General features: G+C 55.7%; 51 protein-coding genes and 1 pseudogene (2 of these 52 cut by a window edge). 18 read left to right on the top strand and 34 right to left on the bottom strand.

All coding sequences use genetic code 11. The features are described 5' to 3' along the window. Positions 1 to 71, bottom strand: partial view of a TetR/AcrR family transcriptional regulator gene (locus tag C7820_RS25185; RefSeq protein WP_116233368.1) — the start only. 517 nt of this gene lie to the left of the window's left edge; 71 of the gene's 588 nt are visible here — the first part of the coding sequence; the start codon lies at positions 69 to 71; the stop codon falls past the left edge of the window. A gap of 264 nt (positions 72 to 335) precedes the next feature. Here C7820_RS25185 and C7820_RS25180 point away from each other — a divergent pair, with 264 nt between their 5' ends. After that, the gene (locus tag C7820_RS25180; RefSeq protein ID WP_116233367.1) at positions 336 to 1181 is read left to right on the top strand and encodes a lipoate--protein ligase family protein; all 846 of its coding nucleotides are present in this window, start codon (positions 336 to 338) and stop codon (positions 1179 to 1181) included. Positions 1182 to 1217: 36 nt separating this feature from the next. Here the strand turns inward: C7820_RS25180 and C7820_RS25175 are convergent, their stop codons facing one another. Next, positions 1218 to 1925, bottom strand: coding sequence for a Na-translocating system protein MpsC family protein (locus tag C7820_RS25175; protein ID WP_116233366.1), 708 nt, complete (start codon positions 1923 to 1925; stop codon positions 1218 to 1220). A gap of 371 nt (positions 1926 to 2296) precedes the next feature. Here C7820_RS25175 and C7820_RS25170 point away from each other — a divergent pair, with 371 nt between their 5' ends. The 6 genes from C7820_RS25170 (at position 2297) to C7820_RS25140 (ending at position 9094) form a co-directional block, all read left to right on the top strand. Continuing rightward, entirely contained in the window at positions 2297 to 2824 is a 528-nt protein-coding gene (locus C7820_RS25170; RefSeq protein WP_116233365.1) for a cupin domain-containing protein, read from the top strand. A 152-nt stretch (positions 2825 to 2976) separates the two neighbouring features. Beyond that, positions 2977 to 3663: a response regulator transcription factor gene (locus C7820_RS25165; RefSeq protein ID WP_089549619.1), complete on the top strand. Its 687-nt coding sequence runs from the start codon at positions 2977 to 2979 to the stop codon at positions 3661 to 3663. Continuing rightward, positions 3656 to 4936: a sensor histidine kinase gene (locus C7820_RS25160; RefSeq protein ID WP_116233364.1), complete on the top strand. Its 1281-nt coding sequence runs from the start codon at positions 3656 to 3658 to the stop codon at positions 4934 to 4936. Before C7820_RS25165 ends, C7820_RS25160 begins: the two co-directional genes overlap by 8 nt. A gap of 257 nt (positions 4937 to 5193) precedes the next feature. Next, entirely contained in the window at positions 5194 to 5907 is a 714-nt protein-coding gene (locus tag C7820_RS25155; protein ID WP_116233363.1) for a polyphosphate polymerase domain-containing protein, read from the top strand. Positions 5908 to 5962: 55 nt separating this feature from the next. Further along, a complete protein-coding gene (locus tag C7820_RS25150; protein ID WP_089549616.1) occupies positions 5963 to 6655 on the top strand; it encodes a DUF4956 domain-containing protein in 693 nt (230 codons plus the stop codon). Positions 6656 to 6700: 45 nt separating this feature from the next. Then, positions 6701 to 9094, top strand: coding sequence for a CotH kinase family protein (locus tag C7820_RS25140; RefSeq protein ID WP_258875398.1), 2394 nt, complete (start codon positions 6701 to 6703; stop codon positions 9092 to 9094). 696 nt (positions 9095 to 9790) lie between these two features. Here C7820_RS25140 and mprF read toward each other — a convergent pair. After that, positions 9791 to 12430, bottom strand: a complete 2640-nt coding sequence (gene mprF, locus C7820_RS25135) for a bifunctional lysylphosphatidylglycerol flippase/synthetase MprF (protein WP_116233362.1) — start codon at positions 12428 to 12430, stop codon at positions 9791 to 9793. Positions 12431 to 12716: 286 nt separating this feature from the next. Next, positions 12717 to 14876 carry a catalase gene (locus tag C7820_RS25130; RefSeq protein WP_116233361.1) on the bottom strand — a complete coding sequence of 720 codons (2160 nt, stop codon included), beginning with the start codon at positions 14874 to 14876 and terminating at the stop codon, positions 12717 to 12719. A gap of 207 nt (positions 14877 to 15083) precedes the next feature. On the opposite strand from C7820_RS25130, the gene C7820_RS25125 reads away from it, so the two are divergent. Both C7820_RS25125 and C7820_RS25120 read left to right on the top strand, forming a co-directional pair. Further along, positions 15084 to 15395 carry an ArsR/SmtB family transcription factor gene (locus C7820_RS25125; protein ID WP_105445588.1) on the top strand — a complete coding sequence of 104 codons (312 nt, stop codon included), beginning with the start codon at positions 15084 to 15086 and terminating at the stop codon, positions 15393 to 15395. Between the two features lie 125 nt (positions 15396 to 15520). Next, positions 15521 to 16645 carry an NADH:flavin oxidoreductase gene (locus C7820_RS25120; RefSeq protein WP_116233360.1) on the top strand — a complete coding sequence of 375 codons (1125 nt, stop codon included), beginning with the start codon at positions 15521 to 15523 and terminating at the stop codon, positions 16643 to 16645. A gap of 156 nt (positions 16646 to 16801) precedes the next feature. Here the strand turns inward: C7820_RS25120 and C7820_RS25115 are convergent, their stop codons facing one another. The 5 genes from C7820_RS25115 to thrC form a co-directional block, all read right to left on the bottom strand. Beyond that, positions 16802 to 19924 (bottom strand): MMPL family transporter, encoded by a 3123-nt coding sequence (locus C7820_RS25115; RefSeq protein ID WP_116233359.1) that lies wholly within the window; start codon positions 19922 to 19924, stop codon positions 16802 to 16804. Between the two features lie 77 nt (positions 19925 to 20001). After that, complete coding sequence (locus tag C7820_RS25110) at positions 20002 to 20619, bottom strand: TetR/AcrR family transcriptional regulator (protein ID WP_089549611.1); 618 nt, start codon at positions 20617 to 20619, stop codon at positions 20002 to 20004. 189 nt (positions 20620 to 20808) lie between these two features. Beyond that, positions 20809 to 21822, bottom strand: coding sequence for a biotin synthase BioB (gene bioB, locus C7820_RS25105; RefSeq protein ID WP_258875397.1), 1014 nt, complete (start codon positions 21820 to 21822; stop codon positions 20809 to 20811). Positions 21823 to 22250: 428 nt separating this feature from the next. Next, a complete protein-coding gene (locus C7820_RS25100; RefSeq protein ID WP_258875396.1) occupies positions 22251 to 23762 on the bottom strand; it encodes an FAD-dependent oxidoreductase in 1512 nt (503 codons plus the stop codon). Between the two features lie 220 nt (positions 23763 to 23982). Then, a complete protein-coding gene (gene thrC, locus C7820_RS25095) occupies positions 23983 to 25215 on the bottom strand; it encodes a threonine synthase (RefSeq protein WP_116233358.1) in 1233 nt (410 codons plus the stop codon). A 175-nt stretch (positions 25216 to 25390) separates the two neighbouring features. On the opposite strand from thrC, the gene C7820_RS25090 reads away from it, so the two are divergent. Further along, a complete protein-coding gene (locus C7820_RS25090; protein ID WP_116233357.1) occupies positions 25391 to 26272 on the top strand; it encodes a LysR family transcriptional regulator in 882 nt (293 codons plus the stop codon). Between the two features lie 236 nt (positions 26273 to 26508). Here the strand turns inward: C7820_RS25090 and C7820_RS25085 are convergent, their stop codons facing one another. From C7820_RS25085 to C7820_RS33565, 4 genes are all read right to left on the bottom strand, one after another. Continuing rightward, entirely contained in the window at positions 26509 to 28482 is a 1974-nt protein-coding gene (locus C7820_RS25085; protein WP_258875433.1) for an FUSC family protein, read from the bottom strand. Between the two features lie 95 nt (positions 28483 to 28577). Further along, positions 28578 to 29069, bottom strand: a complete 492-nt coding sequence (locus C7820_RS25080; protein ID WP_181909192.1) for a MarR family winged helix-turn-helix transcriptional regulator — start codon at positions 29067 to 29069, stop codon at positions 28578 to 28580. 216 nt (positions 29070 to 29285) lie between these two features. After that, positions 29286 to 30185 (bottom strand): ROK family protein, encoded by a 900-nt coding sequence (locus C7820_RS25075; protein ID WP_181909191.1) that lies wholly within the window; start codon positions 30183 to 30185, stop codon positions 29286 to 29288. A 122-nt stretch (positions 30186 to 30307) separates the two neighbouring features. After that, positions 30308 to 30478: a hypothetical protein gene (locus tag C7820_RS33565; RefSeq protein WP_181909190.1), complete on the bottom strand. Its 171-nt coding sequence runs from the start codon at positions 30476 to 30478 to the stop codon at positions 30308 to 30310. Positions 30479 to 30619: 141 nt separating this feature from the next. Between C7820_RS33565 and C7820_RS25070 the strand changes: the two genes are divergently transcribed. The 3 genes from C7820_RS25070 to C7820_RS25060 are packed head-to-tail and all read left to right on the top strand — an operon-like array spanning position 30620 to position 34331. Next, positions 30620 to 32104 (top strand): spore germination protein, encoded by a 1485-nt coding sequence (locus tag C7820_RS25070; RefSeq protein ID WP_116233353.1) that lies wholly within the window; start codon positions 30620 to 30622, stop codon positions 32102 to 32104. Positions 32105 to 32119: 15 nt separating this feature from the next. Continuing rightward, entirely contained in the window at positions 32120 to 33217 is a 1098-nt protein-coding gene (locus C7820_RS25065) for a GerAB/ArcD/ProY family transporter (protein WP_116233352.1), read from the top strand. After that, positions 33207 to 34331 carry a Ger(x)C family spore germination protein gene (locus C7820_RS25060; protein ID WP_116233351.1) on the top strand — a complete coding sequence of 375 codons (1125 nt, stop codon included), beginning with the start codon at positions 33207 to 33209 and terminating at the stop codon, positions 34329 to 34331. Before C7820_RS25065 ends, C7820_RS25060 begins: the two co-directional genes overlap by 11 nt. Before the next feature lie 157 nt (positions 34332 to 34488). On the opposite strand, the gene C7820_RS25055 is transcribed toward C7820_RS25060, so the two are convergent. Next, complete coding sequence (locus C7820_RS25055; RefSeq protein WP_374954745.1) at positions 34489 to 34806, bottom strand: hypothetical protein; 318 nt, start codon at positions 34804 to 34806, stop codon at positions 34489 to 34491. A gap of 186 nt (positions 34807 to 34992) precedes the next feature. Between C7820_RS25055 and yedE the strand changes: the two genes are divergently transcribed. Both yedE and yedF read left to right on the top strand, forming a co-directional pair. Beyond that, the gene (gene yedE / locus C7820_RS25050; protein WP_116233350.1) at positions 34993 to 36201 is read left to right on the top strand and encodes a selenium metabolism membrane protein YedE/FdhT; all 1209 of its coding nucleotides are present in this window, start codon (positions 34993 to 34995) and stop codon (positions 36199 to 36201) included. Continuing rightward, on the top strand, positions 36191 to 36418 hold the full coding sequence (yedF, locus tag C7820_RS25045) for a sulfurtransferase-like selenium metabolism protein YedF (RefSeq protein ID WP_076172096.1): 228 nt from the start codon (positions 36191 to 36193) through the stop codon (positions 36416 to 36418). The genes yedE and yedF overlap by 11 nt, the downstream gene beginning before the upstream one ends. Before the next feature lie 210 nt (positions 36419 to 36628). On the opposite strand, the gene C7820_RS25040 is transcribed toward yedF, so the two are convergent. From C7820_RS25040 to C7820_RS25005, 8 genes are all read right to left on the bottom strand, one after another. Beyond that, on the bottom strand, positions 36629 to 37648 hold the full coding sequence (locus C7820_RS25040) for an NADP-dependent oxidoreductase (RefSeq protein ID WP_258875391.1): 1020 nt from the start codon (positions 37646 to 37648) through the stop codon (positions 36629 to 36631). Positions 37649 to 37782: 134 nt separating this feature from the next. Next, positions 37783 to 38076 (bottom strand): ArsR/SmtB family transcription factor, encoded by a 294-nt coding sequence (locus tag C7820_RS25035; protein ID WP_116233348.1) that lies wholly within the window; start codon positions 38074 to 38076, stop codon positions 37783 to 37785. 57 nt (positions 38077 to 38133) lie between these two features. Next, on the bottom strand, positions 38134 to 39060 hold the full coding sequence (locus C7820_RS25030) for a M15 family metallopeptidase (protein WP_116233347.1): 927 nt from the start codon (positions 39058 to 39060) through the stop codon (positions 38134 to 38136). A gap of 74 nt (positions 39061 to 39134) precedes the next feature. Further along, entirely contained in the window at positions 39135 to 40208 is a 1074-nt protein-coding gene (locus tag C7820_RS25025; RefSeq protein WP_116233346.1) for an acyltransferase, read from the bottom strand. 149 nt (positions 40209 to 40357) lie between these two features. After that, a complete protein-coding gene (gene sigJ, locus C7820_RS25020) occupies positions 40358 to 41215 on the bottom strand; it encodes an RNA polymerase sigma factor SigJ (protein ID WP_116233345.1) in 858 nt (285 codons plus the stop codon). A 34-nt stretch (positions 41216 to 41249) separates the two neighbouring features. Then, entirely contained in the window at positions 41250 to 42431 is a 1182-nt protein-coding gene (locus tag C7820_RS25015) for an NAD(P)/FAD-dependent oxidoreductase (RefSeq protein ID WP_116233344.1), read from the bottom strand. A gap of 157 nt (positions 42432 to 42588) precedes the next feature. After that, positions 42589 to 43848, bottom strand: coding sequence for an MFS transporter (locus C7820_RS25010; protein ID WP_116233343.1), 1260 nt, complete (start codon positions 43846 to 43848; stop codon positions 42589 to 42591). After that, positions 43845 to 44696 carry a MerR family transcriptional regulator gene (locus C7820_RS25005; RefSeq protein WP_147306305.1) on the bottom strand — a complete coding sequence of 284 codons (852 nt, stop codon included), beginning with the start codon at positions 44694 to 44696 and terminating at the stop codon, positions 43845 to 43847. The genes C7820_RS25010 and C7820_RS25005 overlap by 4 nt, the downstream gene beginning before the upstream one ends. Positions 44697 to 44912: 216 nt before the next feature. Between C7820_RS25005 and C7820_RS25000 the strand changes: the two genes are divergently transcribed. Both C7820_RS25000 and C7820_RS24995 read left to right on the top strand, forming a co-directional pair. Further along, a complete protein-coding gene (locus tag C7820_RS25000) occupies positions 44913 to 45914 on the top strand; it encodes a phosphotransferase (protein WP_116233341.1) in 1002 nt (333 codons plus the stop codon). A 16-nt stretch (positions 45915 to 45930) separates the two neighbouring features. After that, the gene (locus C7820_RS24995) at positions 45931 to 46839 is read left to right on the top strand and encodes an aminoglycoside phosphotransferase family protein (RefSeq protein ID WP_258875390.1); all 909 of its coding nucleotides are present in this window, start codon (positions 45931 to 45933) and stop codon (positions 46837 to 46839) included. Between the two features lie 84 nt (positions 46840 to 46923). Here C7820_RS24995 and C7820_RS24990 read toward each other — a convergent pair whose 3' ends face one another. The 12 genes and pseudogenes from C7820_RS24990 to C7820_RS24940 form a co-directional block, all read right to left on the bottom strand. Then, the gene (locus C7820_RS24990) at positions 46924 to 47244 is read right to left on the bottom strand and encodes an MGMT family protein (RefSeq protein ID WP_116233339.1); all 321 of its coding nucleotides are present in this window, start codon (positions 47242 to 47244) and stop codon (positions 46924 to 46926) included. Positions 47245 to 47446: 202 nt separating this feature from the next. After that, the gene (locus C7820_RS24985) at positions 47447 to 48307 is read right to left on the bottom strand and encodes an AraC family transcriptional regulator (protein ID WP_076172125.1); all 861 of its coding nucleotides are present in this window, start codon (positions 48305 to 48307) and stop codon (positions 47447 to 47449) included. Between the two features lie 278 nt (positions 48308 to 48585). Continuing rightward, entirely contained in the window at positions 48586 to 48954 is a 369-nt protein-coding gene (locus C7820_RS24980) for a YuzC family spore coat inner layer protein (protein ID WP_116233338.1), read from the bottom strand. 70 nt (positions 48955 to 49024) lie between these two features. Then, positions 49025 to 50316: pseudogene (locus tag C7820_RS24975) on the bottom strand (glycosyltransferase family 2 protein). Beyond that, the gene (locus C7820_RS33560; protein ID WP_181909189.1) at positions 50309 to 50452 is read right to left on the bottom strand and encodes a hypothetical protein; all 144 of its coding nucleotides are present in this window, start codon (positions 50450 to 50452) and stop codon (positions 50309 to 50311) included. Before C7820_RS33560 ends, C7820_RS24975 begins: the two are co-directional and overlap by 8 nt. A 21-nt stretch (positions 50453 to 50473) precedes the next feature. Beyond that, positions 50474 to 51349: a diguanylate cyclase domain-containing protein gene (locus tag C7820_RS24970; protein ID WP_116233337.1), complete on the bottom strand. Its 876-nt coding sequence runs from the start codon at positions 51347 to 51349 to the stop codon at positions 50474 to 50476. A gap of 197 nt (positions 51350 to 51546) precedes the next feature. Beyond that, positions 51547 to 51909, bottom strand: a complete 363-nt coding sequence (locus C7820_RS24965; protein WP_116233336.1) for a winged helix-turn-helix transcriptional regulator — start codon at positions 51907 to 51909, stop codon at positions 51547 to 51549. Between the two features lie 128 nt (positions 51910 to 52037). Beyond that, on the bottom strand, positions 52038 to 52604 hold the full coding sequence (gene hxlB / locus C7820_RS24960; RefSeq protein WP_116233335.1) for a 6-phospho-3-hexuloisomerase: 567 nt from the start codon (positions 52602 to 52604) through the stop codon (positions 52038 to 52040). A gap of 1 nt (position 52605) precedes the next feature. Beyond that, entirely contained in the window at positions 52606 to 53238 is a 633-nt protein-coding gene (gene hxlA / locus C7820_RS24955; protein WP_116233334.1) for a 3-hexulose-6-phosphate synthase, read from the bottom strand. 206 nt (positions 53239 to 53444) lie between these two features. Further along, complete coding sequence (locus C7820_RS24950) at positions 53445 to 54719, bottom strand: DUF4129 domain-containing protein (RefSeq protein WP_116233333.1); 1275 nt, start codon at positions 54717 to 54719, stop codon at positions 53445 to 53447. Further along, the gene (locus tag C7820_RS24945) at positions 54716 to 55807 is read right to left on the bottom strand and encodes a DUF58 domain-containing protein (RefSeq protein ID WP_258875389.1); all 1092 of its coding nucleotides are present in this window, start codon (positions 55805 to 55807) and stop codon (positions 54716 to 54718) included. Before C7820_RS24945 ends, C7820_RS24950 begins: the two co-directional genes overlap by 4 nt. A 5-nt stretch (positions 55808 to 55812) precedes the next feature. Next, positions 55813 to 56787: an AAA family ATPase gene (locus C7820_RS24940; RefSeq protein WP_116233331.1), complete on the bottom strand. Its 975-nt coding sequence runs from the start codon at positions 56785 to 56787 to the stop codon at positions 55813 to 55815. A 418-nt stretch (positions 56788 to 57205) separates the two neighbouring features. On the opposite strand from C7820_RS24940, the gene C7820_RS24935 reads away from it, so the two are divergent. After that, on the top strand, positions 57206 to 57671 hold the 5' portion of the coding sequence (locus C7820_RS24935) for a hypothetical protein (protein ID WP_258875388.1). It continues 164 nt past the right edge of the window; only the first 466 of its 630 coding nucleotides appear in the window; its start codon is at positions 57206 to 57208; its stop codon lies off the right edge, out of view.

Here is a 57671-nt window from a genome sequence, read left to right as displayed (position 1 = left end):
GCAAACAGCGCCTTAGCCCCCTCGACAATGGTCTGTTTGGTCTGTTCGGCTTCGTATTTACGCTTTTTCATGATCGAAAGGCTCCTTGTTGTTTTAAAACCGACCGTCCGGTTTGTATCCATTATATGGTATTCACAGGCTCGGTGTATGCTTTTCCTTTGTCTGTTTCTTGACATTTTCGGGCGGCCTGCTCCGTCGGAAAAGCCCATGCTCATGCAGTAGCCACGCCGGATCGGTTATGTCATAATCAGGATCAGGAAGATTGTAAAAGGTACGGAATAAACGGTTGGTAACCGGTGGTCCCGGTATCACCTGAGGAAAAGGAAGCGGTGCGCATGTTTGAAGATATTACGGAAATAGCGGGGCAGATGCTCATTTTGGACCGGACGGCACAACTGGAGGATGTGGATGCCCTGTATCCATTCGCGATGGACGAGCTGCTGTGCCGGCGCACAGGAGAAGGCGGTCCGCCGTTATGCCATATTTGGCGTCATCCCCGCTCTTTTATTATCGGTCTGAGGGACAGCCGGCTTCCCGGAGCGCAGCAGGCCCGGGCCTGGTTGGAATCGCTCGGGTACCGCACGGCCATCCGCAATTCGGGCGGCGCCGCCGTTCCGCTCGATCCGGACGTGGTCAACGTGTCGCTCATCCTGCCAAAGCGGGGCGCGGGCGACCTCCACTTCCACCGGGACTTCGAGCGGATGTACGCGCTCATCCGGCAGGCGCTGGCCGCCACCGGCCAAACGGTGGACAAAGGGGAAGTCGCCGGGGCTTACTGCCCGGGTGACTATGATCTGAGCATCGGCGGACGCAAGTTCTGCGGCATTGCGCAGCGCCGCCAGGCTCATGCCTACGTGATCCAGGCTTTTGTCATTGCGGGCGGATCCGGGCGGGAGCGTGGTCAGCTGGTCAAGTCGTTCTACGACCTGGCTGCAGCCGGGGCCGAAGACGGGGATTACCCGTCCGTTGAGCCCGGTATCATGGCTTCGCTGGACGAGCTGACCGGCATGGGTCCGGGGGCGGCCGATACGTTTGCCGCTTCCGTCAAGGAAGTGGTCCGGAGCCTCCAGACGGCTGCCGGAGTAGCCGAGGCGGCGAGCCGCCTACACCTGCCGTCCGAGGAGGAAATCCGGGAGATGACGGTCAAGCTGACGCATCGCTACACGCCCCGGACGCCATAAGCCCGCCTCTACAAATACAAAATCCGCCCGCGAAATTTATCGGGGCGGATTCATGATCAGCAGAAGAATGCTCTTATCCAGCTTATCATTCCAGTCTATAAAGCAATCGGATACCGGCTGGTGCAGCAGGCTGTTCAGACGCTTGCTGCGCATAATATACTCTTTTTCCAGTCCGCTCTTCACCGACTTCAGCAAGCGGCCATGGCCCAGCCGGATCAGTGCCTTCTCCAGCTCCAGGTATACGCCGCTTCGCACTACCAGCAGCGTTCTGGAATTGAGTTCAAAGGAATCAATCTGCTCGGGCGATTTTTGAATCTGCTGGCAAATGTGGAGTATTTCCGCTTCCACTTCGGATTTCACAGGGTACTCCCTGTTCACCGCGGTGCCCTGTTTGCCCGCCTCTGCCGATACGACCGCAATCATCCCCGATCTTTTATGGAGATTCCAGTCATAATACACCTCTTCCGGTTTCGATCCGTTCATGATTTCAAGATAACTGATAATTTCGGGAATCACCGCCTGCATCAGATTGGCTCTGGTCTGCACAATCATGTCCTCCTGCTCCTGTTCCAGCAGGATGCGTTCAGACGGCGTCAGGAAGTTGCGCAAATATATCGTAATAAAGGTGTGACCGACAGAAACCACCACGGATTCAGGTCCTTTGCCAAAGTGGTCTCTTAATAGCTTGCTGGTATAGCTGGCAAAGAGCTGATGAAATGGTTGTTGGTTATGTAATTGATCCATTGAGTTAGACGCGTCGTTGCGGTACGCTGCTAAACATCATCGCGGCAAGCCGCGATATCACGTGTCCGCAAAAGCGTGTCTTTATATCCCTCCTGATTACGAAATAAGCGGGTGTTTCCCTGTCCCCGGCACAACCTCCGGGTCCTCAGCAAAACAAAAAGGCCTAACTTTCCCTTTAACAGCAAGAAAAAGTTAGGCCATAAATGACTTTTATCCAAGGATATATTCATTCATTTACCCGACAATATGAAATTGACGTTTACCAGTCTTGATTATAGCATAGGTATCGTTCTAAGAACAACCGCGTTTCATAAAGTGCGAATATGTTTATTTACATTCCAAATGAAAGCAGATGAGCGGAGGTTAACGGCATGAACGGTGCAGAGATCAAAACGATATTTTTTAAGGATGACGGTGTTATCCCGGGCAACCCCAACCTGCCGGTCATCCTATACTTGGGTTCGCTTAAGGATGAACCGGAGGAAACGGAAGCTATCTTTAACCGCAACGGCTGGCTGAACAGCTGGACGAACGGTGTCTTTGATTACCATCATTATCACAGTAATGCACATGAGGTGCTGGGGGTTATTCGCGGCTCCGCCGTGCTTCAGCTCGGCGGCGAACATGGCCAGAAGTTCGAGCTGACCGCCGGTGACGTGGCCGTCCTTCCGGCCGGAACGGGGCACAAGCGATGCTCTGCCAGCAAGGATTTCAGGGTCGTCGGAGCCTATCCGGACGGCATGGATTACAATCTGTGCACCGGCAAGCCCGGGGAGCGCCCAAAGGTGCTGGAAGACATCGCCCGGGTGCCCCTTCCGAATACCGATCCGCTGTACGGTGCGGCGGGCCCACTCATGAGTGCCTGGAAACCTCAGCAGCAGACGGGAAATCACGCTTAATCCTTCCTTGGGCCGACCGCTGGTTGAACGAGCCTCGTGCAGCGGAATGCATTCCAGCTCTGAACAAGTTAAGCCGCAAGCAGTTCCCCATTTGACATTCCTGACAAAATAGGTTTCGATTAGGATCAAACGTCAATTGAGGTGAACATGCCATGCGGCTTCTTGTCATTGAGGACGACAAGCATTTATCCGATACGGTATGCGAGACGACCCGGGACCTGTTTGAGGCCGATCAAGCCTTTGACGGCGAAGAGGGACTGTATCTCGCCCAGCAAAATATATACGATGTCATCATTCTGGATATTATGATGCCGGGTATGAACGGGTACGAAGTGTTGACCCATCTTCGGGAATACGGCATCTCCACGCCGGTGCTGATACTGACCGCCAAGGACAGCATCGACGACAAGATTCAGGGCTTCAAGAAGGGGGCCGACGACTATTTGGTCAAGCCGTTCCATCGCGAGGAGCTCCTGCTTCGCCTGGAGGCCATCGTCCGGCGCTCTGTCGGAGGGTTCAGGGAGCACACCCTCTCCTTCAAGGAACTGAAGCTCAATCTAAAGAGCCGTACGGTCAGCATTGGCGAGGAAGCGATCCTGCTGAACGGCAAGCAGATCGACCTGCTGGAATACCTGATGAACAACAAAAACATCATCGTGACCAAAGAACAAATTTTCGACCGGGTCTGGGGTATGGATTCCAGCACCACCAACACGGTAATCGAGGTCTATATCAGCAACCTGCGCAAAAAGTTCAAAGCGGCCGGTTATGACAAATACATCAAGACAATTCGCGGCATGGGGTACATGCTGTCGGAGAACGGTGAAGACCATGAATAAAAACAAAGTGATCCGTCACCAGCAGCTCCGGCTGATTCTGTACAATCTGATCGCATTCACCCTGCTCTTCGGCCTGTTCGGAGCGATCGTATTCGGCCAAATGCGAACGACGCTGTTCGCCAAACCCGACCGGGATCTGACCATGTACAAAAGCATCATCGAAGCCAGGTTCGGCGGCAGTCCGCTCAAGGATGGGTCGTCGGAGCGGTTCAGGTTTGGCAGGGTCATGCCCCCTCCAAGCCCCCGGATCATTCCCGTTCAATGGGACGCCAATGGAGAAATTACCAACATCCAGCAGATCGGCATGCTGAACTACGAAAATTACGGCTTGGAGAATCTCAAATTCGACCTGTCTACGATTGGCGTCATTTCCAACCTGACCTTGAACGGCACGTACCATTTCCGCACACTGACCGTTCCCGACCCCCTTTCCAAGGGCAGCTACATCCAGCTGCTGGTTGATGTCGATACCGAGCATAATCTGCTGGGCAACTTCAAGCGCATCATCATCATTTGCGCGGCCGTGTTTATCCTGCTGTCGATCACCGCCAGCATCATTTTATCCCGGAAAACGATGAAACCCGTCATCCGCTCCTGGGAGAAGCAGGTGGAGTTTGTGGAGAATGCGTCTCATGAGCTGCGCACCCCGCTCACCATCATCCAGAACAAGCTGGAACTGCTGCAGACCATGCCGGATAAAAAAATCGTGGACACGTTTGAGAACATCGCCTTGTCCCTCTCAGAAACGCGCCGGCTGTCCCGGCTGACGACCGATCTGCTTACGCTCGCCAGGGCCGATTCCACTGAAACCCAGCTCGAGAAGCAACCGGTCGACATTGACGAATTGATCCACGACATGTGCAGCCCGTATATCGAGATCGCTGAGCTCTCAGACAAGCATATCTGGCTCCGGCTGACGAGCAAGGCCCGGATCCAGGCGGATCGCGCCCGGCTGCATCAGCTGATGGTCATTCTGCTGGACAATGCCCTCAAATACACGAAAGAGAACGACAGCATCGGCATCAGCACTTACATCAAGGAAAATCGGGTGTTTATCGAAGTCAGCGACACCGGCATCGGCATCAGCGAGGAGGGCCTTCGGCGCGTCTTCGACCGGTTCTATCGGGAAGACCGGGCACGCACCAGAGAGAGCGGCGGCTCCGGACTCGGGCTCTCGATCGCCCAGTGGATCGTGCACAGCCATCACGGCACTATCCAGGCGCTTCACAACCATCCGAAGGGCGCCATTATCCGCATCCGTCTGCCCAAATAGCTGCCTCCCTCCGCTCGGGCTTTTCAGGAAATATGTTACCCTCGCGTCTTGAACACCAAGATGCGGGGGTTTTTGTGTTTGTGATGTTTTGGGGCGGTTCGGGCGGTTGGGACTTTTGGGCTTTCGGGATTTTTGGGGTTTTTGGAGTTTTTGGGGTTTTTCTGAATTTTACATGAAGTTTCAGCTTAAGGTTTCGTTAAGTTTGCACTGCGATAATACAAATCGCAAACCAATTTAACAAAAGGAGGAATGTGGACTTGAACCCAGCAGGAACGACCCCTGAACGGCCGCCAGTCAAAGGACGCCGGGAGCTGAAGCATGCGATCACCCGGCTTGACTGCCACCTGCTCCGCAGCAACCTGCAGCACTTTATGACGCTTGACCCCCATGCCAAAAAGGACGGGCAATATTTGATCCGAAGCGTGTATTTCGATAATTTCGACAACAAGATTTTGAACCAGAAAAAGGAAGGGCTCTATCACCGGGATAAATTCCGGGTCCGCCTATACGATCATGACGCGAGCTTTATCAATCTGGAGAAGAAGAGTAAACGTGATAATTTGTGCTACAAGGAAAAATGCCGGATCACCGCCGAGGAATACGAGCGGATCCGCATCGGCGACACCGCCTGGATGGAGGAGGACGACCGTCCCCTCATGCGCGAGCTGTACGTACATATGAACCTGTTTCAGCTGAAGCCTGTCTGCGTCGTGGATTATATCCGCGAGGTGTACATTTACGAACAAGGGAATGTGCGGGTGACCTTCGACAGCTCCGTTAAAACCAGCTACAAGGATATCAACATCCTAAACCCGGATTTATTGATGGTCGAGACCCTCGACCCGAACATGGTCATCCTGGAGATTAAATACGACGAATATCTCCCGGATGTGATCAAATACCTTCTGCAAGTAAAGGACTGCCGGAAGACATCCTTTTCCAAATACCAGTACAGCCGGATGTACGGCTGAGCACCAGAGCCTCCGGCAGCGGAGGCAACCTATTTAAAATTCGGAGGAACGATTCATGGATCAAACAACAACCACCAATTTTTCGGATATATTCAAATCCAGCTTTTTGGAAAAAACGAGCAGCTTCTCCATCGTCGATTCGCTGATCGGCATCGTGGTCGCATTCGCGGTTGGACTGTTCATTTATGTCATTTACAAAAAAACCTTCAGCGGGGTGATGTACTCCCACAGCTTCAACATTTCTCTGATCGTGATGACCATGGCGACCGCCCTGATCATCATGGGAATATCCACCAACATCGTGCTGTCCCTCGGCATGGTCGGCGCCCTCTCCATCGTCCGGTTCCGGACGCCGATCAAGGATCCGATGGATCTGATTTTTATTTTCTGGTCGGTCGCTTCCGGCATTCTGTGCGGCGCGGGCCTCATCCCGCTCGTCATCATCGGTGCGATTCTGATCGGCCTGGTACTCCTCTTCTTCGTGAACCGCCTGACCATCGACAACCCGTACCTGCTGGTCGTGAAATACACGAATGCCGAAGTAGAGAAGCCGCTGGAGCACATGATCTCCATGCAGTCCAAAAAGCACAGCATCAAGTCCAAATCCGTCGTTCCCGGCAGCGGGCTGGAAATGACCTATGAAATCCGCCTGAAGGACAACAACACCGACTTTGTGCAGCAAATCATGAGCATGGAAGGTGTCACCTCCGCCATCATGCTGAGCTACGACGGCAATTTCACCGCGTAAGTCCCGCAGCAAGCACTTTTGGGACGGAAGGGAGTTTGACGCTTGGTGAAAAACAGAACCATTGTGGCAGCCGCGGCGCTGCTCGTCGTGCTGTTCGTCACGGTAACGGCCGTTCTTCCGAAAGCGGGACTGGAAACCGTCAGCCTGGCCGATACCTACATGGATAAGGTGTTTGACAAGAGCAAGGTCCATACGGTGGACATTACGATGAACCCGAAGGATCTGCAGTCGATCCTGGACAATCCGCTGGACGAGGAAATGATGCAGGCCAACGTAAACGTGGACGGCAAGCAGGTCGACGGGGTCGGCATCCGGGTCAAAGGAAACATGACCCTCTCCTCCGTCGCGCAGATGGAAGACTCCGACCGGTACAGCTTCAAGATCGATTTTGACCACTACAACGACGACGAGAATCTTTACGGCCTGCGCAAGCTGAACCTCAACAACAATTACAGCGATCCTACGCAAATGCGCGAGTACCTGTCCTATGAGCTGATGAACAAAATGGACGTTCCCGCTCCCGGCTACGCCTACATGTACGTTACGATCAACGGCAAGGAATGGGGACTGTACCTCGGCGTGGAAGCGATCGAGGAGCCTTACCTGCAGCGCAATTTCGGGAACAGCACCGGAGACCTGTACAAGCCGGACGGCACGGGCAGCGACCTGAAATGGATCAGCGATGACATCAAGGATTACACCGGTCTGAACCTAAAAACGAATCCGAACTCCACGCAGACCGCCATGTTAAAGTTTCTCGACACGATCAATCACGGCGGAAATGTGGCGGATGTCGCGGACGTGGACGAAATGCTGCGGTATTTTGCCGCCACCACAGCGCTGGTCAGCTTGGACAGCTACCAGGGGCAAATGAAGCATAATTACTATTTGTATGAGCAAAACGGCAAGTTCTCCATGCTGCCTTGGGACTACAACATGGCCTTCGCCGGCTTCGGCGTTGGCATGGGCGGCGGCATGGGCGGCCGCGGCGGCATGAACGGCGGCCAAGGCCGGGCCGGAAATGGCAACGCCGGCGCGGCGAACGCTGGTAACGGCACAGACGGCGAGGTGCCGGGCGGGAATCCGGCTGCAGCGCCGGGTAACGGCGCGAATGGCGCTGGAGCAGCCGGCCAGTCGCAGGGTGATGCTGGCGCGGGTCAAGGGGGCGGCGCTCCTGCCATGGGTGGGCAGAACGGCGCGAACGGTGCACCTGCTGGCGCTAATGCGGCCGGCAATGCGCAGGGCGATGCTGGCGCTGCCCAAGGAGACGGTGTTCCCGCCATGGACGGGCAGAACGGCGCGATTGGCGCAGTGCCGGGTAACGGCGCGCCGGCTGGCGCTGAGGCGGCCGGCAACGCGAACCCCGGCCAGCGCGGCCAGGGCCGCCAAGGCATGGGCATGGGCGGTATGGGCATGGATATGGCCGCCAATTTCCTGAGCGAGGACAATATCAATTTCAGCATAACGACTCCGGTATCGGGGACGACGCTGGACGAACGGCCTTTGATCAAGGCCCTCCTCTCGGTCGATGAATACCGGGAGAAATATAATACGTACCTGCAGCAGATCGCCGACGGCTTCTTTGCGGAAGAGAACATGCAGTCGCTGACAACACAGGTATCTTCCCTGATTGCACCTTATGTGGAAAAAGACCCAACCAAGTTTTATACCAAGGAACAGCTGCTAGAAGGAGCTTCTGGCGACAAGAGCCTGGTGAAATTCGCAACGGAACGGGCCGAGTCCATCAAGAAGCAACTGTCCGGCGAGCTGGTCGTCGAAGCCAAGACCGATGGCGGCTTCGGCGGATTTGGCGGCCAGCCGCCGGGAATGAACGGCCAGGCCGCTGCCGGCGGCAATGGCGGCGCGCAAGCCGGCGGCAGAGCGGCACAGGCAGGCGAACAAGCCGGTGGGGCTGCACAGGCAGGCAACGGCGGAGCGGTGCAGGGCGCTAACGACGGTGCGCAGGCGGCGCAGAACGGCGGGCCGAACGCGGCCGGTGATCCGCAGAGCCAAGCCGGTGCGGCGGGCGGAGACGCCGCTTCCCAGGGGCAAGGTGCAGGTGACGCGCCGCAAGGCCAGGCCGGGGGAGCGGTACCGGCCTGGCCTGACGGGCAGATGCCGGGGAACATGCAGCCTCCGGATGGGCAGATGCAGCCGCCCCAGGGAATGCAAGGCGGTCCGGGCCAAGGCAATATGCCATGGGCCGGCCGCCAGAGAGGCGGCAACGACCGCGGCGGCTTCCCCGGCATGCCGGGGATGGGCGGCAACAACCAGAATGCCGAGACGGGCCGTTTTACGACCGCGGACCTTATGATCGCGGCGGTCTTCTTCGTCCTTCTGATTGGTGCGACCCTGTTTGCGATGTTCTTCAGCCGCCGAAGAACGCCCAGATCAAAGCGGTCGGAGCCGCACACCAACGAACAAGATATCGCGAGCTGACCGCATCATGCCTTCGATAGCAAAGCAAGCTTCGCATGAACAACACAAGAGGCAGTCTGTACCGGCGACCCTATTAGGGGTCTGGTACGGTCTGCCTCTTTTTAAATGAACAATAATATTAAAATGTCGCAGCCTCCCTTGGGGGCATGGCTGTTTTTTCATATATGATCTCTTTGGTGAAGAGTGGTTGAAGTTTTATCCCGTTCCCTTTGATGAGGATGATTATTTGCCTTTTGGCCACCCATCAGCATAAAAAACGGGATCTGTCCTTATCCAATGGACACATCCCTATTTTGTCCTACAAAAGAAGGACAAGACATATATATCCTCCTGCATGCGGTCGGACTCAAAAATAACTATATTTAGTGCCAATATCCGACCCAAGTCCTATATATGGAAGCGAATGTTTGAGCAAAGATATGTTACCTCTGTCCACCATTTAAAAGACAAAAACTGAATTTGTCCATTATAAGTAGACAAGATCAATTTAACCGTGAACCAACTCTACATCGTCTAAATCGCAAACCATTCAGCTATTCTCTTCTTCGGCATTCTTCAGGTTTTCGGACTGAATTTCCAAATTTACGGCCAGCCTGGCGGTAAGGATGTTTTACGCTGGCTGGCCGATCTCCAAACTTCACAATATAAAATACTGGACCTTTGCCGCCATACTGAGCAACGCCACGTCTGGCATCCTTACACCCTGCGAGATACGAGCCGCACCAGGTCGACGGTCAGCACTGGCAGGGACACGGAAGCGGGATATGCCAGGAACCGCGGCTCCCATTCGGGCGAAAACTTGCTCTTGTACTTCCGGAGGCCCTTAAATCCGTACCAATGCCCTCCGTATTGAAACACCAGCGCGGCCAGCTTCTCCTCGCGCAGCGCGCTCCGGGTCTCGCCCACGCTTGCCAGTGGCGCGTTCCCGAGGTTAAAGATCTCGTATCCCTGCTCCTTGGACCACTCCAAGAGCTGGACGAACAAATAATCCATCGTCCCGTTCGGAACCTGGCTGCGATGACGCATCAGATCGATGGATATCGTCCGTCCGCCGTCATAAGCCGGTGCAAGGGACGCAAAGGCAAAGATGCTTCCTCCGGTCTCCCGCAGCACGGCAATCGGCGCCTCCTGCAAATAGCGCTCGTCAAACCAGCCCAGGGAGAACCCTTTTTCCCGCCTGCCGTGCATCCAGTCGTCCGACACCGCCCGCAGCTCACGCAGCAGCTCCGGTGCAAAAGGCGGATGAACCACTTCAAACACCGCTCCCTCCCGCTCAAAGCGGTTGCGTACCGTGCGCAGGTCCGTGTTTTTCTTGCCCGACAGCGTAAACTGATCCAGATGCACCAAGGCTTCTTCCCCGAGCTTGAAAAACCGGTAACCAAACTCATGATACATCGGCAGATAGCCGGGGGTCGCCTGATAAAAGACCACGGACATCGCGTAGGTATCGGCCATTTGCAAAAACTCGCCCAACGCATCCGGTACCAGCTTCTCCGGACCGAGCGGATCGCCGAGCACGACCAGCTTGTCCCGCGAGCGGGCGTAAGGGATCAGCACTTCGCCGTCCGCGGACCAGAAAAAGCTTTTATCTCCCGTAAACAGCATATGGGTCAGCAAATTTCCGTGATGACTCTGCAGATACTGCCGCAGCCTGTCCAGATCGGCCGGTGTCGCCGGGGACGCCACCTTGCGGCTGGGACGGAGTACGATCAGCATGGTCAGCAGGATCCATGCCCCAGCGAGACCGATCACAGCAGATGCGGCATACGGATTGGAGCCGACCATCCAATGCATCCGCTCCGTGGTCGGCAGGTGGCGCAGCCATCCGTGATGGACATGGGCGCCGACCCAGTAGTAAGCCAAGGCGATGACCGCCGAGAGCACGTACCAAACGGCTGCGCTTCTCCACTCAATCAGGGCGCCCGAGCGATAAAAACGGGCCCGCGAGATCCACAGCATCAGTGCAACGATCAGCAGAAAGATCGCTTCTTCGAAATCGAATGCCTTCGTAAAGGTGAAGACTGCCCCGGCGAACAGCAGCCCGCTCGTCCACAAATATGCCCCGCGGATACGGAGCGAAATGCCCCGGGAGAGGATAATCAGCATAAAGCCGATCATGACCGACAGCAGGTGGGAGATGCGCATAATCGGCATGGACAGCAGCTCCTCACTCAACCGCAGCCGATATAGCAGTCCCGGCGTGGCCGCCGACAGCAGCAGAAGCAGACCGCTGACCAGCACGAGCTTGCCAAGCGCCCACACACCCAGATCGCTGAGAAAGCGCATCTGCCCCGGCCAGCGCCACAGCCGCTGCCAGGCGTTCAGCGGTATCTCGACGGCCGCCTCGACCTTATCCATAGTGCGTTTCGCCGGACTGCCGAATTCGAAGGCCGCCATGATCAACCCGATCAGCCAGGGTATAACGTAGTAGAACAACCGGAACAGCACCAGGACGGCCATCGCCCTTTCGGCAGGAAATCCCATATGCTCAATGCCAAGCAGGACGGTCAGGTCGAACGCGCCGATGCCTCCCGGCGCCATGCTGAGGATACCGGCAATGGCGGATACGGTATACATGCCCATGACGCCCTGGAAGGTCACGTCATGCAGGACGCTGGCGGCAATCAGCCAAAACGTCACGCCGGCGCAGACCCACTCCAGCAGCGATGCGCACAGAGAGACGGCCACCGTGCTCCACGGCGTTCGGCCCTCCCCTTTGTTGAACCACCGCGCGAATAGCGATGAGCGCTGCATCAGAATAAATAAAGGCAAGTAAAGGGCCATCCCCCATACAGCGAAAATCAGCCAGCGGTGCTCTCGAATCATCATGGTTGCCGGGAACAGCCCGGCTAGAACAGCCCAGGACATGATGGATAACCCCGTGATGATGACCGGTGACAAAAATACGACCGCAGACGCCATCAGTGAGGGCGCAATGCCGCTCCTTTTATACAGCAAGGTACGGAGACCGGCGCCAGTCAGTCCGGCAAAACCGATAATATTGTTAAACGTGTTGGCGATCCAGGCATAGCGGAACATGTTCCACCAGCCAACTTTCAGCTTGAAATGCATGCGGATCATGTAATCGTACAAGCTCATCACCCCGACGGAGAACAGGGAAAAGAGACAGATCCCCACAACGGTGCCCACCGGCAGCAGACGCAGCTCATGGAACGTACGCCCCAGGTGAATTTGCCGCAGCTCCCGCTGCCCCTCCCAATAGACGAGCGCGATCACCGCAAGCGGAATGAGCAGACGAATCGCTTTGATTTCATATATCGAAGCCAGGATACGGAAAAATTTGTACCGCTCCAGCTTTTCCTTCATGTTATGCACCCTTTCAGCAGCGAAAACCCATTGATGTTGGTCCTGACATTCTTCCTTATCCTACCATAAAGCACTCATCCCATCCAAACACGTCCAATGAACCGGGTTTCTATGGGGAGAACGCCATAGAGAGCGGCAAACGGGGCGGAGAGAAACGAAGGCACAAAGGCCAGATTCGGCTGCCAAGGATCGGAATAATGCTGTCGGAATAACGCTGTCGGAATAACGCTGAATGTTAAAAAATCCAGCCCCGCAACAAGCGGAGCCGGACCATTCCATTTTTATTCTCAATCGATCACTTCATTGGAGAAATCATCTGCATTTCCCGGCCCCAATGGCGGTGCATGGCGATGGCATCGACCAGCTGCCGGGCAAAGACGCTGCCGTCTTCCGTCTCCTTGCGGATCACCAGTCCGGTATCCTCGCCCGGAGACGTCAGATGGCCGGAAGATGCCGAGGCGTCGGCCAAATGAATGCCTGAGCCGGACAGCAGTCCGGCCGCCAGCTCGGAGGCGCCTACGGTTTTGAAGTGGTTATAGGCTTCCGTCACGAAATTGACCGCCTCTTTGATGCCCTGCAGCTTGGCGATGCTCTGCTCCCCGCCGGCCACATAGACGGCGTCAAACAGCACAGAGTCAGCCGTCAGGAAGGTATGCATGGCCTCCAGCTGGCTGCCATCAGTTCCGGCGATCATCCCCAGATTCTCGCTGACGACTTCCGGCACGACACCTGCTTCAGCGAAGGCAGCGAGGACGGCCTTCATTTCGCCCGCGTCGAATCCGTCAGCAGCCAGCACCGCCACCTTACGGGTAGCGGGAGACATGGCGGTGTGGAGCTGGCTCAGCGCCGGGGAAGCCTGGGTTTCGGCACCTCCTGCCACAGTCGCTCCGGAGGCTTCTTCTCCGGCCTTCGGCGGGTTGACACCAACGCCAAGGGCGATTTGCTCAGCGAGCATCAGATCAACGTTGCCGAACATGTCGACAACCTGCTGCTGCACGCTTTTGCTTTTCACCTTGCCCACTTCAAAACGGAAAGCCTTAATGATATGCTGCTTCTCCACGTCGGACATGCTGTTCCAGAACAGCTTGGCCTGGGTGTAGTGGTCCTTGAAGCTGTCGCTGCGCGCCCGGACCTTGCGCCCCTCCACCTTTTCCTGATAGTGGGTGTATCCGCCCTCCTGCTCCGAAACCGGACGGGGACCGTTGTTTCCAAGGGAGTTTTTATGATAGCTCGTTTGGCCCCGGTTGATCGTCATGCGGTGGTATCCGTCGCGCTGGTTGTTATGGATCTCCGCCACCGGCCGATTGATCGGAATCTCATGGAAATTTGGTCCGCCCAGACGAATCAGCTGCGTATCGGTATAAGAGAACAAGCGTCCCTGCAGCAGCGGGTCGTTGGAAAAATCAATCCCCGGCACGACGTTGCCCACGTGGAAGGCCGCCTGCTCCGTTTCGGCGAACACATTGTCCACATTGCGGTTCAGCGTCATTTTCCCGATGCGCTGAACGGGAATGAGCTCCTCCGGCCATATTTTGGTCGGGTCGAGAATATCGAAATCGAAGTTGAACTCCTCATCCTCCCGGATCATTTGCACGCCAAACTCATATTCGGGATAGTCACCCATTTCAATCGCTTCCCACAGGTCGCGGCGGTGAAAGTCGGGATCCTTGCCGGCGATTTTCTGCGCTTCGTCCCAGACCAGGGAATGCACGCCCAGCAGCGGCTTCCAGTGGAATTTGACGAAATGTGCTTCGCCCTTGTCATTGACGAACCGGAAGGTATGTACGCCGAACCCCTCCATCATCCGGTAGCTGCGCGGAATCGCCCGATCCGACATCGTCCACATGACCATGTGGGCCGATTCCGTGTTATTGGCGACAAAATCCCAATGCGTATCATGGGCCGTCGACGCCTGCGGAATTTCGTTATGGGGTTCGGGCTTGAACGCATGCACCAAATCAGGAAATTTCAGCGCATCCTGAATGAAAAAAACCGGAATGTTGTTGCCTACGAGGTCGAAGTTGCCGTCTTCCGTGTAGAACTTGGTGGCAAAGCCCCGGGCGTCCCGCACCGTATCAGCCGAACCCCGCGAACCGGCCACGGTTGAGAAACGCACGAACACCGGCGTTTTCATCGACGGGTCCTGCAGAAACTTCGCCTTCGTATACTGCGTCATCGGCTTGTACACCTGAAAATACCCGTGTACGCCAAAGCCCCGGGCATGAACCACACGCTCAGGAATACGCTCATGGTCAAAGTGGGTCATTTTCTCCCGAAAATGAAAATCCTCCATTAACGTCGGCCCGCGTTCACCCGCTTTGAGCGAATGTTCGTCCTCAGAGACCCGAACGCCCTGGTTCGTAGTCATGGGTTTCCCCGCATCGCTGACGCGGAATTCCTCCAGCTGGCTGTCCTTTACATCCTTCTGCGGCTGCTGTTCATTCTTACGGTCCATCAATGCATCCCCTCCTGGTCGGTTACGGACGGTGTCCGAGTATTTACACCCGTTATTACCCGAATGAAAATCCACCCAAACGGGAATGTTAACCTGGACGTTTGCGGTACATTCGTTAAAAGCCATACTGCAAAGGCGTTTTTGCGGATCTTAAACTTTTTTGCCAAACCATATTTACATTTCTATAAAAATAGATATAATAAAGTCATGGATACCTTATTAACCATTAAAGCACTATCAAACGAGACCCGGTTTAAAATTCTCGAATGGCTGAAGCATCCGGAGGAGCACTTTGACCCTCAGGAGCATATGCCGGCATCCTGTAATTTCAAAGGCGGCATTTGCGTCGGCAGCATTTCGCAGAAAACAGGGCTTGCACAGTCGGTTGTTTCGGGCTACCTGGTGAAATTGCAAAAGGCTGGCTTGCTGGAATCCCACCGGGCCGGCCAGTGGACCTACTACAGACGGAATGAGGAGGGTATCAACCGCTTTATCGAACAACTCAAGAAAGAGCTTTAGGCTAAAATGACATATGGTACACATCTGAACCTTTTGGCTTAAATGCTCTTTCTTTTCATTATATATATCTATTTTTATGTAAATGTATAAAGATATAAATCTCACATATTGGAGGAAACCGATACATGAACAGCAATACACAGCATACCCGTTCCACCGCAGCTTTATTCGAACCTTTTACCATTGGCAACTTGACGCTGCCCACCCGCATCGTCATGGCGCCCATGACCCGCGGATTCTCCCCGAACGGAGTGCCGGGCGCGGACGTAGCAGCCTATTACCGCCGCCGTGCCGAGAACAATGTCGGCCTCATCATTACCGAAGGTACGGTAATCAATCACCCGGCGTCTACCGACAGCCCGAACATTCCGAGATTTTTCGGTGAAGACGCCCTGAACGGATGGGCCGAAGTGGTCAAGCAGGTTCATGAAGCCGGAGGCAAGATTATGCCGCAAATCTGGCATATCGGCATGACCCGTCCGGTCGGCGCCGAGCCGAACCCGGAAGCGATGCCGATCGGTCCTTCGGGCCTTGATCTGAACGGCAATCAGGTTTCCGAACCGATGACGGAAGAAGAAATCGCCTACGTGATCCAGGCTTATGCCGATGCGGCTGCCAATGCCAAACGGATCGGGTTTGACGGAGTGGAAATCCATGGCGCCCACGGTTATTTGATCGACCAGTTCCTGTGGGAACAAACGAACCGCCGCACGGACCGCTACGGCGGCGATATGATGAAGCGCGCACGCTTTGCGATTGAAGTCGTGGAAGCCGTCCGCCGTGCTGTAGGACCGGATTTCCCTGTCGTGCTGCGCCTCTCCCAATGGAAGACGAACCAATACGACGCAAGGCTCGCCCCAACACCGGAAGACCTCGGGAAGCTGCTTGGCGCCTTGTCTGACGCGGGCGTCGACGTGTTCCACTGCTCGACCCGCCGTTTCTGGGAGCCGGAGTATGAAGGATCCGACCTGAACTTCGCCGGCTGGGCCAAGAAGCTGACGGGCAAACCGGCCATTACCGTCGGTTCCGTCGGACTCGACGAAGCGTTCACAAGCCTGTTTGCCGAAGGCAAAGGTGCAGGCAGCAAGGATATCGACGATCTCCTGGAACGCCTGGAGAACGGCGAATTCGACCTAGTTGCCGTAGGCCGTGCATTGCTTGGAGACCCGGCTTGGGCCACCAAGGTGCGTGAAGGCCGCTTCGACGAGCTTGCTCCGTTCACGCCTGAAGCGCTGAAAACACTGGCTTAATGCGGTTCCGCCCCACCCCCGGGACAACGCGCCGCGTGAAGCCTTGATATAAATAAAGACCGGAAGAGGGCTGCAGCCTCTTCCGGTCTTTTTGCTGTGTACAGAATATTGTTCTGGTTTGACCTGTGCACAATGCGTTCATACGTTTACAAGTGATTAGGAATCCAGCGTGGAGTCCTTCCCGCTGACATGGGCCATCTGCTGCTTGCGGGACCGCCCGCGCGACAGGGTTTCCGGCAGCACGATCAAGGCCGGTACCAGCATCGGCAGCAGGATGAAGCAGAGCACGACAAGACCGACGATCACGGCCGCAGCCAGCTCGATCAAGAGCACGAGCCCCGAAGGCATCAGCGTTGCGAACGTTCCGCCGAGAATGACCATGGCGGAAATAATGACGCCGCCCACGCTTCGGGCTGCCTTGACGATCGCTTCTCCCGGTGACAACTCCCCGTATTCCTTGTAGCGCTCCATCAGGAAGATGCTGTAATCCACGCCGACCGCGACGATGACGATGAAGGAGAAGAACGGTACAAAGGACGATACCCCTTCCGCCCCGATGATATAGGTCGTCACGAACTTCGAGGCACTCATCGCCACGTAGTAGGAAGCGACAAGCGACAATACGATAAAGACCGACGGCCAGAAGGAACGGATCACGAACAGCAGAACGACGAACACGCTGACGATGACGATAATCGCCGTGCTGTTGAAGGATTTGATCTGGGCCTCATTCGTATCGTACGTCGTTGAGCTTGGTCCCGCAGCTCCGAACTTGGCGTCGCCCAGCACGGTTCCCTTCAGCGTACCGGAAACCTCGCTGTTGATTTTCTCAATCGTGTTCATGGCCGCCGGGGAATACGGATCGTCGTTCAGGATGACGATCAGCTTCGTAATCTTGCGGTCCTTGGACATAAAGGCATCCACTGCCTGCTGGAAGTCCTTGTTCTCCAGCGCTTCCCGTGGAATAAAGAAGGTCTTCGAGCTGTTCAGCTGGGTCAGGAAGTCATTGGTCTTGCCGAGACCTTCAGAGATGTCGCCCAGTCCGTTGCCGCTCTGGTCGATGCCTTCCTTCAGCTGGGACATGCCGCCCGAGAGGCTGGATAGTCCGCTCAGCAGCTGCTGCTGTCCGCTTTGGACGCTGCCCAGCGCAGCATTCAGCTTCTTCATGTTTGCGGCGATTTCCTGGCTGCCGCTGCTGCCTTGGCGCAATCCCTTGGCCAACTGGTCAGCCCCTTGCTCCAGCGCTGCCAGGCCGGCAGTCATTTGCTTCTGCGCCGCGGCAATTTGGCCCAAGCCGCCGGAAGCCTGGGCGAAGGATGCGTTCAGCTTGGCATAATTCGCATTCAGTTCCTTGAGACCACCGTCCAGCTGTGCCAAACCGGTAACAAGTCCCTCGCCGGTCTGCTTCAGCTGGATATAGTTCGGATCCTCGGCCAGCTCGCTGTGGCTATCACCCAGATTGCCGATCAGCGTATTCATGCCGGCAAGCCCCTGCTGAATTTGCGGAATCTGTCCGGATACCTGCTCATAACCGCCTGCGAGCGAAGCGTATCCTTTGGACAGCTCGGTGAGTCCTTGGTTGATTTTGGACGTATTGGTGCTAACGGTGTTCATGCCGGCTTCAAGCTTCGCGATGCCCTTGCTGAGCTCCGATGCGCCGCTTGCTCCCTGCTGTATGCCGCCGGACACCTGCGAGATCGCATCCGTAATTTGATCGTAGCCCTGCTTGACCTGTCCCGTACCCGACACCAGCTGATTGGCGCTGGAGAAGTCAGGCGTCGTCAGCTTATCGCCGATCTGGTCCAGGCCGTCCTTGATCTGATCCACGCCTTTTTTGGAGGCCGAAATGCCGTCTGTCACCGTTTCCGTCTGGCTGCTGATATAGAAGTCCTCCACAGGCTCCGACTGCGGCTGGGTCACGCTTGATACCGACTTGACCCCGTCGATGCCTTTTAACTTCTCGGTGAGCTTATCGATAACCCCAAGTGTGTCGTTATTGTCCATCGTCTTGTCGTCTTCGATGACGACAGTCGTCGGCAACGCCTGGCCGCGGCTGAAATGATCAGCGACGATGCTGAAGCCTTTGGTCGACGGATAGCCGTCCCCCAGCTCCTTCAGTTGGTCGAACGACAGCTTCTGGCCGCTGGTCAGCAGCACCGGAATCATCAGAATGACGATGATGACCGTCACGATGACCGGATGCTTAACGGAAACCGCCGTAAGCTTCGCCCAGAAGGTGCTTTCCTTGTGGCCCGCCACTTTTTTCGACGGCCAGAACAGCTTCGGTCCGAGCGTCTTCATCAGGAACGGTGTCAGCGTCAGAATTTCAAGCACCAAGATCACTGTGCCGATCGCAACCACATTGGCCGATTTATAGATGCCGAAGTCCGAAAAGCTGAGTCCTGCAAAAGCAATAAAGACGGTAAGAATGCTGTATACGATCGTTTTGCCTGCCGTTCTGTATGAAGCGACGATGGCTTCATCGACGGTTTTGCCGTGCGACAACTCCTCTTTAAAACGGTTGAACAGCAGAATGTTATAATCCGTCCCGATCCCGAACAGGATGAGCACCAGCAGCATCTGGGTCACGCTGGTGACCGGGAAGTTCATTTTATCGATAATCTGTGCCGCAATCCCCATCGAACAGAGGTAGGATATACCTACGGCAAGGAGAGACACGAACGGGATCACGATCGAACGGAACATGACGATAAGCACGACGAGAATAAAAATAACGGTCAGCGCCGCGCTTTTCTCCACCCCTGCCGTGGACGCCTTGATATAGTCGTTCTGGATAAAATCCTCGCCGCTCAGGTAGTACGTTGCTTTGACATCCTTCAGCGCCTGATTGAACTGATCCGTGATTTCTTCCATATCCCGCCCGTTCTTGTCCAGGCTGAAGCTGACCATCACGGTCGTGCCGTCCTCCGAAATCAGCTGAGATTTGGCTTCAGGCATCGAGAACGGATCCAGGACTTCGGTGATGCCAAGCTCAGACTGCTTCGCCTTCATGTTCATCACGCCGCTCTCGATGCTCTTCATATCCTCATCGGTCAGCTTGTTTTCTTCGTGGAACACCACGATGTCGCTGGTCCCGCTCTGGCCGGTCATTTTATTGAGCAGCGCCCCCGCAACCTTGGAAGGGCTGTCTTCGGCGAGGGGATCCTGGCCTCTCTGCTGGAGAATGGCATTCACGTCGGGCTGGAACACGGTCAGCAGGACCGTCGCCACCAGCCATAACACCAGAATCGCCCAGCGCCACTTGATGATTTGCCGCATGTTGTTGATATTCCTCCTTCAACTTCCTTAGTAAACAAGCGTTCATTTTTGAGCGAAAAAAAGGGAATCCCTTGGATTCATCCCTTTTTCTTATTCCAATGATCGGTGCCAAAGTAGTACAGATACACCAGCTGGTTCACCAGCCGTTTGACCGTTTCCCCGTCTTCATGGTCGCGTAGAATCAGACATACACCCTCCACCACGGTTCCGCCAAGCATCTGAGCCGTCTGCTTCTCTTCCAGCGTCAGCTCGCCGGTCTCATCCTTACCGAAGCGGATCATGCTCTCCAGAATCGATACGACCAAGGCGCAAATGCTTGCCTTCACGCCGGCGTATTTGGAACCGGTACTGCGGTTGAGCAAAATCATCAGCTCAGCGCTGGATTCCTCGAACAGATCGAGAATAATGCTCTCGACCATCTGCAGGCAATCGCTCGCCTCCGTCCCTTTGGCGAAGTTCTGGTCCACTTCCTCCTTAATGACCAGGATGTTGGCAATGCATCGCTCATAGACCGGCCCGACCAGCGCTTCGAACAGCTCCTCTTTATTTTTAAAATAACGGTAGATGTTCCCGGTGGTCATGCCGGCGGAGGCGGAAATGCGGCGCATGGAGGCATCGGCGTAGTCGTGCTGCTTGAATTCGGCCAGTGCGGCGTTCAAAATACTTTGGCGGACGTCATCTTTGAGAATTTGCATAAATAAACACCCGTTTACTGATAGTTTAATGAGTTTATTATAGCGGCTCCATCACCTGCTGGCAAATGTCGTTTTTCCGGCTTTTCATCCTATGCGGGAAATTGTCGAAACATACGTTGATTTTAAGCGGTTGTGGTCGGTCTACGCAGCACCTGCCCGTAGCCTTCCCCTACGGCTCCGCATCCTCAGCTAGACCGCCCGCTCCTCGATCTCAAAGCCGAGATCCTCGATCATCGCATGGTCCGCAAGCACATCCTGCCCTTCGGTCGTCAAGTAGTCGCCCACGAACACCGAGTTGGCTGCGTAGAGTGCGAGCGGCTGCAGAGAACGGAGGTTCAGCTCCCGGCCGCCGGCCACGCGAATTTCCTTGGAAGGGCACACGAGGCGGAACAAAGCCAGCACCTTGAGCGCCTTCAGCGCGGGCGTACGTCCGGCCTGTTCCAATGGCGTCCCCGGAATCGCGTTCAAAAAGTTAACCGGGATCGAATCGGCGTCCAGTTCCCGCAAGGCGTAGGCCATGCCGACGATATCCTCGTCGCTTTCGCCCATGCCGATAATGACCCCGGAGCAGGGGGACAAGCCAGAGGCTTTGGCCTTCCGCACTGTGTCCACCCGGTCGTCATAGGTGTGCGTTGTGGTAATGCGACTATAGTTTGCTTGGCTCGTGTTGAGGTTGTGGTTATACCGGTGCACCCCTGCCTCAGCCAGTTTCTCGGCCTGCCCGTCCTTCAGCAGCCCAAGGCAGGCACAAATTTTAAGCGGCATCGTCTCCCGGATTTCCTGAACCGCCTCCACTACTTGATCCAGCTCCCTCGGCGTCGGGCCACGGCCGGAAGCCACGATGCAGTATGTACCCGCTTTACGCGCAAGAGCCTCCCTAGCTCCGGCAAGCACCGTCTCTTTATCCAGCAGGCTGTACTTCTCGATCGGCGCCGTGGATACGATGGATTGGGAGCAGTAGCCGCAGTCCTCGGGACACAGCCCGCTCTTGGCGTTTAAGATCATGTTGAGCTTCACCTTCAGGCCGTAGTAATGCTTTCTTACCGTAAAAGCAGCCTGCATCAGTCCCAGAATCTCATCGTTCGGTGCGTTTAATACGGCTAGTCCCTCTTCCATGGTAAGCCGCTGCCCATTCAGCGCCTTGTCGGCCAATGCCTGCCAGTCCTGCCGCACCGGGCTTCCCAGAACCATGTCCTTCTGCATAGGTTATCATCCCTTCGAGCTGTTATATTTTCGGTATTCGTTAAGTCGTTACATCGGTCTATTTGCTACTCGTTAATTGTCAACCAAATCAGTGTTGTGTTGGTTGACAATTAATTTACCGCTATTCTAGCAGATCCGTCATCCGCTGTAAATGCGCGAAAAAGGCAATCCGCTGCCTCTGGTTTTGCAGCTCCCCTGCAGGCGACTCTCCCGCACCTACCAAAGGCAGCGGCTAGACACTGTTGTTCTCCAAGCGGCACCGGTTCCCAAAGGGATGCCTTTCACGAACGACGCAAAAAGGCAGAGAGCCCCAAGCTCCCTGCCTTTTCTGACACACTGATAATGCCAGATTACCGCAGATGGTAACAGTAAAATGGTACTAGAACGCCCGGAACGAGGGACAGCGCATAAATCTCTTAACGCGTTCCTTATCCGTCTACTTTAATACGGTATTCCTTTTTCAAGTACTGATGAATCCGTTTGAAGTCTTCCTGGTTCAGGTCGTGCAGGCGCTTGCCCTGCTTCAGCTCCCTGCCCAAAATAATGCCGATGGTCTGCGCCGCCAGAGCGGTGTTCGGCATGATGCGCGCGCTGCCGTAGGCTTCGATGGACGCCCCGATATTTTTGCCGGTCACCAGGACGTTGTCATAGCCCTTCAGCTCAAAGGAGCGCAGCGGAATGCCATAGCGGTCCGGCTGCCCGAGATGGATGCCCTTCGGCACCGTCCGGGTTCCCTGAAGATCCAGCGCATAGCCGCCGATACTGACGTTGTCCCAGAACATCCGGCTGTTCATGACGTCCGAGAAGGTCAAAATATAATCCGTTTCGAACCGGTTATAGTCGCGGATATACAAATAATCCGGAAAGCCGTTCAGCTCGGCCCGGTCGAATCCCGGGATGTTCTTCCTCAAAAATTGCAGGATGAACGGAGCCTCTGCCTTTGCTTTATCCAGGGCGGTCTGCACCGACTTCGGATCGGAAGGATTGACGTCGAAAATCAGAAGGGAGTTCATAATGGCTTCGCCGCCCTTCTGGTAAGAGGTGTTCATTCCTCTCAGCAGCAGCTGCGGATCGCGCGGCTTGTATTTGAGCGTGATGTTGCTGAACCCCGTGGCAAAATCCCAATCGACATACGTATTTCCGCCGTACTTATCCCGGACGTTGGTCAACGGGTAGTCGTCCAGCACAGCCTGGTGGAGCTTGCTCCAGTTCACATGCTTGAACTTCAGCATCATCGTGGCCGCCATGTAGTCGGGATGGCCGACCTTTGAAATGCGCTCCATCCCGGGAATCCGCTTCGCATTCAGCTTGCCGGTCAGGGCATTAAAGTCCGTATTTTCCACCCAATAGCCCGCCTCTACCGTAACGACGCTGCCTTGAGGATCCCGGTACGTCAAGGATTTCAGCAGCTTTTTGCTGCCGCTGGAAGCCGCAGCCGTGACGGACTTGACCGTGATTCCGCTTTGGACCGGAATTCCCTTGATCAGCCGGTTATAGTACCGGTTAAAATCGGCCGCCTTCCGGATCTTCCCGCTGTTGTAGCCATCAAACAAGGTTTTGATCTCGCCTTGGACCAGGCTCCGCTTCTTGGCGTCATGCGGCTCGTCCAGAAAGATCATCTGCCCCTGTATCAGCTCGCCGCCCGGCTTGTTCCGCGGATCGAGAATCAGAACGCTGAGCCCCTGCTTTTGCGCTTCCCGGGCCAGCAGCACCCCCTGTATTTCACTGCCGATGACGACGACGTCGTAATACTTGCTCTGTGTGTGCATGCCCTGCGCTTGCTTGCCCTGCGTTCCCGCTGTGCCCCCCGTCCTTACGGGAGCATCCACCTGAGCCGTCGCGGCCTCATGGAACAGGGAAGCCGGCGTCAATGAAATAACCAGCCCTATAAGCAGGAGTGGAACAAGGACGAAATATACGAATTTTCTCTTATTGATCATGAAAAAGCATGCGCCCCTTATCCCTTTGTAATCGTGTCTGGAAAACGTCTAATCATACGGGTGCCACAGCGTCTTGGTTATCATTAACCCTTGACGGATATAGAAGGCAACGTCAGCGCAGGCGAACCTTTCCATAAAAGATGCCCCAAAAACGCTCCCCGTATGTTTGCGGTCATTCCCTCAGTCACCCTCCGCCGGCTTTAGGAGACGCGGCTTAAGTTTACCGGAGCAGCGCCTCCCAGTCCGAAACCGACAAGTCAACCGGAATGTCCTGAAAGCTTCCTTTCAGCACATCGGTATCCTTCAGAAGGTTTCCCGTCAAAATGCAGACCGCCGTCTCATCCTTGGTAATCGTCTTCTCGGCGATCAGCTTCTGCAATCCGGCCAGTGTCGCCGCCGATGCCGGCTCGCATCCGATTCCACTCCGGTCGATCTGCGCCTTGGCGGCGAGAATTTCCGCATCGGTGACGGAGCAGGTTACGCCGCCGCTCATCTCCAGCACGCCGCGCGCTTTTTTCCAGCTCGGCGGGTTGCCGATGTTCAGTGCCGAGGCCAGCGTATCCGGCCGGGGTTCCGGCGTCAGCACCGGGCTTCCCGAAGCCATCATGCGGTGGAAGGGACTGGCCCCTTCCGCCTGGATCAGTGCGATCCGCGGCACCGACGGGATGAACCCGAGGCTTTTCAAATCGGCCAGCCCTTTGCCAAGTGCAGATACGTTGCTGAGCGCGCCACCGGGAATGAAGATCCAGTCCGGCAGACTCCAGTCGAGCGTCTGGGCGATTTCATAAATGATGCTCTTCTGACCCTCGATCCGCAGCGGGTTCACCGAGTTGCAGACGTACAACCCCAACTCCTCGCCCCGCTTCTCCAAGAAGCGGATTCCGTCATCATACGTCCCGTCAAAGCTGAGGACCCGGGCGCCATAAGCCTGAGTCTGCAGCACCTTGTTCGCGGATACCTTCCGATTGGGGACGAATACATACGCCCGGCTCCTCCCCATAGCTGCATACATGGCGAGCGATGAGGAGGTATTGCCCGTCGAGGTGCACGCAAATGCGGAGTACCCGAGAGAACGACCATGCGACACGGCCACGGTCATCCCGTTATCTTTGAATGAGCCGCTCGGATTCTCGCTCTGCGCTTTGAAGTACAGCCCGCGGATTCCCAGCGTTTCGCGAATTGGCTCCGGAGCGTACATTCCGGTATTGCCTTCATATTTAGTAACAATATATTCGTCCGGAAGTTCCGGAAAAATTAATTCTTTATACCGCCATACGCCGCTGGCATAGACCCCCATCCGTTCGGACAGGCGCTCCTGAAACCGCCGTTTCAGAAGCTCGGCATCGACCAGCGCCAAATCCTGCTCCACTTCCAGCAGCCCGCCGCACCCGCATCGAACCTGAAACGGCTCCAGGGAACAACTGCTGCCGCAATCCACGCATTTCAGCCTCATTGACAAATTCCTCCTATTTTGACGTTGTACTTCCTCAAATGGTTGCACCCGCCTGTAATTTAAGCTTAGAATATGCTCTGTTACGGTATAAATCTAATATATTGTTTTTCATAAAACATAAATTTCAATTATGAGTTGACCTCAATCTCTAATCCCTATGTAAAGGAGAACTCCCATGAACCTGCACGCACTTCGCCTCTTTTACCAAGCCGCTTCCCTCGGAAGCGTAACCCTCGCAGCCGAGGCTCTGCATCTCAGCCAGCCCGCCGTGACGGCCCAAATTAAAAAGCTGGAACGCGAAATCGGCCTCCGCCTGCTGATTCCCCAGGGGCGGGGCGTCATGCTGACGGAGGCCGGCAGGCATCTGGCCGCCGAAGCCCGGCGGCTGTTCGAGCTGGAAGGCCATATCGAGGAGACCCTGGAGCAGCTGAAGGCGGGCAGCGCCGGCAAGCTTCACCTGGCGGCCACCTATCTTCCAGCCAACTTCCTGCTCCCCAAGTGGATTGCCCGCTACAAACGCACTTATCCCGGCGTCGGCGTCGAGCTCAGCACCGCCAATTCCAGCCAGGCCGCCGACCTGCTGCTGCATTACCGTGCGGAGATCGCCTTTATCGGCGGCATCCGGCTGGACCATCCGCTTCTGCTGCGCACCCCTTGGTATGAGGACGAAATGTGCTTTATCGTTCATAAGGGGCATCCTCTGGCCGGCACCCGGGTCACCTTGGAAGAGATGCTGCAGGAGCCGTTCATCTACCGCGAGGAGGGCAGTTTCGGCAGAGAACAGCTGATCGCTCTATGCTCCGCCCGCCATCTGCCCGCCCCGCCGGTCGGGCTGCAGATGAACGGTCTGAACGAAACGCTGCGGGTCGTGATGGAGGGTTACGGCGCGGCCTTTCTGTCGCTGCTGGAGACCCGCGAACATATCGCGGCAGGCGTCATTTCCCGGGTGGAAGTCGACGGCGTGCATATGACGAATCCGGTCTCCATCTACACCCGGAAGGAGGAGGCCTCTCCCCCTGCACAGCGGTTTATCGATATGATTTTGGCCAAGTCATAACTTGTCGAAAAGCGTAGTCTTTTTCAGTACAACTATAGGAAGTTTTGTCGAAGAACGGCTGGTGGTGGCGGTAAAGGCTGGGAGGTTAAAGTTAAAGGTAGAAGAGAACAGATGAGATGAGATGAGATGAGATGAGATGAGAAGCGATGCGATAGATAAGATGGGTAAGATAGAAAAGATAAGAAAAGGCAAACCGCGGGACATAAAGTCCTATTACGGCTTGCCGAAGAGGGACATTATGATGATTTGATGGCAGGGGACTGCGCCGTGCGGTCCCGGATCTGCAGCGCTTCATGAAGCCCGGCCAGTTCATGCTGCAGCACGGGGATGGAGACGAGCGCCGGGATGTTCACCGGCTTAGGCGTGAGCTGCCGCTCGGCAGCCTGAGCCATCTGTTCAAAGAACAGGCTGCAGTCCGATGACGCTTCATCCGGTGCGGCATGGCTCTGAGCGTTCCCGGCTGCCGTAATCAGCGCGTAACCGATGTGCTGCACCGCATCCAGCGCAGGCCACCAGGAGCTGCCCTGATTCCGCCGGCCCACCGACTCGGCCAGCGCTCCGTCATACAGCAGGCGCAGCCGGATAAGCGAAGTTTCCAGCTCGTTCGTCCATGTGGTAACCCTACTAGAGGGGGAGGAGGACAGGATGCTCTCCAGCAATTTGCCTTCCATCCGGATGACGCCTGCGAGCGCCCGCGGCAGCTTGCTGGAAGAAGCGCGTCTCCAGAGGAGAAGCATGCCGATGATGCCGATGGCGCTCCCGATCAGAATATCGGTCAACCGGGCCGAGATGAAGAAGCTTACCGCCATATCCGGATGGCTGCTCTCTGCGATCAGCAGCGAGCTCGGCGTGATGAAGATGACGGCCAGGGCGTAATTGCGCAAGTAAATCAGTTCGATAATAAATTGAAGAACAGCCATAATCAGCGCGATATAAATGCCCTCGGGCCGCAGCGACAGGATGAAGGCGCCGAGGAATAGTCCGACGACGGTGCCCGCCGTCCGCTGGATGGCCCTGTGAGCCGTGCCGAGCACCGTCGTACCGAGCATCACCGCCGTGCAAGAAAGCGGCACCCAGTAGGACCGGTTCAAATCCAGCGAGTAGGCGACCGCAGCAGCGACGGCAATCATGATGCCGTACCGAAGTGAGGTATGGAGCAGCGCCGAGTGCGGATTCAGCGCGCCGGACAAGAGACGGCGCAGGGAAAAAGAGGGAGGAAGGGTCACTTCCTCCGCCGTCCCGTGGCCCGCCTCTTGCCCCAGGCAGATGGCGGCCGCCTCGTTCAGCAGCCCGGACAAGCGCCGGACATGCCCGTTCGGGATGTCCGCAGCCGCCTTGGGCTGCAGCATCTCCTGCTGCGGATGCTGCAAGCGATCCGCAATCGAGAGAAGGGACGCCGCCGTCCCTTCCGGCACCTTCGCCGCCTGGCGGTCCAGCGAGATTTCGACGGCGGCCATAAACATCTCATTGGCCTTCCGGGTCAATGCCATCAGGCGCAGCGTCGGCCCGTAATTCCGGCGCCAGCGCAGCTCCCCGCCGGACACGGCAGCGTCGGCTGCACGAAGCTGAACTGCCGCCTGGTATCTTTTCTCCGGGTACAAATCGGTTCCAATCGCATCCACAAAGGCGGCCAGACTCCGGTAAGCCCCGGCGACCGCCTTGGTCTCCGGCCCATGAGGACGAAGCAGCCAACCGCTCATCCCCACCATCCAGGCAAAGGCTCCGCCGGTCAGCACGAGCAGGGTTTGCAGCGGCAGGGCGTGAAGATCATACGGCAGACTCGTTCCGACCGAGAAGGTCAGAATGAAGAACATGGCCGATGGTCCGGCCATTTGAAATGCGCCGAAGCCGAATACGGCAAGGGCACCGATCAAGCCAAACAGCAGCACCATCAGCCAAGGGGTTGCCGCTGAGAGCGACCCAAGACCAAAGGTAAGCGACAGTCCCAGGGCCACACAGGCCAGCTTGATCGCCCGCTGCCGGTACGTTTCGCTGCCCACATACAAGAAAGCAAAGCCCCCGATTGAGGCGCACAGCCCGTAATCAAGATGTCCGGTCAGCGCACCGACCAGCGTAGGCACACCTGCCGCAACAGCAGAGCCGATCCCCCGGAACCACTGCAGCGGCATCCGCCGGATGCGGAACGCGTCCCGGACGGTTCCGGGAACCGGGCCCTTGTGAACCGCCCGTACCCCCGGATAAGTATGCATCGTATTCAATTCGCATCATCTCTTTCTCTTAGATTCCATATTGGTTCGCACCCATTCAATGCGGTACGTTCTACCTTTTCATCTATACCTTTTCATCACTGCTCAGCCTCATATTCATCAACAAACGGACCGCTCGCTCCGATATTCCGGTTGATCCGCTTCAGCATTTCGCTGAACAGGGCAAGCTCCGCCTCCGGAATGCCGGCGAGCACCTCTTCCCGGTACAGCCGGTTGATCCGCCCGACCAACTCCCCATGCAGCTGCCGGCCCTCGTCCGTGATATAGATCAAGAACGACCGCCGGTCCTCTTCATTTCGGCTGCGGAGCACGAGATGCTTACGTTCCAGGATGTCGAGAATCTTCGTCAGGTTCGCCTGGTCTTTATCGGCAATCCATGCAAGATCCTTCTGCGTAATGCCGTCCTGCTCACTGAGCCGCTTAATGACCGTCCATTGTTCCGGGGTAATATCGTCATCCTTTAAATGTAACGCCATGTACCGGTTCAGCGCGCGGCTGGTTCTGGAAACAAATTGTCCGTACAGATCCTCGTAGTCTCCCTTGTTCACGGCCGGATCGTCCCTTCTCATGTGCATGTTCTTCTTTTCACTTTACAGCCAAAAATGATTTTTGTAAATAATATATGTAAACACATAATTAACATACAAACTATTTATTCAATCGCATCCCTTCCCCTACATCATGCGCAGTACAGGTGTAAGGGGATACATCCAGTTTTCAAAAAAATGAACGCCATACGTCAAAAAGCAGCCATTCTACCCGAATGACTGCCATGCTATGTATTTCTATTCTCTTTTCAGTTGGTTCAAAATCAGCCTGGCCGCCCCGATCGCTCCTGCCTGGTTGCCGAGCTGCGCCGGGCGGACATCGATCCCCGGACTTAAGCTGGAGAGACATTCATCAAGCAGCGGCCACCAGATTTCCCGTGAATCGGTCAAGCCTCCGCCAATGACGATCACACCGGGGTTGAGGCCGATATGGATATTGTGCAGCAGCACACCTAAATTTCGGACATATTCGTTGACAACCTTCACAACAGCCGGAAGTCCTCGCTTAAAATCCTCCAGCACCTCAACCCCTGACGGATAGGATACGCCTGCAGCCTCAGCCGCAAGGGAAACCAGCGCCGTCCCAGACAGATATTGCTCCACGCAGCCCCGCTGGCCGCAGTTGCATGGCCGGCCCCCGGGTATGAGAATGGTATGTCCCCATTCTCCGCCGTTCCAGCCAGCCCCCCTGAACAGTTCAGAGCCCACCATGTTCGCCCCGCCTACGCCGGTGCCCAGGGTAAGCATGGTGACGTCGGGAATCCCCTTGCCCGCTCCCAGCCAAGCCTCTCCGACGAGGGCCGTGTTGGCGTCGTTATCGACAAAGACCGGCCGCCCGTATGCCTGCTCCAGGATCGCCTTCAGCTCCGTTCCCTGCCAGCCCGGCAAATTATCGGTCGCATACACTATCCTTCCGGTGTGGACGTCGACCCGGCCGGCGGTGCCGATACCAATGCCGGTTACCTCCCCGTTTCTTTGCAGCAGCTCATGCAGAAGCGAATGCATGTTGGCCATGATCCGGTCTTTTCCCTGCTTCGCATCGGTCGCGATTTTACCGAGGTCGAGCACCTGTCCGTTCCTATCGAGCACCATGCCCTTGATGGAGGTTCCGCCTATATCCAGGCCAATTGCTTTCATGTACCGCACATCCCTTCGATCCTGCTCAGATGCCTCCATTATAGCAATGACCAGATATTTTCTCCATAAATAAATTCATAAAAGGAGAAATACTTCATCACTACAATCATACCTGCACCCCATCAACAGTACCGCTTGAAATGGATGTTCTCATATTTCATTCTCAGCCGGTCCCGGAGCGCAATCAGTTCGTCTTCAGTCATGGGTTCCAGCTTCTCCCTCGTAAAATCCAGCCCATGCTCCTCCGCTATATCCAATATCCCCCGAATATATAGTTCCCGGTAATCTTTCATCCCCGGCCCGCCTCCTTTGAAGTTTATTCCCTACTTCATACACTACCCCTCTGTTCTGTGATCAAACAGCAACCTCTGCAGCCTATACCTGGTCGCGTATAACTGTACCGCGATTGGATAGAATACCCACGAGGTGTGATTATGGACATATTTGCAAAAATTAAGCATTTTTTTGTAGCCGGAGAACAAGAGCAAACCACTGTCAAAGAGCCGGAAAAAAATGAGCATCCTTCGCTTGAGCACACGATCCGGCAGTTCGAAAACTCGATGGATTTTATCCACCGGACCTACCCGCATTGCAAAGTGGATGTTATTTATTTGGCTTTTCTCGTCGGTAATGACCAGCTGCTGCAGGAAATCATCCAGCCCTTTACCGATGCGGACGAAGAACAAGTCAAAACCGTCCTTAGCCGTTCCCAATATGTCGTCGTCGTAGACAGCAAAGAGTGCATCAACGGCATTCTAAACGGCAAGGCAGCTGTTTTCTTCCGAGGCAGCACTTATTTGGTCGATATCGCCAAACCGGCCGGCCGCAGCATTGAACAATCCGAGACCGAAACGGTTATCTCCGGGCCCCATGACGGCTTCGTGGAGAATATTGGACAGAACCTCGGTGTCCTGCGCCAAAGGCTGAAGAGCTCCCATTTAAAGTTCATTAAGCTGGAGGTCGGGGAGGTCGCCAAAAACGTCGTCGTCATCGCTTATATAGAAGGGCTCGCCAATCAGGAAATTGTCGACGAGCTGATCAAGCGGATCCAAAGGATTGAATATAACGCCGTTACCGATTCCAATATGCTGATACAGTTTATCGATGAGAATCCCAACTCTATCTTTCCGCAATTTATGACGACCGAGCGTCCGGATGCCATCGTGTCCAAGCTGGTCGCCGGGCGGGTCGCCGGATTTGTGGATGGCAGTCCATCGGGCTTTACCTGCCCGACCGCCTTCTTTGATTTCTTCTCATCGCCGGACGACTACTACCAGCGATGGCTGATCGGCACCGCACTGCGCTTTTTGCGGTTGATCGGCTTCCTGATTACAATTTCCTTTACCGCCTTCTACGTATCTGTCACAACCTACCATTATGAAATGATACCGCACACGATGCTGCTCAACTTGACGGAGTCCCGGGCCAAGGTCCCGTTTCCCCCACTGCTCGAAGCGCTGCTCATGGAAACGACAATCGAGCTGCTGCGGGAAGCCGGCGCCCGGCTGCCGACGAAGGTCGGACAGACCATCGGCATCGTCGGCGGTATCGTCATTGGTCAGGCAGCCGTTCAGGCCGGGTTTACGAGCAACATCCTGATCATTGCCGTCGCGACATCCGCGATCGCCTCCTTCGTCATCCCGAGTTACATCATGAGTGCATCGATCCGTCTCATCCGGTTCGGGCTGATCATCATGGCCGGTATTCTGGGGAATCTTGGACTGCTAATGGCCATCGGCATGATCGTGATCCATTTGGCGGGAGTCACGAACATGGGGACCTCTTATCTCACGCCCCTGGCCCCAATCAACTTTAAGGACATGCTGGACACTTATATTCGGGGGCCGTTTTGGGCTTTGCGCAGCCGGCCGACGATAGTGAGAACACCCAACAAGAAAATCAACAAAATGCGGAAATAGCGGCGGTGATGGACTGTGAACGAGAAATTAAGCGCTTTTCATATTGCAACCTTGATCTATATGATCGAGAACAACATCACCTTGTTCGCCCTCCCGCGGCTGGTGGCGGAGAACATGGGAACCAACGGCTGGGTGGGATATATCTTTCTTGCCTTGGTATCCACCGGCAATATTCTGCTGTATTTGGTCGTCTATCGCATGGGGAAGGGACGGTCCATGTTCGACATTCTGGAGAAATCCCTGTCCAAATGGATTCTCTACCCGGTATATGCAGGATTGGCCGTCTTTTATATCATGATCGCTTCCTTTGTCGGAAAAAACTTCTTTCTGATCTTCCAGATGATTTCGTTCCAGACATCCAATGTCACGTTTATCTTTTTGCTGTTCTGTATGATGGTGTATTTCCTGCTCATCAAGCCTGTTTACAGCATCGGCAAAGCAGCCACGGTGTTTGCATTTATGACTTGGTGGACCTTATTGCTGACGTCTTACCAGGCACGCGAGTGGAAGCTGATCCGCCTCACGTCTTATTTTTTTGAGGATCCTGCCGGGGGGCAGGTTCTGCACAACTGGGCCGAGGTGTATACCTCCTTTATTGGCTATGAGCTGTGCATCTTTCTATTCCCTTATGTCAACAAAAAGAGCAAATTGTTCAAGGGGGTTCTGTACGGTCATCTGCTGACTGCACTGGCTCAGGTGATCGTCCTGCTGACGGCGTTTGGCTTCTTCAGCTTCCAGCAGCTTCAGTCCCTGCTGTACCCGATCATCGATATGCTGGATTTTATTGAGATGCCGTTTATTAACCGGGTGGAAAACCTGGTGTTTGTCATTTTCGTATTCGGCAATCTGATATCGACCACGATGTTTTCGTTCGCGTCTCTGTCTATGGTCAAGCGGATCTTTCCCAAGACCCGCCCCAAGCGCCTCGAGTTTTTGATCGTGCTCGGGGTATTTATCGTCGGGTTTTATTCCAAATACTTGTCCCAGTCGGAATATCAGCTCCGTCGCGTACTTTTCACGGAGATCGGGATTGCCTTTATCCTGCCTATGCTGCTGATCCTGGTGCTCCTGTTTCAAAAGCTTCGGGAAAGGATGAACAGCCATGAGCATTAACAAGCGCCTGCTGATGACGCTGACTGCCGTTATGCTGATGCTTACGGGATGCACCGACCAGCATATTATCGAACGGGCAGGTTTCGTCCGGACGCTCGCCTATGACTTATCCGGGGAAGGAGAAAATACAAAATTAAGGGTAACCGCCAGCATCCCGAAGTCCAACCACGAGGACGCGATTGTCTACTCCAGCTTGGCGGAGTCAGGAAAAAAAGCCAAGATGATCTTTGACCGGCAGAACAACCGCCGTTTGGTCAACGGGCAGCTGCGGCAGGTCGTTTTCGGCGAGAGGCTCGCGAGAAGAGGCGTTTGGAGCAACATGGACACGCTGACCCGGGACCCGTCCATCGGCTCGCGCCTGCATATTATCGTGGCGGAATCCGACCCGCATCACATCCTGATCCGCAACGATTATCCCCAGGGCCCCACTGCAGGGGAATATATCGACACGCTGATCCGGACCGAGGCCAAAGCCGGTGAAATTCCCGACACCTCCTTGTATACATTCACCAGAGACTACTATGACGACGGCATTGACCCGGTCGCCACGATCTTAAAGGAAGAAAAAGATTCTCTGTCCATTGACGGCATCGCCCTGTTCAAAAACGATCAGTATGTCGGGAAAATCGATGCGGATGACCGGATGTTCTTCGCCCTGCTCCATCATGGGGTCCGTGCCGGCGATTTAAACGTCGGCATTCAAACGGATCGGAACGCGGAAGAGCAGGCGACGCTGGAGTACCTGTCCAGCAAGCGGAGGATCAAGGTGCTCTCGACCCGGGACATCCTCGAGGGCAGGCCGATTCAGGTCGCCCTCCGTATCAGGCTGTCAGGCTCGCTGCTGGAGTATATCGGAGCGCTCGACATGAAGAAGCGGACTGATCAGCGAAAGCTGGAGGCGGAGCTGGAAAAAACCATTAACCGGAAGTGCCAGAAGCTGATCGACCACATGCAGGAGAAAAAATCCGACCCGATGGGTATCGGACAGTATGTCCGCAACTCGATTCCCCACAGCGTATGGAAGCAGCTCAAGTGGGAAGAGGTATTTTCCAAAGCGGATATCAGCGTGCACGTCGACGTCAAAATCCGGGATTACGGTAAAATGCTGCACTAATGCGGCTGGTTCCGTAGTGCCTTTATCGAATTTATGAGAACGAATCAAAAAAACCGCCCGAACGAAACTGCACCTCCAGTGTAGAAACAATCTACCACTGAGGATGCAGTTTAAACGCTCGGTGCGGTTTTTCCGTCTGTCTGCATGGTCCGGCTGCCTAGTCTTCGTAACTGGCCAATCCCTGGTCCATCAAGAAATCCATTTCCGCCTCCAGAATAGCTTCAATAGTCATCTCGTCCAGCTTGATATCGCGGCGGCTCAGCACATAATCGACCAAATCGTCCATGTCGATCTCCACCTCGCCTTTCACATCGGCCTTGGCGTTGTTAATATAGGCTTCCTCATGCTTCAGGACGAGCGTAATGCTGTCCCGGTCGGCTTGGGTCTCCTCGGCAATATATGAAATCAGCTCTTGTTGTTTGAGCGGCTTGTTCATGGGCGAAATCATCTCCAATCTTTGTTTGACTAGAGCCATTGTACCACAACTTCCTCCGATCTCCATGGGCAACGCCCGGCGTGAAAAACCCTCTTCTCATTTCGGCCCGTTGTTGTAGAATAGAATGGCATCCCTATGGAACCAAGGAAACCATTGGGGAAGTCAAACGATGAATTCAACAGTTCCCTAAATCGGGACTGTTCGGAAAGGAAATGTTGGACGAGAATGAAGCAGGTGTACGACAAAGTGTTTAACCGCTACTGGAGCCCTTATTTGGCCATGGCGCTGGCCGGTATTTTAAGCGCCGTGTATTTTGGTATCACCGGCACGGTCTGGGCCGTCACCGGGGAATTTACCCGCCTGGGCGGACATCTTCTGGAATGGTGCGGTGTGGATATTTCGGACTGGGCTTACTTTCAGCTGATCCATATGAACGGAACCACGCTCACCCGGACCGACGGATGGATCGTGTGGGGCATGTTCATCGGCGCGCTGATCATGATTCTGCTCAGCAACAGCTTCAAAATCAGGGTGCCGCGGCAGAAACGCCGGCTGCTTCAGGGGCTGGCCGGAGGTTTTGTCGCCGGCTTCGGGGCACGGCTTGCCCTCGGCTGCAATCTGGCCGCATTTTTCACGGGTGTGCCGCAGTTTTCCCTTCACTCCTGGATTTTTATTGCGGCTACCGCAATCGGTACATACCTCGGGACCAAGCTGGTGAATACCTCCTGGTGGAAGGGGAAGCCCACCCTTCTGAAGGGTAATGCCGCCGCACCTTCCGCGGCCCGCAAGAAGATCCAGCCCTACGTCGGCGCCGTTCTGGCGATCGCGTATGCGGCTCTGGTCGTCTATTTCTATGCGGCAGGCAAAACGATGCTGGGCACGGCCGCTTTGTTCGGGGCCGCCTTCGGCATTCTGATTGAACGGGGACAGATTTGCTTTACGTCCGCATTCCGCGATCTCTGGATCAGCGGACGGGCAGCCATGACGAAGGCGATCTTCGTCGGAATGGCCGTCAGCTCCGTCGCCACGCTGATCATTATTCTGGTAAACGGAATGGATCCGATTACGAAGATCGCCGCGCCGAGCACGCTGATCGGCGGCATCCTGTTCGGCATCGGCATCGTCATGGCCGGCGGCTGCGAAACCGGCATGATGTACCGTCTGATGGAAGGCCAGGTGGTATTCCTGCCTGTATTCATCGGCAACATTGCGGGAGCCACCGCTTTGGCATACGCCTGGGACCACCTCGGCATTTTCAATGCCATCGTGAAGCCAGGCAAACCGATCAACCTTATTACGGCAATGGGACCGGCCGGTGCGATCATTCTGACGCTGGCTTTGCTGGCGGTCGGCTTTGGTATCGCTGTGTACTGGCAAAAAAACTACCGGTTTGGCATCGGCTTTAAGAAAGGGGAAACGAAACATGTCCATTGATTTTACGCTCGATCTCCGCGGAGAATCCTGCCCGTATCCGGTCATTTACACGCTGGAAACGCTGCGTGACTTGAAGAAAGGCCAGCTGCTGCAGGTCATTACCGACTGCCCTTCTTCCTTCCGCAACGTACCGGAGGAAGTCGTGAAGCATGGGTATACGCTGGAACAGGATCCCGTCCGGAACGGACAGGAGTTTTTGTTCTATATCCGTGCGTAAGCCGCGGCATACGTTGAAGACCAAAAAAAGGATTAGAGCGATAACCGCTCTAATCCTTTTTCACATAACAGACAAGGAACAGCGCCAAGAGAGTCCCCGTCACGCCCGCGATGACCGCAGTAACGCCGGCGGCCTCCGGCCGTTCCCTGACTTGATCATAACGTATGAAATGCATACCAGATCAAGATGTTTTTTTCGTCGCGCCCCTTTTTAGGCTTGCGGATCGCTGACTTTTACTAACATTTTACCGAGATTCGTACCCTGGAACAGCTGCAGGAACGCGTCAATCACATGGTCAAAGCCCTCGACGATCGTTTCTTCGTATTTCAGCTTGCCTTCGGCCAGCCACTGTCCCAGCTGCTGCATGCCCTCAGCTTGGCGGGAGGCATAATCGCTCAGCACAAAACCTTTGATCATTGAGCGGGTCTTGATCAGCTTGGACAGAATTCTCGGGCCGACATCCTCCGTGCTGTTGTAGGACGAAATCGCGCCGCACAGCGGAATCCGCGCATAGTCGTTCAGCAGGTTCATGACCGCATCGGATACGCTGCCGCCGACATTGTCAAAATACACGTCTACCCCGTTCGGACATGCCGCTGCCAGCTCTTCTTGGAAATTGTCGGCTTTATAGTTCACCGCCGCATCAAAGCCGAGTTCACGGGTCAGGTACTCGCATTTCTCATCCGTTCCGGCGATGCCGACGACGCGGGTGCCCTGGATCTTGGCGATCTGGCCCACGAACATGCCGACGGAGCCGGCGGCTCCCGAGACGACGACCGTTTCCCCTGCCTTCGGCTTGCCGATATCCAGCAGACCGAAATAGGCCGTCAATCCGGTCAGGCCCAGCACGCTCAAGTAAGCGGACAACGGCGCGATCGACGGATCGAGCTTGCGGACGCTGCCGGCATCGACCGTGTTATACAGCCGCCAGCCCAGCATGCCGATCACCTTGTCCCCTGGCTGCAGGGCATCGGACTTCGATTCCACCACTTCGCCGACGATCCCGCCGGAAATGACCTCATTCAGCTTGAACGGCTCCACATACGACTTCGCGTCGCTCATTCTTCCCCGCATATACGGGTCCACCGACAGATACAGTGTGCGGATGACGGCTTGTCCTTCCTGCGGCTCCTGGACGTTCCCTTCGCGGAACTCAAAGTTTTCGGGTCCCGGCATGCCTACCGGGCGCGATTGTAACAGAATCGAACGGTTCATTAATGGTTGTACCATACAATATTCACATCTCCATCATTTAGAATTGGGATCAAAAGGCGATGACTACACGGCCTCAAAACCACCTCGTATTAATCAGATAGTTTTAAAACTTTCAAATTACAGAGAATAAAGAGAGGGTTCCCGCCCAATCATAGACTGTCCAGGAAACCCGGTAAAAATGCGTTAAACGTATCCTCTCTAAGCTGCCCGTATTTATTCTGGCCCCTCCGGTAAATGTGGATCAAATCGGCCTCATACAAAATCTTGAGATGATAAGACACGTTGGATTTGTCCATCCCAAGCGATTCACCGACCTCACCGCATGTTTTGTGTTCCGGATGCTGAACCAGATACCGGATCATTTCGATCCGCTTCACTTCCGACAGCGCCTTGAAAATTTTGGCCCGCTTCTCATCGTCTTTTGACGTTAGTTTGATAGTCATGCAACTATCCTACTCCTTTGCCTTCGGCAGAGTCAAGCAGCCAAATTGTGACATCCCCTATTCCGCTGCCTGCTCTTTCTCGGTCGTAACAATGACCCCATCGATATTATCCCCGGAAATTTCATAGTTTGCAGAAGCCGGCTTATCAATTTTTCCCATATCGGCCGAAGGGTAATAAGCGATCTCGTAGGTCTTGCCCTCCACCGTCTCCGTGGTCTTCCCCTGCTGCTTTAGGTAGTCCAGATATTCTTCCAGCGCCATATTCTTCTCATACATCACGGCGCTGTGCGGCAGGCCGACATACCGGAAGTGCCACGGTTCATATTGGATGCCGGTAATGCTGATTTTGTCTTCGGGATAACGCAAAATAAAGCCATACTTCCAGGCGTTCTCCTTCAGCCATTTGCCTTCCGGCGCCTTATCCATCTCCTTCAGACTGGAACCGATATCCATGGAGAGCCCCAAATTATGCTCGCTGGCACCGGCCGGAAGGGCGTACTCGGAGCCTTTTTCCTTATACAGCTCCTCCTGCTTGTCAAAATCGCGGTAGCCGCTGCTGATGAGAAAATGATCCACGCCGTCCTTCCTGGCCGCGTCCACCATCGTCATAAAATGGCGTGCCAAATCCTCGGACAGCATAATATGCGCGTCCAGCAGGCTGTATCCTTCCATCAGGTCTTTATGATCAAACAGATTAACAACATCTTTCTTTACCGCATCCCCGGAAACGGGATGATCCTTGTTGACCAGCAGCAGGTTGCCCAGATGCACCTGATTCGAGTTGACGTCCAAATACGGACTCTCTTCCTTGGAAGGGGATTCTTCTTCCGGCTTCGCCGAAGCTCCGCCCTGCTTGGCGGCTTCCTGTTCCGTTTCTGTCTTCACATGCTTTGTGCCCGAGCCGCCGATCTGATGCTGTACGCTTCTAAAGCCCACCAGCACCAGGATGACGATGACTGCGAGCATGAAAAACCACTTTCTCATTTCATCGTGTCCTCCTTCAATGCCTGTGTAATATAATAGAGGATCGCTTTGGAAATGAATAGGGGAAATTATGACTATTTCGCGGATTCGCCAACAATGTAAGGTGCCAGAGGCGTTCGGGAGAACGCCTTAACGATCGCCCAGGACAGCAGGATAGACAGCGCTCCGCCGGCCCATACAAGCAAATGATAAGAGAACGGTCCGGTCTGCTGCACATATTCCCGCCACAGAAGCAGGAAGAATGGATGCAGCAGGTAAATGCCGTAGGAATACGTCCCGAGCGAAAACAGCGTCTTGTACAGCGGGCTTCCTTGACGGAATTTCCGCGCCAGCTGCAGCAGGAATAAGCAGGTCAGTGAGAAATACAAACCTTCAGACAGCTTGTTCATGTACGATAGATACGGCTGCGGAACCCAGTGCGGAGCGGCGGTCTGCAGCCATTTCTGCCCAATGTACACGGCTGCAGCCGCTATAAACGCTGCCGCCATCCAGCCCACGCCTGAGCCAAACCCTTGTCGGACGCCCTTCTCCCTCATCTTTTTGGCAGCATAAGCCCCCAGGTATAAATACAGCATATACGATCCGATAAACGTACCGATTTCGTCCATATGCCATACATAATAGTTCAGCAAATAGATGGCCAGCTGGACGGTGATCCCGAAAACGAGCGGATGGCGTTTAAGCACCGGAATTTTCTGCAGCAGCATAAACAGCGGAAACAGCAGGTAGAACTGCGCGATAATGATCATAAAGTACAAATGCTCGTAATTGTTTCCCAGCGGCAGGTTGCTCCAGAACCGATGCCAGCCCTGCTCCAGCGGGAGCCCGTGAGCGTACGTGTAATAGGCCGCATAAAAAAAGGACCAGAACAGATACGGAACCACGACTTTCTTGATCCGCTTTTTATAAAAAGAAACCCAGCTCAGCTGCCTCCCGTCGTAATGATAGAACAGCAGGAGCGCGCTCAGGAACAGAAACCCCGGAACGGCGAAATTACAGCCGACGTTTACGATATAGTACAGCGGGTATAACGATGAACCGGTCGGCAGCTTCGTGACCGAAAATGAAGTTGTATGAATGGCGACCACCGCGATAATCAGTATGCCTCTCAGCAGCTCCAGATAGGTTATCCTCTCTCTTTTTCCCATAATGTCCACCCCTGATGTCAGGATTCAGCCTTATAGAGGTCATTACCCATATGGTGGGGGAGGTTACCAAGGTATTTTCTAGGGGGCGAAAAGCAAATGGCCCGCGGGATGACTCCCGGGGCCTTAAATTGCTGAGTTAACCCGCTGTTCTACAGATGCTGAAGCTTATCGGGGTTTCTGACGATAAACAGATCACGAATCCGGTCACCTTCCACATGGAGAAGCATGGCGCCTTCGACCCCCTCCTGAGACCGGAACACAATCCCAGGCTGGCCGTTCAGTGAGACATGCTCAATTTGGATGCCTCCGTCAGCGGTCGAAAATTTGCGATACACGCCCAGTGCAAAGCGGGCGACGAAGATTGGCGACACGATCGGATGAACCGCCGCGGACGCCTTGCCGCCCCCGTCGGACGTGATGACGACGTCCTTCGAGAGCAGAGATATCACAGAATCCATGCTGCCCTGCTCCAGAGCCGACAGAAACCGGTGGACCCACTCTTCGTCCGCAGCTTCCGGCTGAATCGGCATCTCGGGGTCGAACCCCATTTTGGCACGAGCCCGGCTGAACAGCTTGCGACAGTATACCTCCGTTTTCTCGACGAGTTCCGCAATGTCCGGATATTCAAAGCCCAGCGCCTCCCGAAGGATAAAGACAGCGCGCTCAAGCGGGGACAGCCGCTCCAGCAGCACCAGCATCGCGTAGGACAGCAGCTCCCCGCGAACCACGGTTTCGGCGGTATCCTCCGCCGACGTCTCGATCGGCTCGGGCAGCCATGGCCCGAAGTACTGCTCCCGCTGCCTCTGGGTGGATTTCAGCATATCCAGGCAGCGGTTCGAAACCATTTTGCACAAGTAGGATTTCGGTTCTTTCAGCTGTGCCAGGTCCCGGTCCGCCAGCTTCACGAAAACGTCCTGCACCGCATCCTCCGCATCGGACACGGAGCCCATCATTTGATAAGCGATCGAAAACAGCAGCGGACGGTAATTCTCATACAGTTCCCTCATGGATTGCTCACCTTTCCTGCTGGCATGGCGTTGCTCACTTGAGCAGACTCGCATGATCCCAGGTGAATTTCCGAATATTCCAGCCGAGTCTCCCTTGTATGATCATATCGAGTCCCCACTGCCGGGTCCAGACCATTCCTTTGGCCGGACCAAGACCGAAGCAGAAAACATCCATATACCCTTTATGGACAGGTGCAGGACGGCCCTCGACATCCGCCGCCACGACCTGGCCGAGCCTGGCCGCCTGAGCGCCGGCTTCCTTGCAGGTCATAGCATCTGCCCGGCCCGTCTCCGGATCGACGATCTGTGCGCAATCTCCAATGCTGTAGACGCCGGGTTTGCCCTCCACCCGATAACTCGCATCGACAACTACTTTTCCTTCCGCAGTAACCGGGAAGCCCATGCCGGAAAGCCTTGGATTCGGCACGATGCCAAGCGTCCATACGCACAGCCCTGCGGAAATTTCGCTTCCGTCCGAAAGGGCGATCACCCCGCCGCGTTCCCGGATGACCTTGCGTCCGTGCAGTGTAGTGACCCCCTCATCGGCTAGCAGCCGCTCCAGCTTGCGGGACACCTTCGCCGGACCCTGTGCAAACAGCCGCTCCTCGGCATTGACCAGATACACCCGGATGTCTGCGGGATGAAAACCCATACCTTCGGCATCGGCACGAATGGCATGAGCCAGTTCGGCTGAGGTTTCAATGCCGCTGATGCCTCCTCCGGCCACAGCAAACGTCAGCAGCTTGGCTCGTTCCACCGCACTGGCCCCGGCCGCTTCACGGAGATTCTGCTTCCACATCCGGCGGATTTGTTCAGCCGCTTCCGGCGAGGTCAGCGCGATACCGCCCTGATCCGGCTTTGGGCGCCGGACCATGCTCCCCGCCGCCATCACCAGGATGTCATATCCAAGGCGTGCGTCCCCGCCCTCACTGCGGCTGTAGATCAGCTGCCTGGCGTCAAAATCCACGCGTGTGACCTCCCCCTGAACGAGGTCTACGCCTTCCCCTTCCGGAAACAATCGTCTCAAGGGGATGGCAATATCCTCCTGCAGAGCCGCCGGCTTGAACAGCAGCACCTTGCGAAGGTGATAAGGATCCTTGTTGATCAGGATGAGCCTGAGATCCCGGCCAGCCCCTTTAAGCGATTTTTGCAAAGCCTTGACCGCATTGATTCCGGCGTAGCCGCCGCCGACCACGACGCATGTTAACTTTTCCATAACGTCCACTCCCCGCTTTGGTTTTGCATATATCACGAGGAAGGGGAAGCATTTGTGACACTGAAAGCAGAAAAAAATGAAAAAAGCGGCACAGACCAAAAAGAAACCTCCCGCCTTCGGGAGGTCTCATCGCTTCTAGGATCCGGCTTCCTGTCATCTATGACTGGGCGCCGGGATTCATTCCGCAAGACGCCTCGCCTGCAGTATTCACGCATTCTGCCTGTCCCGCTGCCCCAGCGCTTCCTGGCTTCGAGCGCTCCAGCATCACACTGCCCGCGGCTAAGGCGATGCCAATGGTCACGATCACGGCCGAAGCCAGCGGCAGTCCGGACAGCCCCAGCCTGCTCTCTGCTACGTACCCGCCAACAAAGGCGCCAAGCGCATTGCCGAGATTAAAGGCAGAGATGTTCAGGGTGGAAGCCAAATCCTGCGCCGAGCCGGACCGCCGCAGCACCTGGACGTTCAGCGGAGTGACCATCGCGTACGCGGCAGCTCCCCACACAAACACCGTAATGAGTGCGGGAACGACCGAAGTGCTCGTGAAATAAAAGGCGATCATCACTGCCAGCAGCAGCCCCATACTGCCCAAGAGAGCCGCATGAAGATGCCGGTCGGCCAGCTTGCCCCCAGCGGCATTCCCGATCACCGACGCCAGCCCAAACAGCAGCAGCACGATTGAAATGCGCTCTTCCGGAAGCCCCGTGATCTCCTGAAGGATCGGAGAGATATACGTAAAGGCCAAAAAGACGCCGCCAAATCCGAATACTGTCGTAAACAGGGCCAGCACCGGGCCCGTACGCGCGACCTGCCCGAGCTGCCGGCGGATCTGAGGCCGTGTCACCTGCGGCATGTCTGGAATCTTCCACAGGATGCCCGCTCCGACGAGCAGCGTAATGATGACCAGCATCCAAAACGGAAAGCGCCAGCCGAACTGCTGTCCGAGCAGCGTGCCCAGCGGCCCGCCGATGACCGTCGCAATCGTCAGCCCCGACCCGGCTAGAGATATGGCCGCGCCTTCCCGTCCCGGAGCCGCCAGCTGGCCTGCCATGACGACGGCGGCACCGAAGAAGGCCCCCTGAGCCACGGCGCTGACGACGCGGGAGGCGATCAGCAGTCCGAAGGAAGGCGCGACTGCGCTGAGCAGGCTCCCTGCCCCGAACAGGGCCAGCATGTATAGGAGCAGGCGTTTGCGGGGGACCCGGACTGTAGCGACCGTCAGCAGCGGTCCTCCCGCGACAACCCCGAGCGCATAGGCGGTGACGAGCCAGCCTGCCGTCTGAACGGTGACCTGGTACTGCCGCCCGATGTCCGGCAGCAGACCCATCGGGAGCAGCTCTGACGTACTGATCACAAAAATGCCCACCGCCAGCAGGAGGACCTGCAGGATACCGGACGGAACCCGTCTTCTTTCCCTCATGCCTGTCCCCCCTCTGCCCCGGGAGCTCCGCCCGGTCTGTCCACGATCGGCATCTGCAGCTCGGACAACACCGGGCTGGCCGGCTGGTCCGGCAGTTCCCAGTAAATCTCCCGGCTCGGTTCCTGCTCCGAAATGCCGTATCCCTGTTCCTCAAGCCAACCGGCCAGCTTGGCCGTGACCTCATAGGAACCCGCCAGGCCTGCGGAATGGGCTATACAAGCAAGCCGGGCGCCTTTCAGCTCCCTAACCCGGATCCGGCCTTGGTCCGGGAGAGGGCCCGCAACCGGAACACCTACCTCCAGGTCCACGGCGTCTTCGCATTCGGCGCAGCTGTGCCACAGAACGATCACCCTCTGGTCCAGAGCGCCCTTGTACAGCGTCTTGACGGCCTGCCGCAGCTCCCGGATCAGCCCCGGAACCTTCGATTTGGAGGTGACCTCCCGAATGGAGGCGATCCATTCAGGGCCGGTCTGCCTTACGACGACATCCAGGGGCGGCTCTCCATCCCCACTCCGGTCCAGCTCATCCAGCCTGGCCTCGATCCGGTTCAGTCGGGCCTGCTCCTCCCTCAGCATCTCGGCAATTTCGGCCGATTTATGAAGAAGCATCGTCCGCATCGGTTCCGTGCCCAGGGCTCCGTCCAGCAGCGGAATCATCTGCTCCAAGGTGAACCCCAGGTCCTTAAACACCAGAATCCGGTGAACCCGCTTCAGCTGGTCTGCCGTATAGAATCGGTATCCCGTATCCGGATCGGTATAAGACGGCTTCAACAGCCCGATCTGATCGTAATAGCGAAGCGCTTTGGCCGATACCTGGCTAATTTTCGAAAATTCCGTAATTTTGAACATTTCCCAGCCTCCTCTCCGCTCCAGTATAAAGCTTTCCCTTAAGTGGAAAGTCAACCCCTGTGCCAGCGTCCATCGTTCCAGGAATCCATAAGCTTTTCGAAATCCAAGGCGAATGTCCATACCTTTCATGACAAACAGAATACGATAAAAAATCAACGGTCACCACACCATGCGCTGCTGTCTAAGTTACTTTCTAACGGAGGGAGACCCCCACCCATGTCACATCTACTGAGTCAAAGGGAAATCCGCAGCATTTCCCGGCGTTTCCGTCTCCAAACCCTTCGCTCCACGCCTGTCTCATCGTTTTACCGGAAAAACGCCGTGATCCAGATCCAGACGAACCTGGGCACGTTTGCATTAAAGCCGTATAACCGGAATCCCCACCTTCGCTCAGGTCTGGCTGCCCAAATCAAATCAGCCGCAAAGTATGTTCGTCTGTTAATGAACAGCGACTATGGCTTTATGCCGGACTGGCTTCCTTCCGACTCGGGAAAGCTGTGGGTCATGCGCCAGGGGCAGCCTTATTATATGACGGAGTGGATTCATGGACGGCCGATGGGGACGGAGCAGGATTGTGAGCAGCTGGGCCATGCGTTGGCAAAGCTTCACACCCTCCGCTGCGGGCTGCCGCCCACACCGAAATCGGCTACCTTGGAGCAAGTTCGGCTGTGGAAAGTCAAGGATCGTTATCTGCGGAAAAACATGGTTCAAGCAGCTTCCGCGAATCCGGCACTCCGAAGGGCCGTCGGGAAATACGGCGCGGCTTGGAAACGCTTCTCTGATGAGGCATGGTCCGAAATCCGCCATCCGGATATTTCGCGGCTTTGCGCCCAGGAAAAGGCCAATCCGGCCTTAATTCACGGCGATATCACGCCGCCGAATGTCATTATCGCAAATGACGAGCGTCTTCATATTATAGACTGGGATTTTATCAGAGTCGGCTCCACCTATGCGGATACGGCCAAGACGATCATGAATACGACCGGGTTTAATACCGCATTCATGGAGGCTTTTCTTAGGGGATACGAAGGAATCCGGCCCTTAAGCCCACCGGAGCGAAAATTGGTCAAGGCATTATACGGCTTGCCGAGGGAAGCCTGGTATGCCGTCCGGTTCCCACGGAGCAACAGAAGCGCCGAGATGCTGAAGACCATGGACCAGACCTGGATGCTCAGGCGTCAGGCGATGGAATACATGAGCAGGTGGGCAAATCTATAACCAAGGGGTGATGTTTGTGACGGACTTCAGGACCGGCATTGAAGAAACCTACGGCATGAAAATCCGTGAAATCAGACGGGTGAAGGACGTGTTCCGAATTCGGACTCGTCTGGGTACTTACTGCTTGAAGTGCTACGATGTTCAAGTGGAAGAAGTCTTCTATATAGCCCGGGTCTTTGCCTGCCTCGACGAACGGGGATTTACCCGCAGTCCAAAAGTATACCCTACAACCGCGCTTTCGCCGGTCATGATCCATCAGGGCTCGGTGTACATGCTGACGAATTGGGTGCACGGAAGGCAGCCGGATTTTGGGTCAGCAGCGGATTTGAGGAAAGGTCTGCGCGCGCTGGCCAGGTTTCACGCTGCCGCCGAAGGCTTTCCCGCAGGGGAGGCCCCCGCCTCTAGGATACGTTATTTCGACTTGGAGAAAGATGTCTCGGATTATAAGGAGCTGCTTGGGTACTACGAAAATACACGCCACTTAGTCCCTCCTTGCGAAGAAGTGATCAACCGGCTGCGAGAGCCCGCCGTTCTTGCGGCGATGACAGCGGAGCAGCAGGCATCTGCTTTTATCCATGGAGATTATAATTATCCGAACTTGATTAAAGACAAGCGGGGAAAGCTGCATCTGATTGACTTTGAAAACAGCTCACTGCATGTGCGAATGAAGGACTTAGCCCACATTCTCCACCGCAATTTTACCTGGAACGCGGGCGGAATGCTGCGCGCCGTCGAATACTACCAGCGGCACCGACAGCTTAGCGCTCCGGATCTCTCCCTACTGCATGCACTGCTGTCTGCACCGTATCCCGTCGTCCGAAGCATCAAAATCGGCGGGATCCAGTCTGCCGCACGGGTCATCCCTTCTACAGACCGATTCTTGCAATATCAAAAAGAGCTGGGCGCATTGCTCGCTTCCTCCTGAATGTCCCGGCCGTATTTACCCTGCATCCATCGGGAAAGCGCCCCCGCTACACTTATTGGAAGGGAGGGAGTCTGTGGCAAGGCCTCAGTCCGCCCCAGGCTCCGGATGATAGCGGTATGCCTCCAAGTCAATCCGTCCCTCGGCGTCGACCTCTACCCCCTCGCCCTTCAAATACAGAATTTGCAGCATGCGCGACTCCTCCTCCACAAAAGCGATCTCGCCTTTCGCGTTGACGACCCTGTGCCAGGGAAGACGGTGCTTCTTGCCCAAGGAATGAAGAATGCGCACGACCTGCCTTGCCGCTCTCCGGCTCCCCGCCAACTCGGCGATTTGCCCGTAGGTCATCACGCGGCCTTCCGGTATATTTTGAATAATGTGGATGACGTTCATCGTAAAAGGCGTCATTGGCTTCTCCAACCTCCAAAACGGGATTCATGCTTAAAACGGTCGATTATATACTGATACGCCGGCCGCTTCCGGCTTTCCTGCAAAAAATCCAGCCGTAACAGCAGGCCGGAAATCAACGATTGCTTTTCACTGGCACAACATCAACAAGACCACCTCTAAAGAGGCGGCCTTGTTTGGGCTGGAGCAATTATACAAATCGTTACTTCACCGGTATCCAAATTTCCGAATACAGGTCCGGGCTGGAAGGATCCTCGTCTGTATAAACCTCCAGCTCCGCGGTGCCGGTATACTCGTACCCGCTGGACGGAAACCATTCGGAGAAAATCCGCTTCCAGGCGCTCTGCATCGCGTCCGGCATCGGGCCGCGCACTTCGAACACGGCCCATTTGGATGCCGGGATGTCCAGCTTCTCCAAGCCTTCCGGCACCTCCTGGTCGCATTCGGTCGCAATCCAGTAGTCCATCTCCTCCGGTCTCACCGCGCTTTGATCGACGCATACGCCGAGCACACCCTTGATCTGCCCGCTGTTCACGCGGAACAGCAGGTCGTTGACCCCGTTCTGGTGAACCTCCTGCCACATCTTCGGAATCCCCTCGAGGTTCTGTCCATTTTCACAGGAAAAGGCCCGCTTGACTCCAACGACCTGGAACGCTTCTCTCTCCACAATATGATATTTCACCGGCTCGGCTCCTTTCAGACTCACCTGGATGACCAGGCGGTTATAAAATTGCAGCTTCCCGATCCCTTTCCGCGCTTCCGTCGGGGTAACGCCGTGCTGCTTGCGAAAAGCTTTCGAGAACGCCTCGGGAGTGTCGTACCCGTATTTGCAGGCAAGGTCGATAATTTTGGTATCCGTCCCCGTCAGCTCCTTTGCTGCGAGAGACAGCCGCCTGCGCCGAAGATAATCGCCGATCGTAATGTCAGTCAGCAGCGTAAAGGTCCGCTGAAAGTGAAACGGCGACGAATGCGCCTGCTTCGCGATCTCCTCAATGGTAATGTCCTCGGAGAGGTGGTCCTCCATATAATCGATTGCCCGCTGCAGCGATTCTACCCATGCCATATATCCGATCACTCCTCGTATGTCATCATAACCCCGTCATTCGCCAAAATCCTGTCATTCCGTGCTATTGCCGAACAGGTTGTCCGTTAACATTCTTCCGTTAAACTTAAGTATACAACAGGAACACGGGGGTACAGCACTCCGTTTGGCGAAGCAGCACAAATCAGGAGGCCCGGCTGTTTGGGAACTCCGCATAGAACGTCAAATAAGCCCGAAACGCGAAGGTTCCGGGCTGCCAGTAGAACTGGAATGATCCTTACATATGCCGTTCATTGTGTTTATTTTCCCCATTTCAGGAACATGGCCAGTTTGCAGCAAGGGTCGGTCTCAACTAACGGGTCGACGGTAATCCCGATTCCGCTCGGAGAAAACTCGGACGAAATCTTCGACTGGCTGCTGATCGACTTCATCAGCCGGTCCACCTCCTGCTTGTTTCCGGCCTGGGCGGCTGTCATCACTTGAACGGCAAAGGCATGGTCCGACAGCCTGTTAAGAATTTTGTAGCCCTCCTCCATCAGCGAATAATATCCCTGAATGGACTGGTTGAGGGTATCGGTCTTGATCTGGGGGTATTCACGAATCCATGAATAGTAATAGGGCCGCGGGTAATAATGGGGACACCATCCACCGTACGAGGGATAACTCATGGCGTGATCTCCTTTCTGTAGGCACCGGTCGGTCCATTATATGCCGCGGCTGGGCAATGGTGAGAGGCGCCTAACCGAAGCGCTTGGTTTTATACCATTTGCTCTGCCTGCCCGTCACTTTATCAACGATCATCGACCAGAAGGCCAGCAGCGAAATGACCAGAAACAGCTGAGCATACGTAAAGTAAGACACACAGGACAGGATGAAGTTCCTGACGTTGCTCTGTCCGATATCGGTGGCCAGTGCCAGGTTGATCTGAAGAACATAAATGTAGTACATCAGAGCCCAGGCGATGACCAGATACACATACAGGTCACTGCTGAATTGGAACGGAGATACCGTGTCCGGGTGAAAGAGCGCAATGATCTGGTACACGAGGTTGACGATAAAAATGAGGTCGGAAACGATAATCGCCACCATGAACCAAAAATAACTTGCGGCATAATAAAGCACGTGCAGCTTGATCCGCCAGCTGCTCCGATTAAACAGCTGGTGGATATTGTCCACGACCACCCTGTAATTGCCTTTGGCCCAGCGCTGGCGCTGCTTCATGTAGACGTCGAGCCTTTCCGGCTCCTGCTGATAGGCTTCGGCCTGCGGTGCGAGCGCGATCAGCTGGCCGCGGCCCAAAATTTCGAAGGACACCGCCGTGTCTTCCGTGATGGCGTGCTCATCCCATCCCCCGATTTCCTCCATAAGCGAGCGTTTGACGATAAAATTGGTCCCGGGGATCGTTCCCAGACCGAACAGCTCCCACAGACCGGTATGATGCACCCGTTGAATCGTGATCAGCTCCAGGTTGATGAATTGCGAGAGCAGGTTCTGCCCGCGGTTGCGCGCTTTGTTGCGTCCGAACACCGCACCGTAGCGCTCTGGCTGCTCCATGGCTTTCTGGATCAGAAAGTAGAGGGCGTTGTGCTCGGGTGCGGCATCGGCGTCATACAAATCCAATCGCCGGTAGCTTCCTTCAGCGCATCATTCAGAGCTCCGGATTTCCCGCCGGTACCGGTTCTTTCCAAAATGAGCAGGTCTCTGTCTTTATAGCTGGTTCTGGCCTTCAGTGCCTTCAGCTTGTCCGCGGTGCGGTCGGTGCAGTTATCGGCGATCACGATGATCTGGACCTTGTCCGGGGGATAATACAGCTGCAGAATATGCTCCACCGTCGCGGTAATGACCAACTCTTCATTATGGGCGGGGACCATGACCGTCACGGTCGGAAAATCGTCCAATTGCCCGCTGCGCACCAGAACCCCCCGGTTCTGCCTGTACACAAACCGGATCGCCCCGGACATGATGACAATCGACTCCAGCACGGCGATCCAGATCGATACGATCGACAGGAGCAGGATGACGTCAGCCACTGAAATTCCCCCGATCGTATTTTTTCTTAACTTTGGCCCGGAACATCAGCGTGGCGATCGTCAGCACCAGCACCGCTGCGGCAAAAAGGATGCTGACACCGATACATACAGGTATAAACCACTGGACATACGACATGCGGGCGCCCCTCCTTTCTCCTTATACATACTCACCGATCAGATCGGTCTCCGTATTGCGCTCCAATGCGGCAATGACCGCATCGATATGTTCATATTTGCTGAACTGCTCCGGCTGGAACACGAGCGCCCCCGTACGGATGACGAGCTTCAGCGGGCTCCCGCTCCGGTCGACGGCTTCAACATTCATCATAGCCTGCTTAATCCGGGCGGTGAGCTGCTGCAAATGCTCCTGATTCGTCATCGGATACAAAACCACAAAGCGCCCTTGGTCGATGAAAAATTTATAATCCTCGTAGCGGATCTGCTTCTGAATCGTGTGCGATAACTCGAGCAGCAGCCGGGCGTACCGCCTGGAACCGAGCGACTCTTTGACGAGCGGCAAAAATTCGATTTTAAACATCGCCATACAGAAGTCGTAACGCTGCGGATAACGCTTGGCGAGATTGGAGTGTTTGATGACGGCATCCTCCAGGGACAGCTTGTTCCCGAGGGACGTATCGAGGTCCAGCTGCGGGCTCATGTCCTTCAAATCCTCCAGCCGCTCGATCAGTCTCCGGTTGCGGATCAACCCGGAATGAATCACGGAGGCGAGAATCATGTTGGCAGGAACGAGCAACAGCCATGAGAAAGATAAGATATCCACATGTGCATAAGTGTTCAGCCACACAAAATAACTCACAAGATAAAAGAAGACGGCCACCGCCGTGACGCCGACCGGCATAAAGAAGCCGATCAGCAGCGCAGCCAATGTCCCCAGACTGAACAGCAGCTCCTGAGTGGTATAGGCTTGGTCTGCATATACCTTGATAAAAATAAGCAGCTCCTGGATCATGATGACAAACACAAGGATGAGATAGCCTGCTTCAATACGTCGTGTCGGCGTTTGGTCTTTCATCAGCATCCTTCCTTTACAGCAGCCAAAATTGGAATCAATTTCTAATTATTACCCCATTTACAGACGATGTCACAAAAAAATACCCCCGCAAAGCGGCGGCTTTTTACTCAGCTGCCTTCGGACTCTGTGGGGGATTGAACTTCATATTTTTTTTTAGTACGTGAAAAAATTATTCCGATGAAGAGAATGCCGACCTGTTAATGATCGTCCTTCCAAATAACCCGGTCCCCATAATGACTGCCCCAGTCGTACATCATCTGCAGCACCGGCATCAGCGAGCGGCCGTATTCGGTCAGCGAATACTCCACCCGGGGAGGGACCTCCGGATATACCTTCCGCGAAATCAGCTGATCGTCTTCCAGCTCCCGAAGCTGGTTGGTCAGCATTTTTTGGGTCACATTGGGGATCAGCTTCTTCAGCTCGCCAAACCGCTTCGTCCCCTCAAGCCCCAGATGCCACAATATAATCAACTTCCATTTGCCGCTGATCACGGCAAGGGTCAGTTCCTTCGCGCAATTGATTTCTTTTAAATTGATACGGTCTTTAATTTCCGTTGCCACGCTGCCACCTCCTTCTTATAGGATACTACACGATTCGCTTTTTCGCTTGATGCAAAAAAGAACCATCCCTCGGTCTGCGACCTCCGGGATGGCTCCTGTGTGGATGGGTATCTTTTTCAGATGAAGCTTTACTCCAGGTTGGCGTGTCTGCCGAACATCTGGGAGGAATCTTGCCCTCGCTGCTCCATCAAGCGGAGAACGACGGCATCGTACAAAATGATCAAGGTTTGCTCAAACAGCGATCCCATCGGCTGAATAGTCGCCTTTTCTCCACTGCCTGCTGTCTGCTGATCCTTGGGCGTACCCGGGAGACGAACCGGGAGATCGGACAACCGGCCCAGCGTGGAATCCGGGTGAATGGTTGTGGTGACGACCGCTGCTCCGATTTCCTTGGCCTTTCTGGCCATCGTGACCAAGCTTTGCGTCTCGCCTGACCCGGACCCGATGACAAGCAGGTCCCCCGTGCCGATTCCCGGCGTTACCGTCTCGCCGACCACATATGCGGGAATTCCGAGATGCATTAACCGCATGGCCAGCGCCCGGCCCATCAGGCCCGACCTGCCGGCTCCCGCCACAAATACATTTCCGGCTTCAAGAATCATGTCAGCCAACTGGTCCGCTTCTCCATCCGAGATGCGGGCAATTGATCGCTGCAGCTCCTTCGTAATTTCGAGAGCATAATCGGCCGTGTTCATCTTAGACCTGACTGACCAGCTGCTTCATCTGCGATGCCGCAGCCCGCTTGTCATCCTGACCGGTGATTCCCCCGCCCACAATAACCAGATCCGGACCGGCCGCAATCACCTGAGGCAGCGTACTCAGCTTGATCCCGCCGGCAATGGCCGTTTTGGCGCGGTTCACCACGCGTTTGATCGTCAACAGGTCTTCAAAGGAGCTGATGCCTGCAGCCTGATGATCGTACCCTGAATGCACGCAGATATAATCCACGCCCATTTGGTCAATTTCCTTGGCGCGCTGTTCAATATCCTTCACATTGATCATATCGACCATGACTTTTGTGTTTTGCTTTCTAGCTTCTTCCACGGCTCCGCGGATGGTGGTATCGTCTGAGACGCCGAGCACGGTAATAATGCTCGCCCCGGCCTCGGATGCCTTCATGACCTCGTATCCGCCGGCGTCCATGATTTTCAGGTCTGCCAGCACGCGCAGGGAAGGGAAGGCTTCTTTCAGTTCTTTCACCGCCCGAAGCCCCTCATTGATGACGATCGGCGTTCCGATTTCCACGATGTCTATATATTCAGCAACCTCGTTTACGATTTCCTTGGCTCCGGGAATATCGACAAGATCAAGTGCCAGTTGAAGTTCCATAGTGCGTTTGTCTCCTTTATGATCGATTTGGTTCGTGAACCACAACCCCATTGTAGTGGCTCTATTTCGCTTGCGTAAGTAGGCACTTTATCGTAATGAAGTTACCTCGGCGTAACTATTGGAAGTCCAAGAACACAAAAAAGGCCCCCTTTAGGGGACCTTCACGACCAAAAGTGTACGGCATCATGCTGGCCGGAGCAGGGCTTCTACTGCTCCTTTTTCCCGCCGTACCGCACGGCATTATACCGCTCGATGAGCGTATGAACCGCTTCCGGCGCCATGCCGGTGAAGCTCTCTCCCGCCGCAAGCTCGGCGCCGTTCTCCGCAGGCGTCCGGCTCGCCCGGAACACGAATCCTTTCTTGACCGCACGGCGGATCAGGCTCTCGTAAGCCTGACGCGGGTCGCTGCCGCTGATATCCGGTTCCTTTCGGAAGCGGCGGAAACGGCGGGGTTTGGCGGCAACGCGGTCGATTCGCTCGACCTCATCCACAAAGTCCGCCGCCTCCTCGGAAATGTGCCGGATCTGGCGCAGCAGCCCGAGCCGGTAAGCGAAGCGCCGGACCCAGCTTCGGATGCGCTCCGGAAGCCAGCGCCGGAACAGCTTATACAGCAGCATCCCCAGCAAAACAAGAACAGCCAGGCAAAGAATGCCCAGGACGACATAGCCTATGACTTTCAGCCACATCGGGTGCTGCACCGGACCCTGATCCATTCCGGACAGATCGGGCATCATCGGATCGGCCGGTGCTTGCGGAGGCTGTTCCACAGACTGTCCGTCTCCTCCCAAGCCTTGGAGGAGAGACCGGAGGCCGTCCCGCAGGAAGAGGAAGATCGCACCAAGGCCCTTCCATCCGCTGAGCAGGGCGATAACGGCAATGACGATCCACGTCATCGAGCGGTTTGCTGTCAGGATCCGGCCAAACAGCTGACGGTCGGCCTGCTCAGCGTGCGAGGCGTCCCGGACCCGCTCGCCGTTCATGCGCAGCAGGAGGGCGAACAGCGTAATCATCGCCATCACGTACAGCGACGTGCGGTGCGGATGAAGGGCGCTGACCTGGCCGGCAGTGATGTAGAGCACGAGCGAGGCGCCAAGGCCGATCAGCGGCAGCCGCTGCACCGCTGTTTTCCACCACTGCTTGCGCCCGGCGATCAGCCCGCGGATCGCAGCCGCCAGCAGGGCCACAGCGGCCAGCGCCGCGGCGAGCCGCAGCCCGAACACGGCCAGGGGCAGCAGGACCGCCGCCGCCAGCGGGATCGGCGTCCACAGGCGGCCGCCCCCGCTGCGGGACTGCTCCCGGCCGGCCAGCACGCCTGCAGCGTGAACAACCCCCGCAAGCAGCCAGACGAGCAGCGGATGGAGCGGCAGCGCACATGCCGCAAGCAGCACGGCCACAGGGTACAGCGAGGCGGACTCGAGCAGCGAGAAGTATAATGCTTCCCCGGCTCCCCGGTAACGGGCTTGCGCTTGCTGACGTATCATACCGCCGCCTCCCTCGCATCCGGCCATTCCGCAACCGATACGCGGTGGCCTTTGTTCTCCAGTCCGTGGATGCTCTCCCGGACCGCTTCAGACAGATGCGCCGTTATTAGCAGATAGTCGACCGTCTCTTCCTGCTCGCGCTCCGCTTCCAGACGCAGCATTTCGTGGAACGACATCCGCGTCTTCATATCCACACCGGCCATGGCCTCCAGCAGGTTCTCCAAATGGGCCGTGCCGTAATCCGGGTCGAGCCGGAGCATAGCCTGGCTCTCCGGATTAACCGAGGCATTATGGGTGAAGCCGGCGGCCATACCCTGGTGGATCAGCGAAGCCGCACAGGTGGCCGCATAGGACAGCGCATCCTCGACCATCTCCGGCCGGGTCACCACGTTCCACATCTGCTCGGACACCTCGATGTTCAGGCAGATCATGACCCGCGGATCGGCGGTATAGCCGTGCTTGTGCACCTGAAGCTCGCCCGTTCTGGCGGTAGCTTTCCAGTGGATCCGGTTCATCGGATCTCCCGCGGCGTATTCCCGGATTCCGGTAATGAGAAACGGATCCTCAACGACCCAGCGCCGCACCGCGAGCTCCCCCTGCCATGTCTTCCAGGAGGAAGGAAGCTGGTCATCGCCCAGCAGCTCCGGGTAAACGACAAGCCGTTTGCTGAGCGTAATTTGCCGTGACGGGGTGTAGACCGCAAACAGGTCCCCGCCGGTCATCGTGGCCGAGTCCATCCGATAGATCCCCCGGCGGGTACACTGGATTTGATGCGTCCGGGTAATTCGGGTCCGGGGACGGAGCATAAATAAACTCGTATGATTCTGATAAATATTCCCTTCGCTGATCGAGGTTTCCCGGCTTCGCTTAAACATCAGGGACGAAGGAAGCATCGCTTCCAGGCGCAGCCAGGGCACCGGAAACATTTTGCCGTTTTCAATCACCTCGACCATTTCGATCCGGTCTCCCACATAACAGGTTTCCGTGCTGAAATGGCGCTCGTACGTCAGTTTCCTCAGCGATCCCCTGCCCAGGATCAGGCCCTGCAGCACCAACACGCCGCCGCAGGCCAGAAGCAGCCACAGCATCGCCATTATCTCACGCCGCTTTCCAGTCCCGCTTCGCTGGGAACTGCGATATGATCCAGCACCTCAAGCAGAATGCGCCGGGCGGCCTCATGCTGCCCGCCGTAGCGCTTCTTGAGCACCAGTCTGTGAGCGCAGACCGGCACCAGCAGATGCTTAATGTCATCGGGGAGTACGTACTCCCGTCCATTTAGCGCAGCATAAGCCTGCGCCGCGCGCAGCAGCGCCTGGGTTCCGCGGGGGCTGATGCCAAGCGCCACTTCCGCATGGACGCGGGTCGCTTCAGCCAGGGATACGATGTATCCCATCAAGTCCTCGCTTACGCTCACCTGCGTGCACAGCTGCTGGGCTTCCAGCACCTCGTCGGCTGTTGCCGTGCGCTCGGCCCGCTCTGCGGTTAGGCCGGCCGGTCCCTGCGTCCGCTTCAAGATCTCCTTCCCTTCCGCTGCGGATGGATAACCCAGCTTCATGCGGATCATAAAGCGGTCCATCTGGGCTTCGGGCAGCGGAAATGTGCCCTGGTTGTCGACCGGGTTCTGGGTGGCCAGCACCATAAACGGCCGCTCCAGCGCCATCGTCTGCCCATCAATGCTGACCTGCCGCTCCTCCATACACTCCAGCAGGCTGGACTGGGTTCTGGGCGTGGCCCGGTTAATTTCATCCGCAAGCACGATCCGCGAGAACAGCGGACCCGGGCGAAACTGAAATTCGCCGTCCTTCTGGTTGTAGAAATGGATGCCCGTCAAATCCGACGGAAGCAGATCGGGGGTAAACTGAATCCGTTGAAAGCTGAGCGACAGGGATGCCGCCAAACTTTTGGCAAGCAGCGTTTTACCGGTCCCCGGCACATCCTCCAGCAGCACATGTCCTGACGCCAGCAAGGCCGTCAGCAGCAGCTCCACTTCTCCCTCTTTGCCGACAATGACCCTCCCGATATTCTCTTTCAGTTTCACAGCCAACTCGCGAACTTGATTCACCTGCATTGCATTCCCATCCTCTCCTGTATGACTGCCCGCGCTTTAGGCTAAGGCAATCTACGGTTTATGATTAAAGCGTTTACAAGTGTCTTTGATGCCCCGGCTGACTGGACCTTTACACCGGGAACGGTTCAGCTACAGATCTTCCGGCGTGCCGTTCTCTATGACCGGACGGTTTTGCTATATTTTATCACCGACAGAAGCATTAATCACCTATCAGGGGTAAAATCCGGCTAAATCGATTGAATTAACGTTTTGCATTGATCCTCCTGTTATAACAGCCCATTAGAGGCCTATAACATTCATTTCTTTAGTTCATCCTATATCAAACGCCCTATTTTTTGCCCCTCCAAGACAGTTGTCCCTCACAAAATCCGGCAAACATCACTAGGATGAACCATACCACAGACAAAGGATGGTTGATATGAGGAGGTATCTTAAAAGCCACGGTTGCGGTTATGCCCGCCGGCATATGGCAAGACGACTGAAGAGGCACTCTCGTTCACGGTCACAGGGCAAGCTCATCGTCAGCATCGTCCGAGGCGAAAAACGGCTAACGACCAAAGTTCCGCTCCGCAGGTTCGATAAGTTCGTGTTTGTCATTAACGATCAATTCACCAACGCCCCGAATACGACGCAGATCGCCAGCGGTGCAGGCCACAGCAGCGCGTCAGGAAGCAACGCGGCCATCGGTTCCCCGAATACGGACCAGCAGGTCAGCGTCGGAGCCGGAGGCACCGCCGATAACATCAGCATCCTCCGCGAGCCCGCCCACGCCTGCCGCGGTAAGCGGAAACGCTCGCACCGCCGGAAGAAGGAAGCCATCTTCGTTCTGAATCACCAGCGGGTTCAAATGCCGGAGGGAAGCGAGGAGGCTGCCGCCACCCAAA

The organism is Paenibacillus sp. VMFN-D1 (assembly GCF_003386155.1).
GTDB lineage: Bacteria > Bacillota > Bacilli > Paenibacillales > Paenibacillaceae > Paenibacillus_AQ > Paenibacillus_AQ favisporus.
Note: the sequence above shows the minus strand (reverse complement) of the source record. Positions and strands in the feature narration are given on the sequence as shown.

Bases quoted from the DNA above. Each gene is read 5' to 3' on its own strand.
- C7820_RS25180 (WP_116233367.1), top strand. From the start codon at position 336: ATGTTTGAAGATATTACGGAAATAGCGGGGCAGATGCTCATTTTGGAC.
- C7820_RS25175 (WP_116233366.1), bottom strand. From the start codon at position 1,925: ATGGATCAATTACATAACCAACAACCATTTCATCAGCTCTTTGCCAGC.
- C7820_RS25170 (WP_116233365.1), top strand. From the start codon at position 2,297: ATGAACGGTGCAGAGATCAAAACGATATTTTTTAAGGATGACGGTGTT.
- C7820_RS25165 (WP_089549619.1), top strand. From the start codon at position 2,977: ATGCGGCTTCTTGTCATTGAGGACGACAAGCATTTATCCGATACGGTA.
- C7820_RS25160 (WP_116233364.1), top strand. From the start codon at position 3,656: ATGAATAAAAACAAAGTGATCCGTCACCAGCAGCTCCGGCTGATTCTG.
- C7820_RS25150 (WP_089549616.1), top strand. From the start codon at position 5,963: ATGGATCAAACAACAACCACCAATTTTTCGGATATATTCAAATCCAGC.
- C7820_RS25130 (WP_116233361.1), bottom strand. From the start codon at position 14,876: ATGGACCGTAAGAATGAACAGCAGCCGCAGAAGGATGTAAAGGACAGC.
- C7820_RS25125 (WP_105445588.1), top strand. From the start codon at position 15,084: ATGGATACCTTATTAACCATTAAAGCACTATCAAACGAGACCCGGTTT.
- C7820_RS25120 (WP_116233360.1), top strand. From the start codon at position 15,521: ATGAACAGCAATACACAGCATACCCGTTCCACCGCAGCTTTATTCGAA.
- C7820_RS25115 (WP_116233359.1), bottom strand. From the start codon at position 19,924: ATGCGGCAAATCATCAAGTGGCGCTGGGCGATTCTGGTGTTATGGCTG.
- C7820_RS25110 (WP_089549611.1), bottom strand. From the start codon at position 20,619: ATGCAAATTCTCAAAGATGACGTCCGCCAAAGTATTTTGAACGCCGCA.
- bioB (WP_258875397.1), bottom strand. From the start codon at position 21,822: ATGCAGAAGGACATGGTTCTGGGAAGCCCGGTGCGGCAGGACTGGCAG.
- C7820_RS25100 (WP_258875396.1), bottom strand. From the start codon at position 23,762: ATGATCAATAAGAGAAAATTCGTATATTTCGTCCTTGTTCCACTCCTG.
- thrC (WP_116233358.1), bottom strand. From the start codon at position 25,215: ATGAGGCTGAAATGCGTGGATTGCGGCAGCAGTTGTTCCCTGGAGCCG.
- C7820_RS25090 (WP_116233357.1), top strand. From the start codon at position 25,391: ATGAACCTGCACGCACTTCGCCTCTTTTACCAAGCCGCTTCCCTCGGA.
- C7820_RS25085 (WP_258875433.1), bottom strand. From the start codon at position 28,482: ATGCATACTTATCCGGGGGTACGGGCGGTTCACAAGGGCCCGGTTCCC.
- C7820_RS25080 (WP_181909192.1), bottom strand. From the start codon at position 29,069: ATGAGAAGGGACGATCCGGCCGTGAACAAGGGAGACTACGAGGATCTG.
- C7820_RS25075 (WP_181909191.1), bottom strand. From the start codon at position 30,185: ATGAAAGCAATTGGCCTGGATATAGGCGGAACCTCCATCAAGGGCATG.
- C7820_RS33565 (WP_181909190.1), bottom strand. From the start codon at position 30,478: ATGAAAGATTACCGGGAACTATATATTCGGGGGATATTGGATATAGCG.
- C7820_RS25070 (WP_116233353.1), top strand. From the start codon at position 30,620: ATGGACATATTTGCAAAAATTAAGCATTTTTTTGTAGCCGGAGAACAA.
- C7820_RS25060 (WP_116233351.1), top strand. From the start codon at position 33,207: ATGAGCATTAACAAGCGCCTGCTGATGACGCTGACTGCCGTTATGCTG.
- C7820_RS25055 (WP_374954745.1), bottom strand. From the start codon at position 34,806: ATGGCTCTAGTCAAACAAAGATTGGAGATGATTTCGCCCATGAACAAG.
- yedE (WP_116233350.1), top strand. From the start codon at position 34,993: ATGAAGCAGGTGTACGACAAAGTGTTTAACCGCTACTGGAGCCCTTAT.
- yedF (WP_076172096.1), top strand. From the start codon at position 36,191: ATGTCCATTGATTTTACGCTCGATCTCCGCGGAGAATCCTGCCCGTAT.
- C7820_RS25040 (WP_258875391.1), bottom strand. From the start codon at position 37,648: ATGGTACAACCATTAATGAACCGTTCGATTCTGTTACAATCGCGCCCG.
- C7820_RS25035 (WP_116233348.1), bottom strand. From the start codon at position 38,076: ATGACTATCAAACTAACGTCAAAAGACGATGAGAAGCGGGCCAAAATT.
- C7820_RS25030 (WP_116233347.1), bottom strand. From the start codon at position 39,060: ATGAGAAAGTGGTTTTTCATGCTCGCAGTCATCGTCATCCTGGTGCTG.
- C7820_RS25025 (WP_116233346.1), bottom strand. From the start codon at position 40,208: ATGGGAAAAAGAGAGAGGATAACCTATCTGGAGCTGCTGAGAGGCATA.
- sigJ (WP_116233345.1), bottom strand. From the start codon at position 41,215: ATGAGGGAACTGTATGAGAATTACCGTCCGCTGCTGTTTTCGATCGCT.
- C7820_RS25015 (WP_116233344.1), bottom strand. From the start codon at position 42,431: ATGGAAAAGTTAACATGCGTCGTGGTCGGCGGCGGCTACGCCGGAATC.
- C7820_RS25010 (WP_116233343.1), bottom strand. From the start codon at position 43,848: ATGAGGGAAAGAAGACGGGTTCCGTCCGGTATCCTGCAGGTCCTCCTG.
- C7820_RS25005 (WP_147306305.1), bottom strand. From the start codon at position 44,696: ATGTTCAAAATTACGGAATTTTCGAAAATTAGCCAGGTATCGGCCAAA.
- C7820_RS25000 (WP_116233341.1), top strand. From the start codon at position 44,913: ATGTCACATCTACTGAGTCAAAGGGAAATCCGCAGCATTTCCCGGCGT.
- C7820_RS24990 (WP_116233339.1), bottom strand. From the start codon at position 47,244: ATGACGCCTTTTACGATGAACGTCATCCACATTATTCAAAATATACCG.
- C7820_RS24985 (WP_076172125.1), bottom strand. From the start codon at position 48,307: ATGGCATGGGTAGAATCGCTGCAGCGGGCAATCGATTATATGGAGGAC.
- C7820_RS24980 (WP_116233338.1), bottom strand. From the start codon at position 48,954: ATGAGTTATCCCTCGTACGGTGGATGGTGTCCCCATTATTACCCGCGG.
- C7820_RS33560 (WP_181909189.1), bottom strand. From the start codon at position 50,452: ATGTCGTATGTCCAGTGGTTTATACCTGTATGTATCGGTGTCAGCATC.
- C7820_RS24970 (WP_116233337.1), bottom strand. From the start codon at position 51,349: ATGAAAGACCAAACGCCGACACGACGTATTGAAGCAGGCTATCTCATC.
- hxlB (WP_116233335.1), bottom strand. From the start codon at position 52,604: ATGAACACGGCCGATTATGCTCTCGAAATTACGAAGGAGCTGCAGCGA.
- hxlA (WP_116233334.1), bottom strand. From the start codon at position 53,238: ATGGAACTTCAACTGGCACTTGATCTTGTCGATATTCCCGGAGCCAAG.
- C7820_RS24950 (WP_116233333.1), bottom strand. From the start codon at position 54,719: ATGATACGTCAGCAAGCGCAAGCCCGTTACCGGGGAGCCGGGGAAGCA.
- C7820_RS24945 (WP_258875389.1), bottom strand. From the start codon at position 55,807: ATGCTGTGGCTGCTTCTGGCCTGCGGCGGCGTGTTGGTGCTGCAGGGC.
- C7820_RS24940 (WP_116233331.1), bottom strand. From the start codon at position 56,787: ATGCAGGTGAATCAAGTTCGCGAGTTGGCTGTGAAACTGAAAGAGAAT.